The organism is Cohnella rhizoplanae, from assembly GCF_948329515.1.
Taxonomy (GTDB): Bacteria; Bacillota; Bacilli; order Paenibacillales; family Paenibacillaceae; genus Cohnella; species Cohnella rhizoplanae.
This window is the reverse complement of the sequence record NZ_CAOJCN010000014.1, coordinates 57,672-115,342: the sequence shown is the minus strand read 5'-3', so window position 1 is coordinate 115,342 and position 57,671 is coordinate 57,672. Positions and strand designations below refer to the sequence as shown.

The 57,671-nt window shown below is 60.8% G+C and carries 43 protein-coding genes and 1 riboswitch (1 of these 44 only partly in view); of the genes, 31 read left to right on the top strand and 12 right to left on the bottom strand.

Going from position 1 to position 57,671, the window contains the following annotated elements:
- Nucleotides 1-93 precede the first annotated feature (93 nt).
- Genes PQG80_RS19695 through PQG80_RS19685 form a run of 3 tightly spaced genes read right to left on the bottom strand, consistent with a single transcriptional unit; the run spans nucleotide 94 to nucleotide 2,507 of the window.
- The gene (locus PQG80_RS19695; RefSeq protein WP_271753208.1) at nucleotides 94-1,515 is read right to left on the bottom strand and encodes a hypothetical protein; all 1,422 of its coding nucleotides are present in this window, start codon (nucleotides 1,513-1,515) and stop codon (nucleotides 94-96) included.
- Between the two features lie 3 nt (nucleotides 1,516-1,518).
- Nucleotides 1,519-1,911 (bottom strand): hypothetical protein, encoded by a 393-nt coding sequence (locus PQG80_RS19690; protein ID WP_271753207.1) that lies wholly within the window; start codon nucleotides 1,909-1,911, stop codon nucleotides 1,519-1,521.
- 32 nt (nucleotides 1,912-1,943) lie between these two features.
- On the bottom strand, nucleotides 1,944-2,507 hold the full coding sequence (locus PQG80_RS19685; protein WP_271753206.1) for a hypothetical protein: 564 nt from the start codon (nucleotides 2,505-2,507) through the stop codon (nucleotides 1,944-1,946).
- Between the two features lie 359 nt (nucleotides 2,508-2,866).
- Here PQG80_RS19685 and PQG80_RS19680 point away from each other — a divergent pair, with 359 nt between their 5' ends.
- From PQG80_RS19680 to PQG80_RS19660, 5 genes are all read left to right on the top strand, one after another.
- A complete protein-coding gene (locus PQG80_RS19680; RefSeq protein WP_334219834.1) occupies nucleotides 2,867-6,025 on the top strand; it encodes an S-layer homology domain-containing protein in 3,159 nt (1,052 codons plus the stop codon).
- 96 nt (nucleotides 6,026-6,121) lie between these two features.
- Nucleotides 6,122-7,258 (top strand): HupE/UreJ family protein, encoded by a 1,137-nt coding sequence (locus PQG80_RS19675; protein ID WP_271753205.1) that lies wholly within the window; start codon nucleotides 6,122-6,124, stop codon nucleotides 7,256-7,258.
- Nucleotides 7,255-8,535, top strand: coding sequence for a tetratricopeptide repeat protein (locus PQG80_RS19670; RefSeq protein ID WP_271753204.1), 1,281 nt, complete (start codon nucleotides 7,255-7,257; stop codon nucleotides 8,533-8,535). The genes PQG80_RS19675 and PQG80_RS19670 overlap by 4 nt, the downstream gene beginning before the upstream one ends.
- A 25-nt stretch (nucleotides 8,536-8,560) precedes the next feature.
- Nucleotides 8,561-9,109: a HupE/UreJ family protein gene (locus PQG80_RS19665; protein ID WP_271753203.1), complete on the top strand. Its 549-nt coding sequence runs from the start codon at nucleotides 8,561-8,563 to the stop codon at nucleotides 9,107-9,109.
- Nucleotides 9,110-9,234: 125 nt separating this feature from the next.
- Nucleotides 9,235-10,308, top strand: coding sequence for a Gfo/Idh/MocA family protein (locus tag PQG80_RS19660; protein WP_271753202.1), 1,074 nt, complete (start codon nucleotides 9,235-9,237; stop codon nucleotides 10,306-10,308).
- An 80-nt stretch (nucleotides 10,309-10,388) separates the two neighbouring features.
- On the opposite strand, the gene PQG80_RS19655 is transcribed toward PQG80_RS19660, so the two are convergent.
- Together PQG80_RS19655 and PQG80_RS19650 are read right to left on the bottom strand one after the other, a co-directional pair.
- A complete protein-coding gene (locus tag PQG80_RS19655; RefSeq protein WP_271753201.1) occupies nucleotides 10,389-10,814 on the bottom strand; it encodes a PH domain-containing protein in 426 nt (141 codons plus the stop codon).
- Nucleotides 10,815-10,919: 105 nt separating this feature from the next.
- Nucleotides 10,920-13,340 carry a putative bifunctional diguanylate cyclase/phosphodiesterase gene (locus tag PQG80_RS19650; protein WP_271753200.1) on the bottom strand — a complete coding sequence of 807 codons (2,421 nt, stop codon included), beginning with the start codon at nucleotides 13,338-13,340 and terminating at the stop codon, nucleotides 10,920-10,922.
- 332 nt (nucleotides 13,341-13,672) lie between these two features.
- Between PQG80_RS19650 and PQG80_RS19645 the strand changes: the two genes are divergently transcribed.
- Both PQG80_RS19645 and PQG80_RS19640 read left to right on the top strand, forming a co-directional pair.
- A complete protein-coding gene (locus PQG80_RS19645; protein ID WP_271753199.1) occupies nucleotides 13,673-14,137 on the top strand; it encodes an acetyltransferase in 465 nt (154 codons plus the stop codon).
- Between the two features lie 123 nt (nucleotides 14,138-14,260).
- A complete protein-coding gene (locus tag PQG80_RS19640) occupies nucleotides 14,261-15,085 on the top strand; it encodes a copper amine oxidase N-terminal domain-containing protein (protein ID WP_271753198.1) in 825 nt (274 codons plus the stop codon).
- Between the two features lie 111 nt (nucleotides 15,086-15,196).
- Here the strand turns inward: PQG80_RS19640 and PQG80_RS19635 are convergent, their stop codons facing one another.
- Nucleotides 15,197-15,526, bottom strand: a complete 330-nt coding sequence (locus PQG80_RS19635; RefSeq protein WP_271753196.1) for a YnfA family protein — start codon at nucleotides 15,524-15,526, stop codon at nucleotides 15,197-15,199.
- Nucleotides 15,527-15,719: 193 nt separating this feature from the next.
- Between PQG80_RS19635 and PQG80_RS19630 the strand changes: the two genes are divergently transcribed.
- A complete protein-coding gene (locus PQG80_RS19630; protein ID WP_271753194.1) occupies nucleotides 15,720-17,348 on the top strand; it encodes an S-layer homology domain-containing protein in 1,629 nt (542 codons plus the stop codon).
- A 388-nt stretch (nucleotides 17,349-17,736) separates the two neighbouring features.
- Here the strand turns inward: PQG80_RS19630 and PQG80_RS19625 are convergent, their stop codons facing one another.
- The 3 genes from PQG80_RS19625 to PQG80_RS19615 form a co-directional block, all read right to left on the bottom strand.
- Nucleotides 17,737-19,518: an ABC transporter ATP-binding protein gene (locus tag PQG80_RS19625; RefSeq protein WP_271753193.1), complete on the bottom strand. Its 1,782-nt coding sequence runs from the start codon at nucleotides 19,516-19,518 to the stop codon at nucleotides 17,737-17,739.
- Nucleotides 19,511-21,280, bottom strand: a complete 1,770-nt coding sequence (locus tag PQG80_RS19620) for an ABC transporter ATP-binding protein (RefSeq protein ID WP_271753192.1) — start codon at nucleotides 21,278-21,280, stop codon at nucleotides 19,511-19,513. The genes PQG80_RS19625 and PQG80_RS19620 overlap by 8 nt, the downstream gene beginning before the upstream one ends.
- 166 nt (nucleotides 21,281-21,446) lie before the next feature.
- Nucleotides 21,447-22,289 (bottom strand): helix-turn-helix transcriptional regulator, encoded by an 843-nt coding sequence (locus PQG80_RS19615; RefSeq protein WP_271753191.1) that lies wholly within the window; start codon nucleotides 22,287-22,289, stop codon nucleotides 21,447-21,449.
- Nucleotides 22,290-22,450: 161 nt separating this feature from the next.
- Between PQG80_RS19615 and PQG80_RS19610 the strand changes: the two genes are divergently transcribed.
- On the top strand, nucleotides 22,451-23,401 hold the full coding sequence (locus PQG80_RS19610) for an aldo/keto reductase (protein ID WP_432432780.1): 951 nt from the start codon (nucleotides 22,451-22,453) through the stop codon (nucleotides 23,399-23,401).
- 126 nt (nucleotides 23,402-23,527) lie between these two features.
- Nucleotides 23,528-24,415, top strand: a complete 888-nt coding sequence (locus PQG80_RS19605; RefSeq protein WP_334219833.1) for a sugar phosphate isomerase/epimerase family protein — start codon at nucleotides 23,528-23,530, stop codon at nucleotides 24,413-24,415.
- A gap of 82 nt (nucleotides 24,416-24,497) precedes the next feature.
- Here PQG80_RS19605 and PQG80_RS19600 read toward each other — a convergent pair whose 3' ends face one another.
- Entirely contained in the window at nucleotides 24,498-25,334 is an 837-nt protein-coding gene (locus PQG80_RS19600; protein ID WP_271753189.1) for a helix-turn-helix domain-containing protein, read from the bottom strand.
- Between the two features lie 177 nt (nucleotides 25,335-25,511).
- Here PQG80_RS19600 and PQG80_RS19595 point away from each other — a divergent pair, with 177 nt between their 5' ends.
- On the top strand, nucleotides 25,512-26,321 hold the full coding sequence (locus tag PQG80_RS19595) for a phytanoyl-CoA dioxygenase family protein (RefSeq protein WP_271753188.1): 810 nt from the start codon (nucleotides 25,512-25,514) through the stop codon (nucleotides 26,319-26,321).
- 720 nt (nucleotides 26,322-27,041) lie between these two features.
- Here PQG80_RS19595 and PQG80_RS19590 read toward each other — a convergent pair.
- On the bottom strand, nucleotides 27,042-27,422 hold the full coding sequence (locus PQG80_RS19590) for a hypothetical protein (protein WP_271753187.1): 381 nt from the start codon (nucleotides 27,420-27,422) through the stop codon (nucleotides 27,042-27,044).
- A gap of 413 nt (nucleotides 27,423-27,835) precedes the next feature.
- Between PQG80_RS19590 and PQG80_RS19585 the strand changes: the two genes are divergently transcribed.
- The 8 genes from PQG80_RS19585 (at nucleotide 27,836) to PQG80_RS19550 (ending at nucleotide 38,777) form a co-directional block, all read left to right on the top strand.
- On the top strand, nucleotides 27,836-28,294 hold the full coding sequence (locus PQG80_RS19585) for a VOC family protein (RefSeq protein WP_271753186.1): 459 nt from the start codon (nucleotides 27,836-27,838) through the stop codon (nucleotides 28,292-28,294).
- Between the two features lie 239 nt (nucleotides 28,295-28,533).
- A riboswitch (guanidine-I (ykkC/yxkD leader) is annotated at nucleotides 28,534-28,641 on the top strand.
- Nucleotides 28,642-28,709: 68 nt separating this feature from the next.
- Entirely contained in the window at nucleotides 28,710-30,056 is a 1,347-nt protein-coding gene (locus tag PQG80_RS19580; protein WP_271753184.1) for an APC family permease, read from the top strand.
- A gap of 14 nt (nucleotides 30,057-30,070) precedes the next feature.
- Nucleotides 30,071-30,784 (top strand): urea amidolyase associated protein UAAP1, encoded by a 714-nt coding sequence (locus PQG80_RS19575; RefSeq protein WP_271753183.1) that lies wholly within the window; start codon nucleotides 30,071-30,073, stop codon nucleotides 30,782-30,784.
- A gap of 22 nt (nucleotides 30,785-30,806) precedes the next feature.
- Nucleotides 30,807-31,457 carry an urea amidolyase associated protein UAAP2 gene (locus tag PQG80_RS19570; protein ID WP_271753182.1) on the top strand — a complete coding sequence of 217 codons (651 nt, stop codon included), beginning with the start codon at nucleotides 30,807-30,809 and terminating at the stop codon, nucleotides 31,455-31,457.
- A gap of 37 nt (nucleotides 31,458-31,494) precedes the next feature.
- Nucleotides 31,495-35,154, top strand: coding sequence for an urea carboxylase (gene uca, locus PQG80_RS19565; protein WP_271753181.1), 3,660 nt, complete (start codon nucleotides 31,495-31,497; stop codon nucleotides 35,152-35,154).
- Complete coding sequence (gene atzF, locus PQG80_RS19560) at nucleotides 35,151-37,040, top strand: allophanate hydrolase (protein WP_271753180.1); 1,890 nt, start codon at nucleotides 35,151-35,153, stop codon at nucleotides 37,038-37,040. Before uca ends, atzF begins: the two co-directional genes overlap by 4 nt.
- A gap of 59 nt (nucleotides 37,041-37,099) precedes the next feature.
- Nucleotides 37,100-37,408, top strand: a complete 309-nt coding sequence (locus PQG80_RS19555; protein ID WP_271753179.1) for a DivIVA domain-containing protein — start codon at nucleotides 37,100-37,102, stop codon at nucleotides 37,406-37,408.
- A 163-nt stretch (nucleotides 37,409-37,571) separates the two neighbouring features.
- Nucleotides 37,572-38,777: a multidrug effflux MFS transporter gene (locus tag PQG80_RS19550; RefSeq protein WP_271753178.1), complete on the top strand. Its 1,206-nt coding sequence runs from the start codon at nucleotides 37,572-37,574 to the stop codon at nucleotides 38,775-38,777.
- Nucleotides 38,778-38,858: 81 nt separating this feature from the next.
- Here PQG80_RS19550 and PQG80_RS19545 read toward each other — a convergent pair whose 3' ends face one another.
- Nucleotides 38,859-39,728 (bottom strand): helix-turn-helix transcriptional regulator, encoded by an 870-nt coding sequence (locus tag PQG80_RS19545; RefSeq protein ID WP_271753177.1) that lies wholly within the window; start codon nucleotides 39,726-39,728, stop codon nucleotides 38,859-38,861.
- A 116-nt stretch (nucleotides 39,729-39,844) separates the two neighbouring features.
- On the opposite strand from PQG80_RS19545, the gene PQG80_RS19540 reads away from it, so the two are divergent.
- The 12 genes from PQG80_RS19540 to PQG80_RS19485 all read left to right on the top strand — a co-directional run.
- Complete coding sequence (locus PQG80_RS19540; protein ID WP_271753176.1) at nucleotides 39,845-41,380, top strand: glycoside hydrolase family 31 protein; 1,536 nt, start codon at nucleotides 39,845-39,847, stop codon at nucleotides 41,378-41,380.
- Between the two features lie 104 nt (nucleotides 41,381-41,484).
- A complete protein-coding gene (locus PQG80_RS19535) occupies nucleotides 41,485-44,451 on the top strand; it encodes a DUF4962 domain-containing protein (protein ID WP_271753175.1) in 2,967 nt (988 codons plus the stop codon).
- Nucleotides 44,452-44,620: 169 nt separating this feature from the next.
- A complete protein-coding gene (locus tag PQG80_RS19530) occupies nucleotides 44,621-45,166 on the top strand; it encodes a PadR family transcriptional regulator (protein WP_271753172.1) in 546 nt (181 codons plus the stop codon).
- Between the two features lie 127 nt (nucleotides 45,167-45,293).
- Nucleotides 45,294-45,500, top strand: a complete 207-nt coding sequence (locus tag PQG80_RS19525) for a hypothetical protein (protein ID WP_271753170.1) — start codon at nucleotides 45,294-45,296, stop codon at nucleotides 45,498-45,500.
- A 131-nt stretch (nucleotides 45,501-45,631) separates the two neighbouring features.
- Nucleotides 45,632-46,141, top strand: a complete 510-nt coding sequence (locus PQG80_RS19520; protein ID WP_271753169.1) for a DinB family protein — start codon at nucleotides 45,632-45,634, stop codon at nucleotides 46,139-46,141.
- A 571-nt stretch (nucleotides 46,142-46,712) separates the two neighbouring features.
- Nucleotides 46,713-48,965 carry a helix-turn-helix domain-containing protein gene (locus PQG80_RS19515; protein WP_271753168.1) on the top strand — a complete coding sequence of 751 codons (2,253 nt, stop codon included), beginning with the start codon at nucleotides 46,713-46,715 and terminating at the stop codon, nucleotides 48,963-48,965.
- Nucleotides 48,966-49,441: 476 nt separating this feature from the next.
- Entirely contained in the window at nucleotides 49,442-51,079 is a 1,638-nt protein-coding gene (locus PQG80_RS19510; RefSeq protein ID WP_271753166.1) for an extracellular solute-binding protein, read from the top strand.
- Between the two features lie 84 nt (nucleotides 51,080-51,163).
- On the top strand, nucleotides 51,164-52,066 hold the full coding sequence (locus PQG80_RS19505; protein WP_271753164.1) for an ABC transporter permease: 903 nt from the start codon (nucleotides 51,164-51,166) through the stop codon (nucleotides 52,064-52,066).
- A gap of 27 nt (nucleotides 52,067-52,093) precedes the next feature.
- On the top strand, nucleotides 52,094-52,966 hold the full coding sequence (locus PQG80_RS19500; RefSeq protein WP_271753162.1) for a carbohydrate ABC transporter permease: 873 nt from the start codon (nucleotides 52,094-52,096) through the stop codon (nucleotides 52,964-52,966).
- Complete coding sequence (locus PQG80_RS19495; RefSeq protein ID WP_271753161.1) at nucleotides 52,963-53,982, top strand: sugar phosphate isomerase/epimerase family protein; 1,020 nt, start codon at nucleotides 52,963-52,965, stop codon at nucleotides 53,980-53,982. Before PQG80_RS19500 ends, PQG80_RS19495 begins: the two co-directional genes overlap by 4 nt.
- On the top strand, nucleotides 53,979-55,733 hold the full coding sequence (locus PQG80_RS19490; RefSeq protein WP_432432778.1) for a hypothetical protein: 1,755 nt from the start codon (nucleotides 53,979-53,981) through the stop codon (nucleotides 55,731-55,733). The genes PQG80_RS19495 and PQG80_RS19490 overlap by 4 nt, the downstream gene beginning before the upstream one ends.
- 87 nt (nucleotides 55,734-55,820) lie before the next feature.
- Nucleotides 55,821-57,671: the 5' portion of a glycoside hydrolase family 88/105 protein gene (locus tag PQG80_RS19485; protein WP_271753159.1), read on the top strand. The gene runs 405 nt beyond the window's last position; 1,851 of the gene's 2,256 nt are visible here — the first part of the coding sequence; its start codon is at nucleotides 55,821-55,823; its stop codon lies beyond the right edge, outside the window.

Sequence of the window (57,671 nt, the reverse complement as noted above, 5' to 3'; positions counted from 1 at the left end):
TCGCCGATAAGGCTAGAATAACGAGCAGCAAGCCTAACGCAGCGTTACGCCTTGCGGGTTTTCGTATGCCTTCCAGCGCGTTCGTTCGCATGGTTAACGTTCCTCTCCATTGGATTCAACGGACAGGCCGAGGTCAAAAAACAGATTCGGCGCGCCGGGATGTCCGCGGTGTACTTCTACGGCAATTTCATTGGTCCCCTTCACAAGCTTGTTTAAATGGGCTTTTAGATCGACTCTTCGATAGAAGGAAAACTCATTTGGGAACGCAAGCGAGGATTCGGTCAGAATCCCGGTCAGTATGGCGTCTCGGGATACTTCCTGGCCGTTCAGATAAACGACGTAACCGTCCTCGTAAGCGATATTCAAAAATAGATCGGACAGCTTCTCCGGATCGCCATTCAGCTGGAACGACTTGCGGAAATAATAGGTAGGTGACGCTACGACCTCTACGTTGGTTTGAATAGAAGTCTTCCGCTCTTTGCTATTCGTATATCCCAAAGGCGCTCTGCCGGCTCTCCAGTCGGAATCGTCGTAATCCGGACTGCGCCAATCATAAGCAGGGAGGGGGACCGCTTCTGTGTGCGCGGTTTCAATAATCGGACCTTCGCCCACTAAGTCTACCCCTTCGGGTAGGGCGGATCGAATGGATTCGTCGCCCGGATGGTAGTGCCATAGGGATTGAATGCCGACAAGCGGAATTTCTTCTTTTTCCTTTAACGTGGCAAGGTCCCACGAAGCCAGATTATCGGCGTTCAGTTCGAGTTGATCCAATATCTCTCGCTGTTCGTTCTCCGCTTTAAGGACCAACGCGTTTTCATTCGCTTCCATTACCGTTATAAAAGGCGTTTCCTTCATCCCGGACAGGTCCCATACGTCCCAATCCTCATACGCAGAGGGCCGATCGTCGGAAGGCTCGCGGGCAACGGCTAAATGAAGTACGTAGACGGTGTCGCGGATGAAGACCGCGCCGATACCGGCCGACCTGAGCGCCTTCCACGCCTCGGGACGTTTCGGATCTTCGTCTAGCCAGGCCATGGCGAAGGTTTGCTTTTTTCCACTCATCGTCTTGCGGACCCACTCCAATTGGTTGTCTCCCGCATCCTGCAACCGGCCGGCGTTCAGGAAGAAGAGTCTGGCGTTCCCTTGCGTAATCGCATATACGGATTTCCCGTAGCCCGGGAGCGTCTCTGTAGGCACATGGGGATACGCCTGGTCGAAGTCCTGTTCCGCCCTTGATCCGTCATAGACGGGGTAGACCTGAAACGATCGCGCTTCAGGATGACGCTGCAGCAGCCGGTCGGACGCTGCAAAATACGAGATGTCCCGGAATCGCTTGATCCATTCCCCGATATCCCCATCCTGTTGGCTGAAGTACCCAAACCGAAACGACGCGGAGGACGCGTAGGACGATTTGGACCCCTCCAGGGGTACCTTTGTCCAAAAGAAGGAACAGAACAGAACGCCAATGAACGCGAGCAGCGATAAAGAAAGCTTGTACTTGTATAGGACCGCCATCGCTTAACCCTCCCCTCCCGGTAACGTGTTCGGCAAGGAAGGCCACCACATGAGGGCGTGGTAGACGGTCGGCCAGAGAAGGATCAGATTGGCAAGAAAGGCGATCGCAAATCCGATCGTCCACGGCTTCAGCTTGACCTCTTTCCAGCCGAGCGTCCAGTGGAGTATGACCCATGTGCCCAACCAGACGGCCAGTCCCGCCGTTTCCTTGCCGGTGTAGGGACCGATGGCCCACCAAGAGGGAATCCAGGAGCCCCATTTCAGCAAGATCGGATTCGCCTGCAGCGGATTGTAATAGCTCCACAAGTGACTCGCCGTCGTCGCCGCGATACCGAACCATACGGAAAGCAGGACGGCGGCGATTTCGCCCGTTTTTCGTTGTTTTGTTTCTTTCACTGTTGTTCTCTCCCTACCGACCCTGTTGATGGTCATACCATTCTCAATTTCGTCAAGCCGATCCCGCATACAAGTCCGATCAGTAAACAGATCCAGAAGAGCGTGATCAGGAAGGCGACGATGCCGCCAACTGCCGAACCCGCTTCCAGCGCATGACGGAACCGGCGCAATAAAACGGCCGCCGCGATGCCCAAGGGGAGCGGGTACAGCGAGACGAATTCTTTGTACTCCATGACGATGAGATGGACCTCGGGACTATGGTACATCAGCCATTGCTGGGGACCATCCGGACCCCGGTAAGGGATGTAGAGCCAATTGCCCAGGATGATCGTAATCAAGACCATGAGGTTCGTCAGCCAGAGCGCCCATTCCAGCGTGACCGCGGCTCCTTTCTTGCCCCGGAGCATGGGGTAGGTCAGATGAAGCACTTGGCAACTCATGATCACGGTGACGGTCGCGCCTAGACCGTGTAGGATGGCCTCCAGCTTATGGTTGCTGAATCCGAGCACATTGAACAAAGGGATGGATATAAAAAGCAGCGCGGCTACGCTCGCTTGCGTAACCGCTAAGTCTCTTGCCGTAAATATGGATTTCATTGGAGTCCATCTCTTTCGTTAGGGATTATGATGAGGAATATTGTAGAGAAGAATTATTCGAGGAATGTTATAGCCGGTAGAGAAGATTGCAAACTCTACGTTTTTTGTTATATGGGCTCGGCTGGGGGAGGCCAACGGCTATACCCAAAAAAAGCGTTAATAGAAAATTTACATTACCTTAATTTTATAAAGAAGTTTCATTTATATACTTGCTGAGGCAGGTGGTCATCGGAATGATCTGTTATTTCCGTATCCTTTACACGGTAAGAAGCTAGGAAAAGGAGGAGGTTCATATTTAGGGGGATTGATCATCGGACTCCGTGATTCCGACTGCTAATGAAAGCGAGAGGGATGAAAACATGAAGGTTAAGCTTAAAGCCAGTTGGAAAGGTTTGACGGCGGCATTGTTTGTATGCGCTGTTCTGTTCACCATCGGCATGTACAACGTGTCGGCTGGGAGCACGATCATTAAGGGACCGTATTTGCTATACGAAGGAACTAACACTTCCATGAGCGTCCTTTGGCAAACGAGCGACAGCCAGCCGAATCAGATCAAGTGGGGGACCGACACTTCCTATTCGATGGGGCAAGAATCCGTCGAAACGTACGGTGCCGACAACCAGCATAAGTTCAATATCTCGGGGCTGCAGCCGGCTACGAAATATTACTATGAAGTAGATGGCCAGGCTGGTTCGTTCGTCACCGCGCCCGCCGCGGACGCTACCGCAGTGAAGTTTCTCTCCTACGGCGACAGCCGTACCCAACCGGCCTACCAGGAGCAGGTAGCCGATCTGGCACGGAAGGCTTACATCGCCGATCCCTCCTTCCAGACGCTGCTCCTGAACAGCGGGGATATCGCTTCGAGCGACTCCGAGAGCAACTGGACCGCGCAGTACTTCGTGCCCGAGTCCGCTTATCCGCAGCTGCACGCGCTCCAGGCCGAGGTCCCCATGATGGGGGCAAGAGGCAACCATGAGGGCGTAGGTTCGGTCTACGAGAAGTACTTCCCCTATCCGTACGTGGACGACTTCTACTGGTCCTTCGACTACGGCCCGGTACATATCTCGGTGCTGGACGAATATGCGGACTTTAAGGAAGGCTCCGCGCAGTATAACTGGCTGATTAACGATCTGGCCAGCTCGACCAAGCCTTGGAAAATCGTCATGGGCCATCAGCCGGCATGGGGTGCCGGCACGCATGAGAACAATACGGATCTCCAGAAATATATCCATCCGATCCTGAAGCAATTCGGGGTGCCGTTGTATCTGAACGGTCACAACCATAACTACGCACGCGCAGAGGTCGACGGGATCGAGTACCTCACCTCCGGCGGCGGCGGCGCTCCGTCGTATAATGTGGACCCGACCTGGCCGAACATCGTCACGGCCGACAAGTCTTACTTTTTGACCGAGTTCGACGTGGCGGGGGATACGATGAACGTGACCTCCCGCCGGATCGACGGCACGATAATCGAGACCCTGACGGTTCACAACAGTCCGCAGGAATCTCTGGATATCGCCAAGGCAACGCTGGCCGCGGATGGGGATGCCTTGCCGACGAACGATCCGCAGAGCAAGGTTAAGCTCAGCCTGACGGCTGTGGACAGCAAGGACGCCAATGTGGACCTTACCAACGCCAATGTAAGCTATAAAACGGATAAGCCCGATTTGGTTTCCATTGCGAAGGATGGCACGGTCACGATCAAGAAGAAGCCTGTATTTAATGAGGCTGTCCAGGTGTGGGCCGAGATCTACGACGGTGGCAATATCGTCAAAAGCAATGTCGTGACCCTAAATATCCAAAATCCGAATGGGCTGGCAGAAGTAAAGCTAACGTCGGATCGCGATACGATGTCCGGCGACGCTGCGGCTAAGCTAACCTTATCGGCGAAAGACAATCTGGCAGCGGACATGGACCTTGCTTCGGCCGCCGTCCAATTCAAGCCAAACGCCGAGGATATCGTGTCTATCTCCAAGGACGGCGTCGTAACCGTTAAAAACAAGCCGCTGCGCCCGACGACCGTCGTCATTCAGGCGGAAGTTACCGTCCAAGGAATCACGGTCGCCAGCAATAAGGTATCCATCATCGTGGGATCTTCAACCGACGCAGATTCCCACGTGCTCGTATCGCCGATCAAAACCCCTTATGACGATACAGAAGAACGCGCGGACGGAACGTTGGATCTTGAGAGCTCCGATCTGGAAATCGTAATGGAAGGCTCCCCTGAGCTCAATCAACAGATCGCGCTCCGATTTGCCGGTCTGGCTATTCCTAAAGGGGCTAAGATTCTTGACGCCTATGTTCAGTTTTCCGTCGACGAGCCGGATAAGAACATGGATCCGTTTGACGTGAGCATCTATGCGGAGGACATTGCCAACTCGCTTCTGGATAAACCGGGCAATGTATCGTCGCGCGTGAAGACGAAGGAATACGTAAGCTGGAAGGACGTGCCTGCGTGGACGGTCGAGCACGAAGCCGGTCCAGCCCAGCAAACGCCTAACCTTGCGGCCGTCGTGCAGGGGATCGTAAATAAGGCGGACTGGAAGGAAGGGAATGCGCTGACCCTCCTGCTATCCGGCCAGGGCACGAGAACCGCCGAGTCCTTCGAGGGCGCCGGCGAACACGCCGACCAAATTCCGCAGCTCTATATCATCTACAAAAACGCGGATACGACGAATCCGGGCAACGGCGGCGGAACGCCGGACAATGGCGGAGGAACGCCGGACAACGGCGGCGGAACACCAGACAACGGCGGAGGAACGCCGGACAACGGCGGCGGAACGCCGAACAACGGCGGCGGAACGCCGAATAACGGCGGCAGCACGCCGAACAACGGCGGCGGAACGCCGAACAACGGAGGCGGAACGCCGAGTAACGGCGGAGGAACGCCGAACAACGGCGGCGGAACGCCGTCGAATCCAGGTAACGGCGGCACGCCGGTCATTCCGGCCAACCCGTTCAAAGACCTCGATTCGCATTACGATTGGGCGAAAGACGCAATCTCCGTGCTGGCCGACAAGGGCATCATCACGGGCACGTCGGCCACGACCTTCGAGCCGAGCCAGCGGATTACGCGGGCCGACTTTATGGAGATGCTCGTCCGCATGCTGAACCTCAAGGCGGATGTTACGTCCAACTTCAGCGACGTGGACGCGAACGCCTACTACTATGAGTCGCTTGGAGTCGTCAAGGCGCTGGGCATCGCGAACGGCCAGGGCGACAACAAGTTCAATCCTCGCGATTACATCTCGCGTCAGGACATGATGGTGCTCATGAGCCGGGCGATGGACGTCACCGGCAAGCTCAAACTGAGCGGCACGCCGGCGGATCTGAGCGGCTTCAAGGACGCGGCGAAGCTCGCGCCTTACGCGGTCAAGGCCGTGGAAGAGATGGCCAACATCGGCATCGTCAAGGGCAGCGGCTCGGCGCTGAACCCGGCGGGTCAAGCGACTCGGGCGGAGACCGCGCAAATGATCTACCGTCTCTATCTGATGCTGCAGCAGAACGGCAGCCTTTAAGCGGGTTTAATTAAAAATGGCGGGGAAGGAAAGCAACCCTTCTCCGCCATTTCTTATTTGCGATAAGTCGACATCCCAAGGAAAAGAGTGCATCGGATGCTTACCCAAGGATACAGAAAACTAGCGGCATTGGTCCTCGTATTCGCCTTGTTATTGTGCGCAACGCCCTCCGCCCTTGCCCACGACATGTATATAGGAGGCTCCAAATGGGCCTTCGGCAAGGATCGCATTCTGTCCACGATCGAACTCGACCCCGCTTTGTTTCAGGAAATCAGAGGGATCAAGGAGCTAGGGTACGATCTGGACCATCTCACTGCCGACCAGCTCCAGAAAATGACCACGGAAGTCATTCAACCCTATATCGACGAGAAACTATCGGTCTCCGTCAATGGCCGCTCCTATCCGGAAAAGGTCGTTAAAATAGAGAGGGAAGGGACCCTGTGGAAAATATGGCTGAAAATAAGCGGCCTTCATTTCGATTGGCAAGAAAACAAGGTTAAAATCGGTTACCGCCTGTTGCTTGAAGAGACCGGCAATCAGCATGTGAATCTGGGCTATGTCTACTACACCGATGCCGACGACGATGCGGTGCAGGCGGTCTTCGACAAGACCCAGCCGGATCTGCAATATATATTCGACGCCAACAATACCGTATGGGAATTCTCCGATAAAACCGCGGCGTTTTTGTCCGAAATCTTCACTTACTTCGTACTCGGCATCAAGCATATCTTAACCGGGTATGATCACATCGCGTTCCTGCTAGCATTGATTGTGATCGGTCTATCCGCAAGGGAAGCCCTCAAGATCATCACGTCGTTCACTGTGGCGCATAGCATTACTTTGCTGCTCGCGGCCCTGCATATTATCAATCTGAACGCCAAGTTTGTCGAGAGCGTCATTGCCCTCTCCATCTGTTATATCGCGGCGGAGAATCTATTGGCGAAAAAAGTGAATTATCGATGGCTGGTCACCTTTATGTTTGGCTTGGTTCATGGATTCGGGTTTGCCAGCGTACTCCAGGCGTATGTCGCCGATCAATCGAATCTGGTTCGCTCGGTGGTCTCGTTTAACGTTGGCGTAGAATTTGGACAGCTGATGATCCTGTTCATAGCGCTGCCCCTGCTTTACTTGATCAAGAAAAGGTTCTCTCTCAGAAGAGTAACGATCGTAGCATCCGCAGCCATTTTTATCGCTGGTTTCTACTGGTTCGTCGATCGGATATTCATTCTATGAAAAAGATGAGTGCGCCTCGTTTCTTTGCGCTTCTCCTGACGATTGGCATGGTCTTCGTGCTCGTGTCCGGCATTTGCATGGCTCAAGGCGGCTCTGCCGACGATGAGCAGGCATACCGGGATCAAGCGAACCGACTCGTTGCCGTTAAAAACTATGACGAAGCGGCGAGCGTTTTAGAGGAGCTTTTAGCGAAGAATCCCAACCTCGACGATGAGCTCGTGTACAAGCAATTAACCCATATTTACGACGATTACCTTTTTCATTTTGACAAGGCATTGACCTATTACCATACGTATCTCGACCTTTTCCCCGATGGCAAATTTGCGAGGGGTTTTATAGACCGAATTGCATATCTCGAGGAGAGACGTCCCGAATGGCAAGCCTTGCGAGCGTTTAGAAGCGTTCAGTTGGAAGAAGACCGGGTTCCCCTAAAAGAAAGGCTGGCGGAAGTGGAAGCCATCCTTTCAAAACAAGAACACGCAAAGCTTGCGCCCGAGCTGCATCTCTACTTGGCTAACCAATATTACGAGGCTGCCGACTACCGAGCGGCCGGCGAACATGCGGAAAAATATATAAGCAGCATCAGCGGTGCGGGCGTGACCAACACGGACAGAGCCTCGGCCCTGCGATTGTATGCGGATATTCTCGTTAAGCAGCATCATTATAGCAAGGCGATTCGCGCCCTGGATCAGGCGACCGCGCTGGCAAGTCCGGAGGACAGCTTTAACGATGACTTGAAGAAAAGCGAGATGATAAAACACAGGAACATGTGGTATGGATTAATTTTTTGTCTTATTTATTATCTCTCGGTCGTCATTTTGCTTTTCCCCACCCGATTTTGGAAGTCCTTTAATCTGCGCCGTTCTTCCAATCGGCTTGCGAAGCCTATTTTACTTCTTGGCGTGGTTTCGCTCGGTCCTGTTTTAATCTTAAACATCGTGCAAGGGCCCATATTGGACCCGCGGTTTTTCTTTTGGCTGTCGGGCTTCTCGATCCTCTCAACGATAGTAATTAAGCTTCTTGCCCCGCTGTCGCGCAAAACCGGCAGATTAGTCTTTATAACGATGAGCGGTCTGCATATGGCCGCCGCTTGGTTCATGGCTTATTACATGACGATCTACAGCGGGAGAAAGGTCATCACGAACACGGTTATTGAAGCGGATATAGATCCTCTGACTTCCACGTTCCTGATATTAGTATGGGGTTCGGCTATTGCAAGTTTATCCATAGTCATGATTTCTAGTTTTGTTTATTCGCGAGCAAAGGGAAATGACTAAGCTTTTAAAACGGGGGGCAATGTAAATGATTTCTGCATTTATCTCGTTCTTCAGACTCGGCGTGGAGCATATTTTGACGGGTTACGACCATTTGCTATTCATTTTCTCGCTGTTAATCGCCAGGCAGACGATTAAACAATATGCGGCGGTGATTACCGCTTTTACCATTGCGCACTGCTTAACTTTGACCTTAACGGTGCTCGATATCATTAACGTACCGGCCAATATCGTCGAACCGGCGATCGCGCTTAGCATTTGCTACGTGGCTATTGAGAATATCTTCAGGAAAGACGTGAAGAAGCGCTGGATGATCACGTTTGTATTCGGATTAATTCACGGAATGGGGTTCGCCGATTTACTAAAAGGCATGAATCTGGCAAGAAAGGATTTGGCTTTTAATATTTTCAGTTTTAATTTAGGAATAGAAGCGGCTCAGCTCGGGATTCTGGCCGTATTGCTGCCCCTTCTCTTCTTTATACATAAGAGGAAGTATTCGGCGGGAGTAGTCAATGCCTGTTCGGCGATCGCTTTTGCATTAGGATGCTTGTGGTTAACCGAAAGAGTATTTTTCTAAGCTATAATGGAGGATAAGCGGCGCGCATCTGGGCTGTATTTGCGGAAAAAGGAGCACAATTTTATGAGCGCATTTTTAAGCAAATGGACGAAGACCGCCGCCGGCGGATGCCCCGGGTGGCTGCCATGAGCGCCGTTCGGTTCGGGATCGTCGGCGGCGGATGGCGCTCCGAATTTTTTATGCGGATCGCGGCGGCCTTGCCGGAGCGATTCGAGGTCGCGGGCGTCGTCGTGCGGAGCGGCGATAAAGCCGAGGCGTTCCGGCGAAAGTGGGGCGTCCCGGTATTCGGCTCGACCCGGGAGATGCTCGCCGCCATCGATGCTGCCTTCGTCGTCGTCAGCGTGCCGAGGCGCATCGCGCCGGACGTCTTGCACGAGCTGGCCGCCGCGGGCATGCCTGCGCTATGCGAGACGCCGCCGGCCGAGACGCTGGAGGATCTGACCCGGCTGTACCGCTCGATCGGGGGCAAGGCCAGGATCCAGGTTGCCGAGCAGTATCCGTATCAGCCGAACCATGCGGCCCGCCTTGCGATAGCGAGCTCGGGCAAGCTCGGGCGCGTCACGCTGGCGGAGGTGTCGGCCGCGCACGATTATCACGGCATCGTGCTCATGCGGCGATTCCTGGGCATCGGCTTCGAGAATGCCGCCATCCGCGGCCTTTCCTTCAAGTCCCCGATCACGGAGGGGCCCGGACGGGAAGGCGATCCCGCCGGTCATCGCATCGTGGAGTCCGAGCAGACGATTGCGTTCTTCGACTTCGGCGATCGCAGGGGGCTGTACGATTTTACCGGCGACCAGTACTTCTCCTGGATCCGCTCGCCGCGCCTGCTCGTCCGGGGCGAAGCGGGAGAGATCAACAACTTCGAGGTCCGTTACCTGCGGGATTACCGCAGCCCGGTGGAGACGCAGCTTAGACGCGTCCATGCGGGGCAGGACGGGAACCTGGAAGGCTTCCACCTGAAGGCCATCTTGTGCGGCGACGAGTACGCATACCGCAACGACTTCGCGCCCGGCAGGCTGGCCGACGACGAGATTGCCATCGCCGATTGCTTGGCGAGGATGGCGAGCTACGCCGCCGGCGGACCGGACTTCTACAGCCTGGCCGAGGCTTGCCAGGATCATTACCTCGGTCTCTTGATGCAGCAGGCCGTGCAGAGCGGAGAGCGCGTCGTGTCGCAGACGCAGATCTGGGCGGAATAGCAGGCGCGCAAGGCTGACAAAAAGGACAACCCTTTGCCGGGCTGTCCTTTTTGGTTATCCTTTTTGGTAGTCTTTTTTAATCAAGCATTCAACCGCTTGTTATTCTCCGTGGCGATCGCCATCAGCGTCGTGTAGATCGGCTTGACGTCGAATTTCTTGCCGAATTCGAACTTGTACGCCGCCACTTGAACATTGTTGCTCTTGTGGTAGGGGGAAGTGATGTAGTGGATCGTAATCTCGCTGTCCTCGAAGCCGGTGCCCGCCGTCTCTACCGTCACCTCGTAAATGGCGTTTAGGTGAATCGAGGCGACTCTCGTTTTCTTGCCGGTCACGCCTTGATGGTCGATCAGAATCAGACGCTCGTCCGTAAATACAAAGGCGTCCCGGACCAGTTTAAACCCCGTCTGGATCTTCTCGTTCGGCAGCAGGTAAGCTCCGTATTGACTCTGCAGATCCTGGATCGACACTTCCGAATAATTGCTGAACATTCCGTTGAACAGGCCCATGAATGATTACCACCTTAGGGATGAGATGAATACATCATTCGACATATTCAAGAAGAATCCTCTTGAAGTGGCAATTAATTCATAATGAGACGAAAGCGTGCTTCCTCAAGGCGCCAGTCGCAGGCGATCCGGCAGCAACCAGCGTCCGATCTGCTCCGCGGACATGGGCTGGCTATAGTAGAAGCCTTGGGCGTTGAAGCAGTGGAGCTCCTTCAGCAGGCGGATCTGTTCCTCGTTCTCCACGCCCTCGGCCACGATATCGAGCTTCAGCTGCCTCGCCATCGAGACGATCATCTCGGCGATCGCCCGGCTGTCGGGGTCCGTCGTGAGCTTGCGAATGAAGGAGCGGTCGATCTTCAGGCACTCGATCGGGAGATTGTGCAGATAGCTGAGCGAGCTGTACCCCGTACCGAAGTCGTCCATCGAGACCGCGATGCCGGCCTCCTGCAGACTGTTTAGAATACGGATGACATGCTCCTCGTTGTGCATCATCGCGCTCTCCGTGATCTCGAGTTCCAGCAGCCGCGTATCCATCCCGCACGCATGCACGATCGACATGATCGATTCGAAGATGTCCGGCTTCATCAGATGAATCTGCGAGAGGTTCACGGCCACGGGTACGGTCGCATACCCCTCTGTCTCCCACTGCTTGACCTGCAAGCAAGCTTCCTTCAGCACCCATAACTCCAGCGGCACGATGAAGCCGGACTTCTCCGCGAGCGGGATGAAGCTGAGCGGGGGGATCAGGCCGAGCTGGGGATGCTCCCACCTTACGAGCGCCTCGACGCCGGTCATCTCCCCGGTCCGGATATCGATCTTGGGCTGATAGTGCAGACGCATCTGATCGCGGGCGATCGCCTGCTCCAGATCATGCTCCAGGATGATCTGCTCCAGGGAGGTCTGGTCGCGCTCGGCGTCGTAGAAGCGATACTGCGAGCTGCCGTTCTCCTTGGCGTTGTACATGGCCGTGTCGGCGTGCTTGATGAGCGATCCCGCGTCCCGGCCGTCTTCGGGATAACGGGCGATGCCTACGGAAGCCGACAGCTTGACGGTATGGTGACCCACCGTGAACGGATGGACGAATTCCTGGACGACCGCGGCGGCGGTCTTCTCGATCTCCTCCTGACCGGCGAGGTTGGGGATAAGCACCGTGAATTCGTCGCCGCCCATGCGGGCGAGCGTGGCGTTCACGGGCAGACAGCTGCGGAGCTTGGCGGCGGACTGCTTGATGACTTCGTCGCCGAAGTCGTGTCCGAACAGGTCGTTGACGCGCTTGAACCGGTCCAGATCGATGAAGAACACGGTGAAGGGGCGTAGGGTTATCGCCGAATTCGGATCTGTGCGCGAAGCGAGTAACTCCTGGAAAAAGCGCCGGTTCGAGAGGCCCGTCAGCTCGTCGTGATAAGCCAGGTGGTGAATCGTTTCCTGATGCCTTTTGGCATCGGTAATATCCTTCATGACGCTGTAGGCGCCGCGGAGGCCGCCGTCGACGAAGATCGGGAGAGAGGTCAGCCAGAACGTATGCGTTTTACCGTTGGGAGACGTCGCCTGCAGCTCGATCGTATTGGACTTGCCGCGCAGCACCTCCTTGTAGTGCCGCATGGCCTGTTCATGATACTCGCCCTCGAACAGGTCCGAGAAATGCAGGCCCATCGGCTTCATGCCGAACCGCTCCGCCAGCAGCTCGGCCTGTCGGTTCAACCCGGTGATGCGGCCGTTGCTGTCGAAGGCGAGCACGCTGTCCGGATTGTACTCGAACAGGGACATGTAATGCTGCTCGGTCTCGACGATCCGCTGGTTCTGCCGGTTCTGCCTCGTGCTGTTGTACGAGTCCGGAACCATATGCAGCCCGATGCAGACGAACAGCGTCAGGATATACGGCGCGAGGATCGCATAGCCTCCGAAGCGGACTTCCGCCGCGGGCAGCACGGAAAAGGCGCACAGCAGCGGAATGGCGAACAAGCCCATACCGCTTAGAATAACGCCGGGCACGGTCGCGCGCGAATGCAGGTCGTGCTCGCGGTTCCGGTTGGAAATGTCCAGCACGCGCAGGATGGACAGCATCAGGCAGGACACCGTGGCCGCGGTAACGGCGACCAGCGCCGGATTCCAGACGAGCATGCCGCGGAACAGGAACAGCGTGTTGGTGTAGTCGAACGCGAGGATGAGGGCGGCGACGGCGAAGCCGGTGATGAAGTAGTGGGAGACGCGGCCGCGGGGCCGTCCGGCATAACGGAAGTTGAAGAACGTGGCAGCATAACAGCCCGCGAGCGTGAAGAGGACGTGCAGTATGTAGTAGGACGAGACGACCGGCATGTTGAGCGCCAGCGGGACGAAGAGATGGGACAAAGTGAAGGCGAGTGTCCCTAGGCCGAGAGTCCGCCGGTAGAGAGCGGTGTGCCTCGCGCTCCGGAGGGATAGGAACGGCACGGTGCCGTAGGTGACGATCGCGGCTCCGGCTACGCTCGCGAGCAACCCCGCCGCGAAGAGAAGCCAGTCCATATGAAGCGGTTGAAGGTAAGTCATCCGATTCCCTCTTTTTCATAGGTAATGGTAGCCAATGCAGGAAGAGTGCGGGGCTTTTCCATCCTTTAAACCGATTAGGGTCGTCTTAAACCCTTGTACCTAATAAAAATAGAGCTTTTATGCTAAAGAACAGATTAATCGCTAAATATATAGCACTATAGCTTGGATAAACCGACCAAATGAATATGTCTATAGAATCATAGGTTCTGGTTCGTCTTATTGAGACTAGGGTGTGCGAAGAATTCAGACATGGTAAAATGTAGAACTCCAACGTATATAACGAGGCGGAGCGAGCCTCGTGGAAATCCTGAATGAAAATCGGAGGCAGAAACATGCGAAACCCTATCGTCCCCTACCAAGAAGCCTATCACGATCGGTTAATCGAGATCTGGTACCGGGCCGTGCGCCGAACGCACGCCTTCCTCAAGGACGAGGATATTCAATTCTATCGAGGCATGCTGGAGAGCGGGGCTTTAAGGGAAGTCGAGATCTGGGTGGAGTTGGACGAAGACCGGCAACCGGCCGGGTTTATCGGGCTCGACGGCGCTAAGATAGAGATGCTGTTCGTAGACCCCCCAGCGCATGGGAGGGGGATCGGCCGCCGACTGATCGCGCATGCCGAATCGCTCAAAGGAAGCGATCTCCAAGTGGATGTGAACGAGCAGAACGAGGGAGCTTACGCGTTTTATCGGCGGTTAGGCTTTGAACGCGTCGGACGGTCGGAGCTGGACGGATCAGGTCGGCCGTTTCCCTTGCTGCACTTAGCTTTAAAGCGTGCCGGCGACGGCGAACGATAGTCAGCATCCAATGATACTTATCGTCCGTTGACATCATAACCGATCATGAAATTTAATTAATAAATGGAACTTTATCCTAAATTCACTCGTCTTTACGGCAGAAATACACGATGGGAGGACATCATGGTGAAGAAGAAAATGAAAATGGCCACGCTCGGACTGGCCGCGGTCTTGACTGTAGGAAGCTTCGCGGGAGCGGGTTCGAAGCCGGCTCAAGCGGCGGCTAAGTCCTATCCGGTCCTATTGAAGATCAACGATTATTACGTGCTATATACCGCACCAAAGGCGCCGTACATTGATAAGCAGTCGCGGATCATGATCCCCCTGCGCGCGATCAGCGAGCTGGTCGGCGCGAAGGTGAGCTATGAAGCCGACAGCAAGACGGCGAAGATCGGCCTGAACGGCAAGACCGTCGGATTCACGATCGGGACCCAAACGGTAACTGTCGACGGCAGCCCCGCCAAGATGGATACGAAGCCGGTGCTGGATCAGGGCTCGATCTTCATCCCGGTTAGCGTACTGGCCAAATATCTGGGTATCGACAGCAGTCTGGATCCGCAGACCCAGATCTATTCGATGAAGGGCGATAACCTGATGCAGACGGATAGAATCAAAATGGGCCTGGAAGACAGCGAGGGCGGGGCCATGATCGCGCCTCCGGGCAAGATCGTGAGCAATAACGCATTCGCGCCGGTCTCCTACACCTACGATGCCGCCAAGGACAGCTTCACCGTCAAAGCCCGGAACATAACGGGCGCGGACATACCCAAAGGAGAGGCCGACGTAGCCGCATATCTATTATTGGAAGACGGCGTAGCATTCCCGAACCCGAAGAGGGAACGACCGGCCGTCAAAAAGGACGGCTTCCTGACGGAGACCGTGCAGAACGGGGCGATCGGCGAAGAGGTGGAATACGTACTCGTAAAAGGACGTATGTTGGATCGATAAGTTCATAAGTCAAGGCCGCCTGCAAGTTGTCGTTTGCCGGCGGTCTTTTTCGTTTTGGCGATAAAATATCGCGAGAAATTCATATGGCGGCCGCTAGATGCCGGATTACGCTCATCCTCCCCGCGGCGCCCACAGGATGACCGATACGCCGACGAGGCAGATGGCGGCTCCGATCCAGTCATACATATCGGGCGTTTTTTTATCGATAAGCCATCCCCATATCACCGCCAGCGCCACGAACACGCCGCCGTAGGCCGCATAGACGCGACCGAAGGACGGGAAGCTCTGCAGCGTAGGGATGATGCCGTACAAAATGAGAATGAGACTGCCGAGCGCGCCGTACCACAGAGGCCTGGACTCCCGCAGCCACAACCATACCAGATACCCGCCGCCGATCTCTGCGAGACCCGCCAGTACAAAGACAACGATCGCCATCAGCATTGTAGCGCCTCCCCGACATTCGCCAACTTATGTTGCACTGCATTCAAACCAGGCGGACGCAGGCGTATTATAACTTCGTTTATATTCTCGTTCCAGCCTATCCTCCCATTATTTGTGGATAGGTATCGGATCTCCGATTGATTACGATAGGAAGCGAGATTCTATCAACCATCGGAAAGCGTGATTTCTGCATATGATAAAAATACCTGCCGTCTGGCGGACGACGGCCGCGATCGCGCTGCTGGCGGGGACGATCGGCGGAACGTGGCCGGGCTCGGCGGAGGCTAGTGCTGCTTCCGGCGCCCTTCAGTTCGCCGACGTGCGCGACAACTTCGCCGCGGCCGCGATCCGGAACATGGCGGCATTACATATCATTACCGGCACGACGGAGCGCACGTTCGAGCCCGACAAGACGGTGACCCGCGCGGAACTCATGACCATGCTGGACAGGCTGCTCCTCGTCGAGCCCGTCGAGAGCGCGATCTCTTCCTTTGCGGATGTGCCGCGTTCGGCATGGTTTTACCGTTGGGTGCAGCCAGCGGTCCAACTGGGGCTCGCGCAAGGGACATCCGACGATTCGTTCGAACCGGATCGCCCGGTGACGCGGGAAGAAGCGGCGGTCCTGATCGCGCGCGCGTTGAAGCAGCCGATCGATACGGCAGCGGTGCCTTCCGCCCCCCTCTACCGGGACCAGTCGCGGATTCAGTCTTGGGCCTTGCCCGCCGTGTACCGACTGTCCCGGCTCGGACTTATGGACGGGGACGGCGGCAGCTTCCGGCCCGCGTCTCCGATGACGAGGCAGGAAGCTGCCGTGCTGCTCGACCGGATCTGGTTGCATCCGGGATGGGCGCAGCGGATTCAGGCCGCGCAGCCCGCCCCGATCCAGCTCGGCTGGCAATACGGACAGACGACCGCGCAGTACGAACGGCAGGTCGTCTCCTCCGGCATCAACACCTTGTCGCCGCGCGCCTTTTTCCTCAACAAGAACGGTACGGTCGAAAATAACATGGATCCGGCGCTCGTCGCCTGGGCGCACGGGAAGGGCAAACGCGTATGGGCAATGGTCGGCAACCGCTCCGATCAAGCCGTCACGCATGCGCAGCTGTCGGACCCCGAGCGGCGCCGGACGTTGGTCGGGCAGCTGGCAGGCTTGGCGCGGCAATATGGCCTGGACGGACTCAACATCGATTTTGAAAACATGTCGCCGCAGGACCGCGATGCCTTTACGGCCTTCGCTGCGGAATTGAAGCAGGCGCTGAGCTCGATTCCGGCGATTCTGTCCGTGAACGTCTCCCCGGACTTCGGCACGGATTGGACGGAGGTATTCGACTACGCGAGGCTCGGGCAAGCCGCGGACTATGTGGTGCTGATGGGCTACGACGAGCATTGGGGCGGATCGGGCGATCCGGGGCCCGTCTCGTCGTTGCCCTGGCTCCGACAAGGCCTGACGGCATTGCTGAAGCAGGTCCCGGCCTCCAGGTCGATTCTGGCGCTGCCGCTGTACAACCGCGACTGGAAGACCGAGGCCGGCGGCACGACGTCCGAGGACATCAGCCTCCTGCAGCAGAACGCGCTCGTCGCGGGCATGCATGCGAAGACGAGCTGGGACGGGACGCTGGGCCAATATTACGCCTCTTACGGCTCCGCTAGTACGCTGCATCTGATCTGGCTGGAAGACGGGCGCTCGTTGTCGATGAAGGCGACGCTTGGACAGAGCCTCGGTATGGCCGGCTTTGCTTACTGGTACATGGGGGGCGAGAGCCCTGACGTCTGGCCGAGCTTGGCCAACGCCAGGCGGTTTGCGGCATTGACGTTTCCGTAACCCCTGGGGCCGGAAATAGCGATGCGCCATCGTCGTGTTTGCGGGGGGCGCAGTCTTTCGCGTGTGGCAATAGCGGAAAAAAGTTCCGCTATTGTCCGCAAGGACACCTCGCAAGCTACTATAGCGGAAAAAAGTTCCGCTATTGCTCGCAAGGACACCTCACAAGCTACTATAGCGGAAAAAAGTTCCGCTATTGCTCGCAAGAACACCTCACAAGCTGCAATAGCGGAAAAAAGTTCCGCTATTGCTCGCAAGGACGCGTCCCAAGCTGCTATCACCTCGCACCCCGCTGCCCGCATCCAGCATCCAGCATCCAGCATGCATCCCGCATTCCGCTTAGCCGAAAAGCCCGCGATCCGCAAGAATCGGGGGCTTGTTCGCCTCGCCTTTAAACCACCATTTCCATTTTCTGCGCCGTATACAGCTTGTAATACAACCCGCGCTTCGCAAGCAGCTCGTCGTGCGAGCCGACCTCCGCGATGCCTTTGTCCGAGATGTACATGATCCTGTCGCAGTTGCGGATCGTCGACAGCCGGTGGGCGATGATGAAGGACGTGCGGCCCTTGAGCAGCTCGTTCAGGCCTTGCTGGAGCAGCCGCTCCGTCTTGGCGTCGATCGACGAGGTCGCTTCGTCCAGGATCAGAATGCGGGGATCGGCGAGCAGCGTCCGCGCGAACGAGATGAGCTGGCGCTGGCCCTGCGAGAGCTTCGAGCCGCGCTCGTTCACTTCCGTCAGATAGCCGTGCTCGAACTCGCGGATGAAGGCGTCGGCGCGCACGGTGCTGGCCGCTGCCACGATCTCTTCTTCCGTCGCGTCCAGGCGGCCGTAACGGATGTTGTCCATGATCGTCCCCGAGAAGATGAAGCTGTCCTGCAGCATGATCCCCATCTGGCTGCGCAGCGACTGGAGCGTGGACCGCGCGATGTCGTGGCCGTCGACCAGGATGCGTCCGCCCGTCACGTCATAGAAGCGGGAGATCAGATTGACGACCGTCGTCTTGCCTGCGCCCGTCGGCCCGACCAGCGCGATGCTCTCTCCCGGCCGGACGTCGAACGACAGCTTCTCCAGCACGCTCGCGCCCGAATCGTAGCCGAACGTCACGCTCTCGAAGGTCACGCGGCCCTGCAGCGGCGGCAGCGCCTTCGCGCCCGGCGCGTCCTTGACCGATACCGGTTCGTCGAGCGTCTCGAAGATCCGTTCCAGATAGGCGACGGCGTTGACGAAGCCGTTGTACAGGTTCGATAAGTTCAGGATCGGCTGCCAGAAGCGCGCCGCATAGCTGCTCATCGCGAGGATGACGCCGAAGGTCACGTCCTGCGGGCTCAGCGCCAGCAGTCCGACCATATAGATCAGCGTGGTGACGACGGTCGCCAGGTTGTCGACCGTGAACGGAATCATCGCGTTGAAGTGGATGGCGCGCATCCATTCCTGGCGGTAATTGGCCGCGAGCCGGGTGAAGATCGAGGCGTTGCGTTCCTCACGCGTGAAGATCTGCGTCACGCCGACGCCGCTGATGCTCTCTTGCGTGTAGGCGTTAAGGTTGGAGTTTTTGTTCGATACCGCCTGCCACGACCGACGCTGCTTGTTCTTAATCAGCAGGAGGAACAGGGCGAATACGGGCAGTCCCGCCAGCGTGACAAGCGACAGCTTGACGTCCACCGCGAACATGAATATCGCGATGAAGACGAGGTTCAATATCTCCAGGATGAAGTTGATGATGCCGTTGGAGAGCACGTCCGAGATGGAGTTGACATAGTTGACGACGCGGATCAGGATCTTGCCCTGCGGGCGGTCGTCGTAATACTTGAACGACAACGACTGCAGATGCTTGAACAAGTCCGAGCGGATCTCGAAAATGATGTCCTGGCCGACGCTCGTCATGATCCGTCCCCGGATGGCCGCCAGCGCCACGCTGACGACGATCGTGAGCAGCATGAGCACCGACCAACCGACGAGAGACCCGACAGCCTTGGCGGGAATGATCACGTCGACGATGTGCTGCGTGATGAGCGGCGCGGTGAGCCCGATGCCCGCCGACAGGACGCTGAGCGCGAGCGCGACGATCATCGGCCGCTTCTGTTTCTTGATATAGACGAGCGCGCGCTTAAAGTGCCGGATATCGAACGGAGACTCCAGGTTCTCGTCGATGTCGAATTTATTCCTAGCCATGCGCGGCCACCTGCCTCTCGATACCCTCATTCTGCAGCATGAACACTTCGTAGTAATACCCGCGTCTCTCCAGCAGCTCGGCATGCGTGCCTTCTTCGATCACGCGCCCGCCGTCGAGGATGATGATGCGGTCGGCTGCGGCGGTCGTGGAGGTGCGCTGGGCGATGATGATCTTGGTGCAAAGGGCGCCGAGATTATTCAGGCTGCTCTGGATATGCGCCTCGGTCTCGAGGTCGACGGCGGACGTGGTATCGTCGAGGATTAGGATCGGCCGCCTGACCGCCATCGCGCGCGCGAGCGCGAGCCGCTGCTTTTGCCCGCCGGACAGCCCGACGCCGCGTTCCCCGATGATCGTGTCGTAGCCCTCCGGCATCTTGCGGATAAAATCGTCCGCGGCCGCCAGCTTGGCATACCTCACCGTATCGTCCTCGGGCAGCTCGGGGTCGCCGAACGCGACGTTGCCGTCGATCGTGTCGGAGAAGAGCAGCACGTCCTGCGTCGCGATGCCGACATTGCCGCGCAGCTCGCCCAGATCCAGCTCGCGCACGTCCACGCCGTCGATCAACACGCGGCCTTCGGCGACGTCGTAGAACCTCGGAATGAGGTTGACGATCGTCGTCTTGCCCGCGCCGGTCGGCCCCATGATCGCGACGGTCTCGCCGGGATGGACGGTGAAGCTCACATCGCTGAGCACCGTCGCGCTGTCGTACTTGAAGGTGACATGGTCGAACCGGATGCTGCCTCCGTAGCGCTTGCCTGCGTCCGCCTTGCGCTCGCCCGCAATCTTGGGCTGCGCATAGTAGATCTCGACGACCTTGGTCAGACTGGCGAAAAACCGCTGGATATCGTTAATGATCATGCCGATGTTGCGCATCGGGTTGGAGATGGCCCAGATGAGCGCCGAGAACGCCGCGAATTCGCCGAACGTGATGCGGTCGTTCATGACGAGGATGCCGCCAGCGATCATAAGGACGACGTTGAACGCCTGCGCGAACGTCTCCAGATACGGAAAATAGTCGAGCCAGACCATCGCGGCGGCTTTGTTGGCCTGCTGGTAGTTCGCGTTCCGTTCCCGGAACTTCTCGATCTCGTATTCTTCGCGCGCGAACGCTTTGACGACGCGGTTCGCCGCGATATTCTCCTGGGTGGACGAGTTCAGCTGGGAGAGACGCTCGCGCAGACCGATATACATCGGGCGGACCCGCCGCGCGAACATGTAGGACGTAACGAAGATGGGCGGAGCGAGGAGCAGGAGCCACCACGTCAACGCGGCGTCGATATAGAAAAAGTAGCTGACGGCCGCGAGAAAGACGGCCAGCGACTCGATGATCGTCTTCACGATCCAGGCGAGCGAGTGCCGGACCATCTCGAGATCCCCGGTCATCCGCGTCATCTGATCGCCCGTCCGATTATGGTCGAAGTACTCCCGATCCTGCCCCTGGATCTTGTTGTAGAGAAAAATGCGGACGTTGTAGAGCATATTCTGCGATGCGCGCTCGTACTGCATCATCGTCACGTACCCCAAGCCCGTCCGCAGCAACGAGAATCCGATCATGCCCAGGCAGAGCGCGATTAGCAGTCCGCGCCGTCCGGTCAGATTCTGCACCGCATCGTCGCCGGCGATAAACGTATCCACGATGCGCTGGCTGAGGTAGGGATTCGCGATCGTCAGCGACGATCCGATGACGGAGAGGCAGAGCGCGAGGATGTATCTCGCCCGGTTTCCCTCCAGGTTTTTCCACAACCACTTTACTTCAAACATGCCGATTAATCACCTGTTCCTGTGAGTTCTGAGGCCGTTGCGTCATTTGGCAAACAAGGCGATTATACACCCATTTGGGCGCGCGGGGAGGCCTATTTTAAATGTGGGCCGACTTTTTTGCGATCCGGTTTTTCAAGCATGTGCAGATGAGGAAATGATTGCGATTTCACGTCCGGTAAGCGTGCATTTCCCGGTAGGCCGCCGGCGTCACGCCTTCTTTTTCCTTGAACCGCTTGATGAAGTAGCTCGCGCTCGGGTAGCCGCACAAGCCGGCGATCTCGCCGACGGGGCGCCGGAGGTCGTCCATCAGCTGCTGCTTGGCATGGCGCAGGCGGCAGAGCGTAATGAAATCCATCGGCGACATTTGGGTGGATTTGCGGAACAGCTTGCAGAAATAGTGGGGCGTCACGCCGGCCTTGTCCGCCCACGTCTCCAGCGAGAACGGCTCGCAAGCGGCGTCCTGCATCGCGGGCAGCAGCTCCCGGACGACCCCTTGCGCGTCCCGTCCCCTGCGGGGCCGGTAGGGCGCCGCTTGCGCCATGAATTCGGCGAGCGCGCCGTAGGCCGCCGTCGATAGGGCCGAAGGGTGTAGCGGCTTGCGGTCTCCGATCTCGCGGACGAGCTGCGCCAGACGCGCCTCCAGCGCTTCGCCTTCGCGGGTCGACCAGACGACGGACCGCCGGAAGCCTTGCTCGGTGAGCAGCTCGGGCAGGCGGTCGCCGTAGAAATGCATCCAGTAAACGTCCCAGGGCCGGTCCTCGCTGGTCCGGTATTTCTGAGGCTGGTTGGGAAAATAGAGGAAGGCATCGCCGGGATATACGGGCTGCCACTGCCCGTCGGCCTCGACGAGCCCTTCGCCGGCGCGAACGTAATGCAGGTTGAAGTAGGGGAACGTATCGGCCGGCCGCTCCGCCCGGTGATCCGGTTCGTCCATATATCGTCCGGCCGACTCGGGAAATAAAAGAAACGGGTTGGGGTCCAGCAGCGGGAGCGTCAAGTGATTCCTCATGAATATGGACAACCTCCAGGACAATATCGTGATATACGCTTCAAAATGATGTCATATACAGTGCCGAGTACCGATTCTATAATAACAATATTAAACTATTAAGTGATAGAGCCGCAGCGAATGCGCGAAGGGAAGGGAGCATTCCGATGACAGAACGCCGTATGGATACGATCTCCGTAGCGGGATTGGACCAACCGGTATCCAAGCTGATCCTGGGGTCGATGCTGCTGAACGACGAGCGGATGGATATCGCCGCCGAGCTGCTCGACGCCTATGCCGCGATCGGCGGCAACGCGATGGACACCGCGCAAGTATACGGGCCGCGGGGCATGGGCGCGATCGGGAAGTGGTCGGCGGAACGGGGCAACCGCGCCGGACTCGTACTGATCGTGAAGGGCGCGCACCACGACGAGAAGGGGCCGCGGGTCACCCGTTCCGCCGTGGAAGCGGACCTGGCGTATTCCCTCGGCCTGCTGCAGACCGATTATGCCGATATTTTCATGCTGCACCGCGACGATCCCGACAAACCGGTGGGCGAGATCGTGGAGATGCTGCAGGCGCCGCTCGAAGCCGGAATCTGCCGGGCGCTCGGCGCGTCCAATTGGACCACCGCGAGGCTGGCCGCGGCCAACGCCTATGCCGCCGAGCACGGGCTGACCGGATTTGCCTGCAACAGCCCCAACCTGAGCCTGGCTGCGGCCAACGAGCCGAGATGGCCGGGATGCGTGAGCACGGACGCGGACGACCTCGCTTGGCATGCGCGCACGCAGCTGCCGCTGCTGTCCTGGTCGTCGCAGGCGGCCGGCTTTTTCACCGGGCGATATGCGCCGGACCGCCGGGACAACGAGGAGATCGCGCGCGTGTACTACAGCGACGACAACTGGGAGCGGTACCGCAGGGCGTCCCTGCTCGGCGAGACGAAGGGCGCGGACGCCAACCAGGTCGCGCTCGCTTACGTGCTGCACCAGTCTTTTCCGACCTGCGCGCTCATCGGTCCGGCCAACGCGGACGAGCTGCGTTCGAGCGCCAAGGCGCTGGACGTGTCGCTGACGCCCGGGGAGATTCGCTGGCTGGACCTGCAGGCGGACGAGATAGTAGAATCGTGTGATTAAAAAGCAGAAACGTTACTTCCCGGCTTCCGGCTATTCCCTTATCCTTTTCTGAAGAAGCGAGCTCGGTCTATGACTTCGCGGGCCGAGCCGCGATATCAATCGGAGAATCCTGATGGAGGAATAACGGTGCTGCTTGAGAACGGTTCGGACTTTGCGCGTACCGGCCGACCAAGGCTGGACGTGCAGATGTCTTGGTGGGGAATGTCGGGCCTGTCGGCCAAGCTGGAAGCGCATACGGTCGAAGAGCGGGTCGCGCTCATCGCCGAAGCGGGATTCGACGGAATCAACGGGTTTATTCCTCCGCCGGCGGAGGCGGACCGCTGGAGGGGCCTGCTCGAGCGGCATGGCTTGTCCTTCAGCGTCAACGCGTACCCGAAGACCGCGGAGGATCTGGCGCAGTTTTTGAAGCAAGCGAAGACATATGGCGGCATCCAGCATATCAACGTTCAGGTCATGACGCCGTTTCTCGTCGGCGAGCCTGCCGTGGAGCTGCTCCGCGAGCTCGATCGGTTGTCCGGGGAGCAGGGGATTCCGGCCTATGTCGAGACCCATCGCGGCACGATTACGCAGGATCTGCTCCGCACGCTCGGATACCTGGACAAGCTGCAGTCGCTCCGGCTGACCGTGGACTTGTCCCATTACGTGGTGGCCGGCGAGATGCACACCGTATCGGACGAGGCCGAGGATTTGCTGCTGCGGCTTCTCCGTCGGGCCTCCGCGTTCCACGCGAGAGTCTCGAACGGCGAGCAGGTCCAGATCGACGTCGGGGAGAACGGCGAACATCCGATGATGGCGCATTTCGAGCGCTGGTGGGGCGAAGGCATGCGCGGATGGCGGTCCGGCGCCGGTCCGGCCGACGTTCTGCCGTTCGTCGTCGAGCTGGGGCCGCCGCCTTACGCGATCACGATGGATGAGCATGCGGGGCGTACGGCCGAGATTGGCGACCGTTGGGCGCAATCGCTGTTCTTCCTGCGGACGCTGCGAAGGCTGTGGGCGGATTCGACCTTCGAATGACACGGGCGAGCGCGGGATTCCGTTGAGGCGGATTCCCGCGTTTTGGCGTTCGCGGTTAGCGTTCGCTTTACGGCGACCCGCGTTACGGTTGCTTCGGCCGCGGCGCACCCTGCTCCGCGCGATTGTTCTTTCTATAGCCGCTGGGATTGGCGCCGGTCCATTTTCGAAACTGGTTCATGAAATGGTTGTAGTTGTGGAATCCGACCTCGTAGGCGACCTCGGATGCGCTGCGGTTCGTATGCTCCAGCAGCAGCGCGGCCTGCCGGATCCGCATCTGGTTCAACGTATCGATGACGGAGCGTCCCGTCTGCTCCTTGAACAAGTGGGACAGCCGGGAGGGCGATACGCCGATCGCCTTGGACAACGCCTCGATCTGGACGGGACTGCGCATGTGAACGGAGAGGTAATGCATCGCCTCCGCGATCCGCGGGTCGATCGGCCGGTCCCGCTCCCGCGTTAGCAGCATTAATATTTCGCGGAGCGAATTGACGCATAGATCCTGCCAATACGCGTTTCTCTCCCGCGAATCGGACAGGATTCTCTCGAACGCTTGGAGCACTCTCCTGCGCGCGGTATCGGACTCGAGAGGATGGATCAGCAACGGCTCTGCGGGCAGCAGCTGCTCCTCCATCTGGTGGGAAGCGAAGTGCGCCCATGCGAAATTCCACATTTCGCCCTTCGCCGTGCCGTAACGGTGAGGCGTCCCCGGCTTGAGCAGCGTCAGATCTCCGGCGGCGCATGGACGATGGTCCTCGGGCGTTTCAAAGAAGCCTTGGCCCCCGAGCGTATAGGCGATCAGCCAATCGTTCATGCCCTGAGGCCGGTGCGTGGCATACGTGTCTCCGACGTTAAAGTGGCCGGTGATAAGAACGCCGTAGGGCATTCCTGCATATTGAGAAGGCTCGTCGAACGCTTCCAAGGGGAGGCCTCCTATTCGGCGGTAATCGCGTTAACGGTGTCTTCAGTATAATCGGTCGCGGCGTGCGTAAGCCAGCGGATAGCAGGATCGTGTGACTGAAAAGCAGAATTGCTACTGCCTCGGAGGCCGCGCCGGAATTACACTGTTCCTATCCAAACGAACAGAGGAGCGGATACGATGAATACGCTTAAAACCTTGACCGACGCGCAAAAGAAACAATTCGAGAACGAGGGTTACCTCATCGTGAAGGGTTTGTTCGCAAAGGCGGAGCTGGAGGAGATCGAGGAAACGTTCGAGAAAATCAGCCACGCCGCAGTGCCTGGTTACTTTGAACCGGAGTTGGACGCGGCGTCGGCGTCGGATCCTCTGAAGCGCTATCCACGCGTGATGCATCCGCACCGCTTCAACGAGACGGCGAAGAAGTACATGCTGCATCGGCCGGTATTGAACGTGCTGGAGGATCTGTACCAAGAGCCGCCGCTCGCCGCGCAGAGCATGTTCTACTACAAGCCGCCGGGCGCGCGTGGACAGGCGCTGCATCAAGATAACTTCTACCTGAAGGTCGAGCCCGGCAACTGCATCGCGGCATGGACCGCCGTCGACGGCGCGGACGAAGAGAACGGCAGCCTGCTGGTCGTCCCCAAGACGCAGGAATACGAGATCGTCTGCCCGGAGCATGCCGACGCGAAGGAATCCTTCACGACGCATTACGTCAAGCCGCCCAAGGATCAGAAGGCCATGCCGGTCGTGATGGAGCCGGGCGACGTCCTGTTCTTCAACGGCAACCTCATTCACGGCTCGTACCGGAACAAGACCAAGGACCGCTTCCGCCGCTCCTTCATCTGCCATTATGCCAACGAGTCCGCGACGCATATCGGCGAGCACTACCAGCCGCTGTACCGTGCCGACGGATCCGAGGTCGAGCTCGTCGTGAACCCCGACGGCGGGCCCTGCGGCTTCGAGTTCGACACGCTGTACCCGCACTGAGCGGACAAGTCCAAGACGAGGAACGGCAGTCCGCCGTTCTTCGTCTTGTCCATCAACCAGGCCCGCCGCCGCCGCGCCTCGTTACATCTCCTCCCGTGCAAGTAGTCTCAACCAGAAACAATCCGCCCCTCGCCGCAGCTGCTCCCGCTACAGAAGTCTCAGTTAGGAACAAACCAGCCCCTCGCTGCAGCTCCTCCAGCTACAGAAGTCTCAACCAGGAACAAATCGCCCCTCGCCGCAGCTCTTCCCACCAAAGAAGTCTCGACCAGGAACAAGCAGCGCCTCGACGAATCGCCTATCCTAGTGAAGGCGATGCGCCCGGAAAAGCCATCGCGAGACATATCGCCTCTCCTAGTGAAGGCGATGCGCTCGTAAAAGCCATCGCGAGACGAATCGCCTCTCCTAGTGAAGGCGATGCGCCCGAATAAGCCTCAGCAAGACATATCGCCTCCCCTAGTGAAGGCGATGCGCCCCGATAAGCCTCCGCGAGACATATCGCCTCTCCTAGAGAAGCCCCTGCCTAGCTAGTCCGAATCAATCTCGCGTCGTGCGTGTCGACCTCGAGCTTCAGGCGCTGCGCGACCGTCGCGGAACCCATACGTGCCGTAGTCGGAGGCCTCGATCCACTCATCGTCTCTTTCGCGACTTCGTAGTTATCCATCATAGCGTGCGCCGCGGAGAAGCTCTAGTTTTTTTGCGTGACCATGATAGGGGTGCTATCTAGCGCCGGAACGACATCCGCTGGCTCACATCGCCGACGATCTCCGCTGCTTCCTGCAATCGCTCCACGTTTCCATCGTGATTGTACTGCTCCACCAAGTCCGCGGCGTACAACAAATCGTTGGCGGCCCCATCATCGTACATCGTGCTTGCCCAAGCTTTATATACGGCCGGGTCGAGGGCGCGGCTGTCTAAACGAGAGATATTCGCGGCGCTGTTCGCGGCGATCCGCTCCAGGCGCTCGCTTGCGTCTTCTAGCGACAGGGTGGGAACAGGCTGACCGGTGAAGACGTCGGGCAGCCACATCTTATAGGACATAGCGCCGATCGTCGCTAATATTAGGAGCATTGCGATTCCGTCTTGCCTCCAGCCCTTCGTCATGCAATCGTCCCCTTAGAATTTTTTATTATCAGAGTAAGTAAATGGATAATTACATTATAATAGGGGGAGCGGATCGTGTAACGGAGAACATGTCGATGGGGAGAGTTCATCCCCAGGCAGCTACCGCAGCAGCAGCAGTAGCAGCTGCTACTGCTGCTGCGTTCACGTTGCGGCTGACCCTTCGCTTGCCGAGCACGCGGACACAGGATCCCGCTATCGCAGCGATTTCAAGTCGTTCTCGCACATTTGCGGACACCAGACCCGTTATTCCTCAAAAAGCGGCTCGTTTGAGCCACAGAACAGGAAATAGCGGATCCTGCGTCCGCACCATTCGAGAATAAAACGATATGACATGGAATAACGGATCCATGGTCCGATTCGCAACGGGGCCGGAGATAGGAGGAAAAGGATATATGCAGGCCAATGAGGAGAGCAAGGAAAGGCTGGAGGACATTACGGGCGTAACTTGTATTTACGTGCCCGTGAACGACGTTTACGAGTCCATTCAATGGTATGAGAGGAACTTAGGGTACCGACCTGCGTCTGCAGACTCCATTTATCCTGGGATCACGACGGCTGTGTTAAACGTGCCCGATCAGAATGGCAAGTTGCCCACCCCTGGTTTAAGGCAAGTCGTACCTGCCCTATTCCTTCGCCAATCGGATGAGGCCGGCGGTCGATTACGCTTTTCATGGTCCCTGGACGAGGGCAGGCCCCATGCGATCGCGTGTTTTATTTCTCCTCGGATCGAGGAGCTGCTTGAACGGTTCAAGGCAAACGGCGTGAATATTATCGGACAACGGGTGACGAGCGGACCCAACATTACGTTCGCCGATCCGGACGGCAACTTATGGGAAGCATGGCGGCCGTGAATACGTTCGCTGCCTTCAAGGAAAGCCAGGTGAAAGGTTAAAAGGAGAGGTATAAACCCTGCGGCTGTCTCTAAGACAGTCGTTTTTTATTTTTACGTCATGTAAGGTTTTGATACATAAAAGCTGGTTTTAAATCAAATTGGCTCTTGAATATCTCTGAATTTGTGTTATATTATCTAACATAACTGAGCGAGATCAAGAAAGTGTCTGTCAGCTTACCTTCTACAACCAACTGCATACGAATTGTTTTCTAGGGTTCCGCGGCGATCTTACCCTCGCCGGCCAGGTCCGAGAGAAGACGCACGGCGCAGCGGCCGTGTCCACGGAGGGATAAAAGCCCGGGAGGATATGTTACATATCTTCCCGCGGCTTTTATTTTTTTTACGTTTTTTAGAGCGGAAAGGGGAGTTTAGGGATGAAACAAGAGGTTACGCTTCGCCAATCGCTAACGCTGGTTCAGGTGGTCGCCCTGGGATTGGCCTGGATGACGCCGATGATCTACTTCTCCGTGTTCGGCATCGCGTACGACGCGTCGAAGGGGATGATCACCGAAGCTTACTCGCTGTCGGTCGTGGCGATCTTCTTCACGGCTTACAGCTACAGCATCATGGCGAAGATTTTCCCGGGCTCCGGCTCGTCGTACACGTACGTGAAGCGGTCGATGCATGCGATTCCCGGATTTACGGTAGGCTGGGCGATCCTGCTCGACTATCTCTTCTCGCCGATTATCGCATGCCTCACGTTCGGCATCTACCTGCACGCCCAGTTCCCCGCCGTTCCGGCTTACGTCTGGATCATCCTGCTTAACATCGTGCTGGCCGTCGTGAATATCGCGGGCATTAAATTCTCCGCCAGCCTCAGCAAGCTGTTCGTCCTCTTCCAGATCATCTTCATCGCGCTGTTCTGCACCTACCTCATCCGCGGCTTCTCGGGATTCGAGGGCATCGCGCAGCCCTTCGCCAATCTAGACGTCGGATTGCCGACGATACTGGCCGGCGCCTCGATCATCTGCTTCTCCTTCCTCGGCTTCGACACCGTGTCGACCCTGGCGGAGGAGACGATCGATGCCAAGAAGACGATCCCCCGGGCGATTATGCTCATCATCCTGATCGCAAGCGTGCTTTACGTCGTCACTTCGTATCTCATCCAGATCACGTATCCGCACCTGACGTTCGTCGATATGGACTCCGCCGGCTTCGAGCTGATGAAGATGGCGGGCGGGGCGACGCTCGGCGCGATCTTCACGACCGTCCTGATCTTCGCGATCTTCACGCAGGGATTGACGTCGGTGACCAGCGTGTCCCGTCTGCTGTACGTGCTCGGCCGCGATTCGATCCTGCCCCGGCGCTTCTTCGGCGCCATTCATCCGAAGTTCCGTACGCCGGTCAACAACATCGTGCTGGTCAGCATCGTCTCGCTGCTGGCGCTGGTCATCAGCCTGGATATGGCCGTCAAGTTCGTCAGCTTCGGCGCGCTCACCTCGTTCGCCTTCGTCAATCTGTCCGTCGTCGCCGAGTGCTACATCAAGCGCAGGCAGCGCTCGCCGAAGCAGACGTTTCAGTACCTGGTCTTCCCGCTCATCGGCGCCGCGTTCATCGTCTGGCTGATCACGCTGCTCGACGCGAACGCGCTGACGCTGGGCTGCATCTGGCTCGCGGCCGGCCTGCTTTATTATCTGTTCCGCACCAAGCTATCGCGCACCTTTCGCGCCGCTACGAACCTCTTCGACGGCACGTCCGCCGCGATGAAGAACGAATCATAATCACAGGAAGAGGGATGAACCAAATGTACGACACCGTCATCGGCAGGGGAGAAAAATGGTCGGGCCGCATCGGCCGCGGCAAGCTGCTTCGCTTCACGGCGCTCGAGGCGGGCGCGAACGTATCGTTAATGCTGTTCCATGCGGACGATCTGACCGAGCGCTACAACATGCCGGATACTTTAAAGGCCCAATATACGGCGCATCTGACCGCGGGCCATACGCTGATGAGCGACAACGGACGCGTACTGGCGAGCATCGTGCACGACGAGCTGGGCTGGCACGACCCGATCGGCGGCTATACGACGAGAGCGCTCACGGACGAGCGGTACGGACGCACGACCTACCAGGACCTGCGCAACGATTGGCTGCGCAGCGGCCAGGAGAACTTCGCGGTCGAGCTGACCCGCCACGGACTCGGCCTGCGGGACATGATGCCCGTCGTCAATCTGTTCTCCAAGGTGTACTGCGACGACGACGGCGCGATGCGCCATGTGCCGGAACACTGCCCCGCCGGGGCGTCGGTGACGCTGCGCACGGAGATGGACGTCATCCTGCTGCTGTCGAACACGCCCAACCCGCTGGACCGGCGCGCCGCATATCCTTCAGTTCCCGTCCGTCTGGAAGTTACACAAGCCGAGCCGGTAGGCGAAGACGACGTCTGCCTGAACCATCGGGACGAGAACCGCCGCGCGTTCGAGAATACATGGACTTATTATTCGCTGATCTAACCTAGCATAGGGGGAAATAGGAATGGGCGCATTTCATCGAGTCGAGAGTCATCGGGAGCCTGAGCAGGCGGTCTACGACCAGGTCATTCTGGCCGGAGACGGGTGGATGCACGATCTGGCGCCGGGACAGGTGCTGCGGATCGTCGATCTGGAGGGCAACCAGGCCGCGGATACGCTGTTCTACGACACGGATCATCCGGAGGATCACTACGCGGCGGCCGCGACGATCGCCCGGCAGGGCAATATCTATCTAACGACCGGGTCGGTCCTGCTCGCTGCGTCCGGCCGCGAGCTGCTGACGATCGTCGCCGATACGTGCGGCAGGCACGACACCCTGGGCGGGTCCTGCTCCGCGCAGAGCAACACCGTCCGCTATGCCCACGAGAAGGCGTATATGCACAATTGCCGCGACACCTTCATGCTCCAGCTGGCGCAGCGGGGCGGCGCATACGGCAAGCGGGATCTCGCGCCGAACATCAATTTCTTCATGAACGTGCCCGTCACGCCGGAGGGCGGTCTCAAGTTCGACGACGGCGTGTCGTCGCCAGGCGCCTACGTCGAGCTGCAGTCGCACGGCCGCACGACGGCGCTGATCAGCAACTGCCCGCAGCTGAATAACCCGTGCAACGCCTACAATCCGACACCGATCCGCGTCCTGATCTGGAACGAGTAACCTCAAGCGCCTGCAGGGGAAAAAGGAGAGAAACGCCATGTTCAACAAAGTACTCATCGCCAACCGGGGCGCGATCGCCGTCCGCATCGAACGGACGCTCCGCAAGCTGGGGATCGCCTCCGTCGCCGTCTATACGACCGCCGACCAGGATAGCCTCCATGTCGATCGCGCCGACGAGGCGCTGCTGATCGGGGAAGGCCCGGCCAAAGAAAGCTATCTGAACGCGGAGCTGATCCTCAGCCTGGCGAGAGAGAACGGCGTGGACGCGATTCATCCCGGCTACGGCTTCCTGAGCGAGAATGCGGACTTCGCCCGCGCCTGCCGGGCGCAAGGCATCGCCTTCATCGGACCTTCCCCCGAGCAGATGGAAGCGTTCGGCCTCAAGCACTCGGCCCGCGAGCTCGCGACGAAGGCGCAGGTGCCGCTCCTGCCGGGCACGCCGCTCATCACGGAACCGAGCGAAGCGATTCTGCATGCCGCAGACATCGGCTATCCGGTCATCCTGAAGAGCACCGCCGGCGGCGGCGGCATCGGCATGCGCGTCTGCGCGGACGAGGAGGCGCTGCGCGCCGCGTTCGACAGCGTGCGCCACCTGGCGGAGACGAACTTCAAGAACGGCGGTCTCTTCCTGGAAAAGTACATCGCCAAGGCGCGCCACGTCGAGGTGCAGATCTTCGGCAACCGCTTCGGCGAGGTCGTCGCGCTCGGCGAGCGCGACTGCTCCGTGCAGCGCCGCAACCAGAAGGTCGTCGAGGAGAGCCCGGCGCCGAACTTCCCGGCCGAAGTCAGAGCCGAGATGCTGGCCTGCGCGCGGCGGCTGGCGGCGGAAGCCGGGTACCGCAGCGCGGGCACGGTCGAATTCCTCTACGATCCGGCCAGCTGCCGCTTCTACTTCCTCGAGGTCAACACGCGGCTCCAGGTCGAGCATGGCGTCACCGAAGAGGTGCTCGGCATCGACCTCGTCGAGTGGATGATCCGCGAGGCGGCCGACGAGCTGCGCGATCTGGACCGGCTGGTCCCCGTATCGTCGGGCCACAGCATTCAGGCGCGCGTATACGCGGAAGACTGCCTACAGCAATTCCGCCCGAGCGCGGGACAGCTCGACAGCGTCCGCCTGCCCGCGGATGCGCGCAGCGAGACCTGGGTGCGGGACGGCCTCGCCGTGACGACGCTGTACGATCCGATGCTCGCCAAGATCATCGTGCACGGCGCCAGCCGCGAGGACGCGATCGCGAAGCTGAAGCGGGCGCTCTCCGAGACGCGCTTTTACGGCATTACGACCAACCTGCAGTACGTCGAGGCGCTGCTGGGCGAACCGGCCTTCGCGGGCGGCGACGTGTACACGCAGCTGCTGAACGACTTCGCGCCGAGCGAGTCCGCGATCGAGGTGCTCGACGGCGGCGTGCAGACGACCGTGCAGGATTGGCCCGGCCGCGCCGGCTACTGGGATGTCGGCGTGCCGCCCTGCGGCCCGATGGATCCGCTTGCCTTCCGCACGGGCAACCTGCTGCTCGGCAATGCCGAGGATGCCAGCGGCCTGGAGCTGACGCTGCGCGGCGGGACCTATAAGTTCCGCGACAGCATGTGGCTGTGCGTCACCGGCGCAGACATGCAGCCGGCGCTCGACGGCGCGCCGGTCCCGATGTACGCGCCCGTCCGGGCGGAGCGCGGACAGGTGCTGTCGTTCGGCGAGGCGGCCGAGGGCTTGCGCGCCTACCTGCTCGTCGCCGGCGGCTTCGATATGCCGCTGAAGCTGGGCAGCGCGTCGACCTTCACGCTCGGCGGCTTCGGCGGACACGGCGGACGCGCGCTGCGGGCCGGCGACGTCCTGAACGTGCGCCGCGGCGCGGAGTCTGCGCTGTCGGGCGCACTGACCGCGCCGTTGGGCGGACTGCCCGAGGCTTACCGCCCGGCGATTGCCCGGGAATGGACGATCGGCGTCATCCCCGGGCCGCACTGCACGGGAGAGTTCCTGAAGCCCGAGTATCTCGGGCAGCTGGCGTCGACCCGCTTCGAGGTGCACTTCAACAGCTCCCGAACCGGCGTACGGCTCGTCGGCCCGGCGCCGCTCTGGGCGCGCGAGGACGGGGGAGAGGCGGGCCTGCATCCGTCCAACATCCACGACAACGCCTACGCGGTAGGCACGCTCGATCTGACCGGCGACATGCCGATCCTGCTGGGTCCGGACGGACCAAGCCTCGGCGGCTTCGTCTGCCCGGTGACGACGGCCTCGGCGGAGTTCTGGAAGCTCGGCCAGCTGCACGCCGGCGACACGGTCCGCTTCCGGCTCGTCACGCTGGAGCAGGCGGAGGCGATGAGGCGCGCGCAGGAGGCGCAGCTGCGGGCGATCGGAGCGGGTATCCGCGAAGACTTGCCGGTCGCGGCGCTGCCGCAGGAGATCGCCGCGTTTACGCCGGAATATCCGGTTCTGCACAGCGATTCGTCGAACCGGAACTTCAAGATGACGATCCGCTGCAGCGGCGACGAGAATCTGCTCGTCGAATACGGGGCGCTCGAGCTCGATCTGCTGCTCCGCTTCCAGGTGCATGCTTTAATAGAAGCGATCCGCGAGCAGGACGCGATACCCGCGCTCGATCTGACGCCGGGCGTCCGGTCGGTGCAGGTGCGCATCGATCCGAAGCGCACGACGGTGAGCGAGGCCGCGCGGCGGCTGCTGGACCTGGATGCCTCGCTGCCTCCGCTGGCGTCGATTCAGGTGCCATCCCGGATCGTCCGTCTACCCTTGTCATGGGACGACCCGGCGACCCGGCTCGCGATCGACCGCTACCAGCAGAACGTCCGTCCGGACGCGCCATGGTGTCCGAGCAATCTGGAGTTCATCCGCAGGGTGAACGGACTGGACAGCATCGACGACGTGCAGCGCATCGTGTTCGATGCCAGCTATCTCGTGCTCGGGCTGGGCGACGTGTACCTGGGCGCGCCGCTCGCCACGCCGATCGACCCGCGGCACAGGCTGGTGACGACCAAGTACAATCCGGCCCGCACCTGGACGCCGGAAAATGCGGTCGGCATCGGCGGGGCGTACATGTGCGTCTACGGAATGGAGGGTCCGGGCGGCTACCAGTTCGTCGGCCGCACGATCCAGATGTGGAACAAGTTCCGCACGACGGCCAGCTTCGTAGCCGGCAAGCCTTGGCTGCTCCGGTTTTTCGACCAGATCCAGTTCTATCCGGTGACCGCCGAGGAGCTGCTGGTGATGCGAGAGGACTTCCTCCGCGGCCGCTTCGAGGCGGATATTACGGAGACGACCTTCGATCTCGGCGAGTACCTGCAATTTCTTTCTTCTATAGAAGAGAGCGCCGGGCAATTCCGGACGCAGCAGCGGCAGGCCTTCCGCGAGGAACGCGAGGACTGGAAGGCGAGAGGCCTGGCGGAATACGTGTCCGAGCAGGAGACGGGCAGCGCGGCTAGCGACGAGGAGCTCCCTCAGGATGTCGACGCGATCCGCTGCTCGATGCCGGGCAGCATGTGGAAGGTGCTGGCGGCGCCGGGGGACCGGGTGCGCAAGGGCGACGCGCTGTACATCGTGGAATCGATGAAGATGGAGTTTTCCCAGCACGCGCCGTGCGACGGCATCGTTCATTCCGTCCACGCGAAGCCGGGCGATACGGTGCATGCCGGACAGCTGATCGTCGGGATCGCCAAGTCGGCGGAAAAGGAGCTGGCAGCCGTATGAGTACGACGACGACGTTCGAGTTTGCGGATAACCTGACGATCGACTGGTTAAAGGCGCAATACGCCAGCCGCGCACTGTCGCCGCGCGATGTCGTGCTTGAGATTATTCGGCGCGCGGATGGGGACCGGGACATGAACATCTGGATCAGCCCGCCGACGCTGGCGGCGATCGAGCCTTACCTGGAGCGGCTGGACGCGCTGGACCGGGGGCAGGCGCCGCTGTGGGGCATTCCGTTCGCGGTGAAGGACAATATCGACGTGGCGGACCTGCCGACGACGTCCGGCTGCGCGGACTTCGCTTATGTGCCGTCCGAGGACGCGACGGCCGTGCGGCGGCTGATCGAGGCCGGCGCCGTGCCGGTCGGCAAGACGAATCTCGACCAGTTCGCCACCGGACTGGTCGGCATGCGCAGCCCATACGGCGAGACGCATAACGCGCTCCGGCCGGAACTGATCAGCGGCGGCTCCAGCTCGGGATCCGCCGTCGCCGTCGCCCGCGGTCAGGCCGCCTTCGCGCTCGGCACCGATACGGCCGGGTCGGGCCGCGTGCCGGCGGCGCTGAACGGGCTCGTCGGCTGGAAGCCGAGCCTCGGCGCCTGGCCGGTGAAGGGACTCGTGCCGGCCTGCGAGAGCCTGGACTGCATCACCGTCTTCGCGCATGGACTGGACGATGTCCTGCTGGTCGACCGGACCGTGCGGGGCTTCGAGCCGGACGATCCCTGGTCCAGGGACATTCCGGTCCGGCCGGCGCCGGAGCGGAGGCTGCCGTCCAAGGCGTATCTGCCGCGCGAGCCGCTGGCGTTTTACGGGCCGTTCGCCGAGCGCTACCGGCTCGCCTGGGACCGGGCGCAGGCGCAGCTCGGCCAGCTCGGCATTCCGGTGGAGTACGTGGACACCGCCTTGTTCGACGAGGCCGCGGCGCTGCTCTATGAAGGGCCATGGGTGGCCGAACGGTGGGCCGCGCTCGGCGAATTCGTCGAGTCGCATCCAGGCAGCGCGTTTCCGGTGACCGAGGGGATCCTGCGCACCGGCGCCGATCCTGCGCACCATGCCGCCGCGATGTTTCGTGCGATGCACCGGCTTCAGGCGCTTAAGCGCCAGGCGCAGCGGCTGCTCGGGGACGGCGTGCTCGTCATGCCGACGGCCGGCGGGACCTGGACGCGCGAGGAGGCAAGGCAGGAGCCGGTCGCGGCGAACCGGGCCATGGGCCTATACACGAACCATTGCAACCTGCTGGATCTGTGCGCCGTCGCCGTGCCCGCGGGCGATGCCGGCGACAGGCTGCCGTTCGGCATCACGCTGTTCGCCTTGTCCGGTCAGGAGGACCTGCTCGTCCGGCTCGCGGACCTGTACGGCGACACGCGCAGCGGCGCGCAAGCACAGGTGCAAGCTCCTGCCCAGGCCCAAGTGCAAGCTCAAGCGCAGAAGCAAACGCAATCGCAAGCTCAAGCTCAAGCGCACACGCAGGCCGAACCGACGACGCTCGTCGCCGTATGCGGCCTTCATATGCGGGGCCTCCCGCTCGAGCCGCAGATGCTGGCGCATGGCGCGAGGTTCGTCCGCGAGGACCGGACGGCCGCCAAGTACAAGCTGATCCGGCTGGCGACGCAGCCCGCCAAGCCCGGCCTGCTCAAGCAGGCTGCGGGCGGCGCCGCGATCGAGCTCGAGCTCTGGGAGATGCCGTTGGGACGCTTCGGCGCCTTCGCCGCGGCCATCCCGGCGCCGCTCGGGATCGGCAAGGTGGAGCTCGCGGACGGGACGGAGGTGCCCGGCTTCATCTGCGAGGGGCGGGCGGAGCGGGAGGCGGAGGACATTACCGCCTTCGGAGGCTGGCGAGCGGCGATGCCGAGCTTGGAGGCATCGCTCTCCGTTCCTGGGGACCGATAAGCGGCGTTAATCTTTTATAAAGTGTATAATTGCCGTAGTAAAGCAACGGAGGTATTCGCATGACTTCGAATCCCAAGCTACAGCAATTATTGAAGAAGGAAGGCGTATCGCTCGCGGCCATCGATGTCTTTGACAAGGCGTTCGATAAAGGGCGGATGGGGGCGCGGCGATACGACGCCGAGCAGGTGGACGCGTTTCTGGACGTCGTCGTGAAGGATTACGAACGGTTCTACAAGCTGCTGGAGAACATGCAGATCGAGATCGACGCGCTCCACGAATCGCTGGCGAACAGGGGGGAGATCTCCGTCGAAACCCTGCACGTGCGGCTGCGTAAGGTCGAACATTTTTTGCACAACAGCCGGCCCTAACGAAACGGGATGAAGCGGGGAAGCCCCCCGCTTCATCCCGTTTTGCTGGCGTTCCGGCCCGCCGTTTCATGCAAGCGCAACCATCAATTTGTTGTTGAATCTGCGAGAATCTGTGATAGGATTAACAACAGATTCGCTGAACAGACGAGGAGATCGCATTCAAATGTCCAACCGGAACCAACAAAATGTGCTTAGACAAGCGTTGCTGCTCGGGTTATTTTCCACGCTCGGGCCGTTTACGATCGATATGTATCTGCCGGCGTTTCCGGAGATCGTGGAACAGTTCGGCACGACGGCTTCGCTGGTGCAGCTCAGCCTTACCGCGTGCTTGCTCGGACTCGGCATCGGCCAGCTCGTGATGGGGTCGCTCAGCGACGTCCACGGCAGACGCGCGCCGCTGCTGATCTCCATGGCCGTGTACGTGATCTCTTCGCTAGGCTGCGCGTTCGCGCCGAGCATCGGCCTGCTGATCGCTTGCCGGTTCGTGCAGGGGTTCGCGGCCTCGGCCGGCATCGTCATCTCCCGCGCGATCGCCCGCGATCTGTACGAGGGGCACGAGCTCACCCGGTTTTTCTCGCTGCTCCTGCTGGTCGGGAACCTGGGGCCGCTCGTAGCGCCGGTCGCCGGCAGCGGCATACTGTCGTTCTCCTCCTGGATCGGCGTATTTATCGCCCTGTCGCTGCTGGGCATCTACTTGTGGATAATGACCAAGTGGCGCCTGCGGGAGTCGCTGCCGCCGGAGCGGCGCAGCCCGAGCAACTTCAAGCAGCAGCTGCGGAACTATGGCTCGCTCCTGCGGGACCGTCAGTTCGTCGGCTACATGCTGGCCCAGGGCATCATGATCGCCGGCGTCTTCGCGTACGTCTCGGGCACGCCCTTCATTTATCAGAATATATACGGGGCTTCGCCGACCCTGTTCGCGCTCTTGTTCGGCTCCAACGGCGTCAGCCTGATCATCGGCTCCCAGATCGTGGGTCGCGCTTCGCATCGCGTATCCGAGCGCACGTTCCTGCTGGTCGGCCTGTGGCTGGCCATGCTCGCGAGCGTCGCCGTCCTCATCGTGGCCCTCGTTCACGGCCCGCTCTTCACGCTGGTCATCCCGCTGTTCGTCTTCGTCGCGTCCATCGGCATGACCTCGACGGCGGCATTCCCGCTGGCCATGGAGAGCCAGGCCCGCATGGCGGGCAGCGCGGCCGCGCTGCTCGGCGTCATTCCGTTCCTGCTCGGCGCGGTCGTCTCCCCGCTCGTCGGCATCGCGGGAGAGGATACGGCCGTACCGCTGGGCGTAATCATCCTATCCACGAGCGCCGCGGCGATGCTCGCATACTTCTTGCTCGTCGGACGAGGCTCGCGCGCCGCGAACGGTTAACAGGCTTAACCCATGACAGAAGCTCAGGGCCGAATGTGCCCCGGGCTTCTTTTTGTCTCGTTTACAGGGTCGGTCTCGGCATCAGCCGTAATACACGGCGTCGTACGGGAACTCGAGATTCTTGGCCCGGTATTCCCCCGGCGTCATGTCCATGTATGCGCGGAACACCTTGCCGAAGTAGCTCGGGCTGTCGAAGCCGCACCGCCGGCCGATCTCCTGGACGGGCATCTCGGTCGTCCGCAGCAGGGCGAGGGCGGCTTCGACCCTCCGGTCGCGGAGATAGGCGAGCGGGGACGTCCGCTCGGACTTCTGGAACAGCCGGCACAGGTAATGCCTGTTGACGCCGCAATGTCCGGCGATCGCGTCGAGCGTCAGCGGCGCGGCATACTGCTCCCGGATCAGCTTCTTGGCCTTGTCCATGATCGTGACCGAGCTTGCGCCGACTTCCTTGCCGGGCTCGCGGCTCGATTGCACCAAGGTCAGCAGCCATTCATAGACGAGGCCGGACAAGCGATATTTATCCGTCGCTTTCTCCTCGGCGATCGTGCCTAGCAGACTCAACAAGTGAGCGATCAGCGGCGCGTCCGTCCCTCGGCGGATGATCGGACCCTCCCGCGCCGTCACGAGATCCCAGATCCGTACCGCTTCCTCGCCGCGCAGGTTGATCCAGAGAATCTCCCAGGGCTCGTCCGCTTCCAGGTAATAGTATCTGTGCCTGCCGGGCACCTTGACCAGAAATCCCGTGCCGGGCGGCAGCGGATAGCGCCGGTGGTCGATGTCGATATACCCCTGACCGCTTAACGTATATTGGAATATCACATGACCCGCGTCGGGGCGCTCCTCGCCGGCGAAGCTGTAGGCCGGGGTGGCGATAACCTGCCGTCCGATCGAATCGAGCGTCAAGATCGAATGATCGTCATAGCGGAAGGCAAAGGCAGAAGGCTTGTTCACCGAATCATCTCCATCGAGCTAAAGTCAATTTTGTTATAGTATAGAGCACAACTTTGAGATTGTCCCCTCCAACGCCCACAGGTAAGATCGTGGTATAAAAAGGAGCGTGGACGATCATGACGAATCGGGAACCCGAAAGCCGGGAGCTTGAGATCGGGCTGTTGCCCGGCGAGTATTGGTGGGGAGGACGGGTCGCGGACGGGAAAAGCATGCCTTACGGCGCATCTGCGTTCGGGGCTGACCTGTCCGGAGAAGTCGGCGGCAATCAAGCCGCCCCGCTGCTGATCTCGAACAAAGGCAGATATATCTGGAGCGAAGAGCCGTTTTCCTTCCGTTTCGGGGAGGGCGCGTTAAGCGCGAGCGGGTCTGGCGCGCTGCGGTTCGGCGACGGCCATGGCGATTTGCGCGAGGCTTTCCGCGCGGCGTCGCGGTCCTTTTTCCCGCCCGTGCCGGACGTGCCGGAGGAGCTGCTGTTCACGGCGCCGCAGTACAACTTATGGATCGAGCTGTTGTACGAGCCAACGCAGGACAAGGTGCTGCAGTACGCCAGAGACTTATTGGACCGCGGCTTTCCGCCGGGCGTCATCATGATCGACGACAACTGGCACGAGCCGTACGGCAATTGGACGTTCCACTCCGGCCGGTTTCCCGAGCCCAAGCGGATGGTGGACGAGCTGCATGCGCTGGGCTTCCAGGCGATGCTGTGGGTGTGCCCGTTCGTGAGCCCGGACTCCGCGGCGTTCCGCGAGCTGGAGCCGCAAGGCCTGCTGTTGAAGGACCGCGAGGGGAAGACGGCGATCCGCAAGTGGTGGAACGGGTACAGCGCCGTCCTGGATTGCACCGATCCGAGGGCCGTCGCATGGATTCACGGACGACTGGATGCCTTGCAGGCCGCGTACGGCATCGACGGCTTTAAGCTGGATGCCGGCGATCCGGAGTTTTACGAGCCCGACGACAGGAGCGCGGTGCCGGCGACGCGGGCCGGGCACTGCGAGGCCTGGGCCAGGGTCGGGCTCAAGTACCGGCTGAACGAGTACCGCGCTTGCTGGAAGCTGGCCGGGCAGCCGCTCGTTCAACGGCTTAAAGATAAACGGCATGAATGGGAAGGCGACGGTCTCGGCGCCGTCATCCCCGACGGACTGGCGCAAGGCCTGCTCGGATACGCGTATACGTGTCCGGACATGATCGGCGGCGGGGAATTCTCGAGCTTCCGGACGGACAGGCTGGACCAGGAGCTGTTCGTGCGCTACGCCCAGTGCTCGGCCCTGTTCCCGATGATGCAGTTCTCGGCAGCGCCGTGGCGGGTGCTGGACGAGGAGCATATGGGTTACTGCCTGGATGCGGCGCGGCTGCATGCGCGGTTCGGCGGCGAGATCCTGGCGCTCGCCCGCCAGGCGGCGGACACCGGCGAGCCGATAATGCGGCACATGGCGTACGAATTTCCGGGAACGGGCCTCGAGACTGTCCGCGATCAATTCATGCTGGGCGGCACGCTGCTCGTCGCCCCGGTCGTAACGAGAGGCGCGCGGGCACGCCGGGTAGCCTTCCCCCCGGGGACCTGGGAGGGAGACGACGGCAGCGTCGTCGTCGGCCCCGCGAATCTGGAGATCGAAGTCCCTTTAAGCAGGCTTCCTTACTATAGGAAGCGATAGCGCATAGGTGCGCATCGTTCATAAAACTGCACATTGTTGAGTTGTGTTTTCCCCTTCCGGCGCTTACCATGGGGCTTAATTTGGGAAGAGGAAGGAAGTTTACCATGGAAAACGCAAGCAACGATCCGATCGCTTCACCGGCGCGTCAACAGGCGGAGCGGCAGGGCCCGGTCTGGCCCGCCGAGCTGCTCGCGAACGCCAATCTGCCGTTCCGTCCGACGGACGCGCTGGTCACGACGCAGAATCCGCCCGACTTCGGCTGGCCCTTCGTGCCCGGCGCGGACCGGTATCGGCTCGAGCTGTCGCGCGAGGCCGCGATGAACGGCAGCGACGCCGTTAACGCGGAGCCGGCGACTAATTTCTATAATTTCCCCTTCACGTTGGAGGAGGGGACCTGGTACTGGCGGGTGCGCTATCATGCGCCCGAGGCTGGCTGGTCGGCATGGAGCGACACCCGGAGGTTCAGGATCGCGGAAGGAAGCGTGCCGTTCCCCGTGCCGACGATCGACGAGATGCTCTCGCGCATGGAGACCCGCCACCCGCGGGTGTGGACGAATCCGGACCAGCTGGACGCCTTCCGCGAACGGCGCCTAGGAGGCATCGCCAAGGCGGTCTTCGAGGAGACCCGCGCGTCGGTGCTCGCGCGTCTCGACGATCCGTTGCCGCCGGACCCGACCTTCCCGTACATGGACAGGGCCATATCCAGCGTGTCGCCGGAATGGGTCAAGGCGCTGCAGGACTTGCGCAAGTACGCCGACACCGCGCTCGACCACCTGCTGAGAGCGGCCTTCGTCTACCTGATCTCGGGAGACCGCGCGATCGGCGAGCACGCCAAGGCCCATCTGCTGAACTTCGCCTCCTGGGATCCGGAAGCCGCCACCCGGTTTGACATCAACGACCAGGTTCACCGCGCCGTCGCGTACCGTTCGGCCATCGCCTACGACTGGCTGTACGATCTGCTGTCCGCCGAGGAGCGTCGGACCGTCCAGGACATGGTCCGGACGCGCATCGCCGTGCTGATCGAGCATTACCTGGACCGTCAGCCGATCTATCAGTACCCGTTCGACTCCCACGGCTGGACGATCGCGGGCTACATCGGCCTGATGGGGACGATCCTGCTGCACGATATCCCCGAAGCCGAAGGCTGGGTGCGCCGCGCCGTGCCCGCATTCATCAACCTGCTGCCGCCATGGGGAGGAGAGGACGGCTCCTGGTCGCAGGGGACCGGCTACTGGCAGTGGTCGTCCGGCTCCAACAAGGAGCTGATGGACGTGCTGCTGAGCGCGGGCGCCATCGACGCCTATGCCAAGGCATTTTCGCGGCACGAGGGGCTGTATCCGATCTATATGTTCCCGCACGGCAGTCCGACGGGCGTGTTCGGCAACGACAGCCATTACCTGCCGGATGCGCCGAGCATAAGCCTGCTGAACCGGCTGGCCCAGGTGTACGGCGATCCCCGCATGCAATGGGCGGCGGAGGCGATCGGCGACAAGCCGACCTCCGGCCTGCACAATTACTACTTTGGAGACGAGCGTCTGGCTTCGAGACCGCCGGTCGATCTGCCGAAGGCCAAGTGGTTCGATACGACGGGACTCGTCGCCATGCACAGCGATCTGACCGATCCCGAGCGCGTCTCGCTGTACTTCAAGTCCAGCCCGTACGGCAGCTACAGCCACAGCCAGGCGGACCAGAACGGCTTTATCGTCCATGCCTTCGGCGAGACGCTGGCGCTCAAGAGCGGGTACTACGATTATTACAACAGCGTACACCATCGCGGCTACACCAAGCGGACCTACTCGGGAAACACGATCACGTTCGACGGACGGCAGGGCCAGCCGATCGACGACTTCGACGCCAAGGGCCAGATGGTCGGATTCGCGTCCCACCCCGCCTTCGACGCGGCGACCGGAGATGCCGTCGCGGCTTATCGGGGCGGCGAGCTCGCCCGCGCACTCCGGCATATCGTATACATGAAGCCGTCCGTCTTTGTCGTGATCGACGATCTGGCCGCAACGGATCCGGACGGCGTCTCCTTCGAGTGGAACCTGCATGCCGACGAGCGTCTGACGCTCGATCCGGACGGCGGCGCGACGATCGAGAAGGGGAAGGCCGGGCTGAAGGTCCGTCTGCACGGCGCGGATGCGCGCGGCAGCCGGGCCGCGATCGAGACCCGCTTCCTCGACCCCGAGGGAGAGGAGGCGCTGCCCGTCGCGTGGGCGACCGGATGGTCGCAGGTGCATGCGTCGTTCGTCACGCCGAAGACCGATGCCGCGGTTCTGATCGCGACGCTGGCGCCCTACCGGTTGGACGGCGAGCAGGCGGCGGCAGTCGCATCCGACGAGCGCGACGGCTATATCCGGCTGTCGTTCGAAGGGGACGCCGTCCTCTATGTCCGTACCTCGTCCGAGGGTACGGTCGACACCGGCGCGGACGGCTACCGCTTCGACGGCGCGGCGCTGGCCGTCCGCGGCGATTCGCTGCTGCTCGTGCACGGCACGAAGGCCGAGCGGGATGGGGGCGTCGTCTTCGAGAGCGACGTGCCGGCGACGGCCGCGTGGGGAGACGGCCGGCTGTCCGTGTCCGTCGCCGGGGACGCGGTGCTCGCGCTGCAGGCGCCGGATGCGGTCCGCCTGCGCGAGCTGGGCACCGGCCGCGAAGTGCCGGAGGGAGGGGACCCGTCCGACCGCGTGAGCCGCCATGGCGCGTACTGGACGGCGGCCTCCGGACGCCTGACGCTGCGGCTGGAGAAGGGCCAGCACGCTTTCCGGCTGGGCGACGGACCGGCGCCCGGGCCGCTCGCGCCCGTGACGCTGCCGACCGAGATCGACGGCGCGCCCGGCGAGACGGCGCTCGAGGTCTGGCGCGACGTCGACGGCGATGCCGTCGCCTGGGGCAGACTCGCGCTCGCGCCCGGCGAGTACGAGGTGCTGGACGCGCCGGCGGGGTTCGTCTTCGCGCGGCACGGCCGCATCCGCAAGGGCGCGCTCGGCGCCGCCGAGCCGGTGGTTCTCCGCGGCGAGACCGGTGTCCTGCGGCTGCGGCGCGCCGGATCCGATGCACCTGCGCATTAAGCGAACGCGCGGCATACGCTCATAGATGAACTCGCGGCTCCGATGGAGCCGCGAGTTTTAATTTTTTACGGCGCCGGGATCAACCTAAACCTATTTGTTGTATATACCTAATAGGTATATTATAATGACGCTATTCAGGCTATCGGCCAAACGACGGGAAGCGATCTCCATGGAATTCGTCATTTTAGGTTTGCTGCTGCTGCGCGATCTCACGCAGTACGAGGTCAAGACGATTCTCGAACGGCGCGTATCGCCCTTTTTCAGCGCCAGCCTCGGCAGCATTCAGGCCGCGTTCAAGAAGCTCGAGCGCGAAGGTCACGTGGACCGGCGGGAGGTCGCGGACGGAGGGCGAATAAAAAAAGTCTATTCCATCACGGCCGCCGGCAGGCCCTATTTTTTCGAATGGATGCTGGCCGCGGCCGATTCGAACCGACTGGACAAGGAAGTTACGACCAAGCTGTTCTTTCTCGGGCTTCTCACTCTCGCGGAGAGACAGGCCGTCGTCGCGGCCCTCGTCGGCAAGCTGGAGGAGACGGTCCGGCAGTTCGAAGCCGCTAGCGCAGAAGCCGGCCGTCAACCCGCGCCGGACCCGTATGCCGAGATTGCCAAGTATCAGTTGAAAACGCTGGAGCTGGGACTTTACCATCACCGCTCGATGTTATCTTGGTTTCGATCGTTGTTGGAGGAAATAGAGGGGGAGGCGAGACGCGTATGAACGAAGATCTCGTCCAGGGGGCCGCCGTGATCGGCGCGGGATCGCGACGATAATCGCCATATTTCAACTGCTTCTCGCGGCGGGCTTGCCGCTGGGCGCCTACAGTTGGGGAGGCGGGCATAAGGGCGTGCTGCCGGCGCGGTTGCGATGGATGAGCCTGCCGTCGGCCGTCATTCTGGTTCTGATCGCGACTGTATTACTGGCGCATGCGGAGGTGATCGCGATCGACACGAACGGGAGTACCCGAATCCTGATATGGATCATAGCCGTGTTTCTCGCCTTGAACACGCTGGGCAATCTGGCATCGAAGAGCAGGCAAGAAAAACCGTCATGACTCCCTTGGCGGGCATCGCCTTCCTTTGTTGCTTGATCGTCGCGATCTGGGGCGGTCCATAATTTGTCCGGACTCGCCTGCGATGCTATGCTGGGTGCATATCCACTATAAGCAGAGGAGCGATGTATGCGATGTATCAGACGATCGAACAATTCGTGAACGACTGGAACCAGGAAGCGGCGTTGACGCTTAAAGTGCTCGAGGCGCTGACCGACGCGTCGTTGAAGCAGTCGGTGTCCGACACCCGTCCCAGGTCAATCGGCGATCTCGGCTGGCATGTAGCCGGCGCGCCTGCCGGCATCCTTGGAAGCGCCGGGCTTCGGATTGAAGGCCCGGACTTTAAACGGCCGGTCCCTGCGAGCGCCGCGGAGATCGCCGAGGCCTACCGAAGCATGAGCGTCGCAGTCGCGAACGCAATCAAGGCGCAATGGGCCGATGCGCGTCTATCCGAGAGTCTGCTCCTGTTCGGCTCGATGAACATGACCTATAACGACGTGCTCAACCTGGTCGTTCGCCATCAGATCCACCATCGCGCGCAGATGACCGTTCTGATGCGGCAGGCGGGCGTGGTCCCTCCCGGCGTGTACGGTCCCAACGAAGAGGAAGGCGCCGCGATCAGAGCCGCGCGCAGCCAGCAATAAGCGAACGAAGGCAGAATACACGGAGTCCTCGGAAGAGGCTCCGTTTTTCTTCATTTGAGGCTAAGTCTCAACCAGGAACAACTCACTCCCGCGGACCTCGTCCACCCGACAGGTAGTCTCAACCAGGAACAACTCACTCCCGCGGACCTCGTCCACCCGACAGGTAGTCTCAACCAGGAACAACTCACTCCCGCGGACCTCGTCCACCCGGCAGGAAGTCTCAACCAGGAACAACTCAGCCCCGCGCACTCCCGTCCACCCGGCAGTAGTCTCAACCAGGAACAACTCAACCCCGCGCACTCCCTTCCACCCACAGGAAGTTTCAACTAGGAACAACTCAACCCCGCGCACTCCCTTCCACCCACAGGAAGTTTCAACTAGGAACAACTCACCCCCGCTTATCCCGTCTACCCGACTGGCAACGCCAGCTCCATTCCACCTTTTCCAATGTGAGCCAACTTAACGGATCGGTTCCCGCGAACGCGCGGCCATGATACAATAGAGGGATATGAAAACGATTTATAAGCAGCGTCTACCGGAACCATCGCCGTAATCGAAAGGAGCGCGCCGTTTGCAGCAAAGCTGGTTTCGCCGACTGTTGTTGTCCTACTTCCCCATTTTTTTCATCACCATCACGGTCATCGTTTTCCTCTCCTTTCTGATGGTCAACGAAATTTCCCGCAAAGAAACGGCCAAGGCGGACGCCGTCTCCACTCGGTTTATCATGGAAAACCTGGAGCGGACCGTGAACGATATCGAAATGAGCGTCCTGAAGGAAGTGGAGACGAACGGGAGTTATTCGGCTTACTTGAACCGTACGTCCGGAGACGACGAGAATTTGATCTATTCGCTGGCGCCCCGCCTCCGCGCGCTGAACGAGAACAACGAGCTGATCGCTTCGGTCTATCTGTACCGGGACGCCGACCGGACCGTGCTGACCGAGAGGGGGAGGAACGAGCTGTCCGCCTATCCGGACCGCGCGTTCATCGAGGGAGCGCTGCAGAAGCCGGAATACCGCGGCTGGTCCCAGGTGCGGGGGCTGATGGAAGTGGGAACGCCCAACCCGCAGCGGGTCATCTCCATGTACAAGCGGCTGCCGCTGCCGTTCGGCAATCAGGGCCTCCTGGTCGTCAACGTCAGCATGTACCCGCTCGAGCAGATCGTGAACGCGATGACGAACGACAGCATCTCCTTCCTGATCATCAAGAACGAGGCGGGCGATGCGATCTTCGAAGCGCACAAGGCCGAGGGCGCCGGCGGCTCCGCCTCGGGCGGCAAGGTGCTGACCACGCTCCGCTCGGACCGGCTGGGCTGGGAATTCGAGAGCGGCATTCTTACGGGCCAGCTCTACGCCTGGGTATCGGTCATCTCCTACGTGTGGATCGCGATCGGGATACTGACGGTATTGCTCGCCGTCGTCTATATCGTCTATATCACGCGCAAGAACTATCGTCCGATCCAGCTGGTCATGAACCGTCTGCAGTCGATCCAGCTTCGCCAGGACGCCCCGCCTTCCAAAAAGGACGAGCTGGCGATGATCGACAACGCACTGACCAGCCTGATCTCCAGGTCCATGGATTACGAGAAGCAGTATCACGAGAACCTGGTGCTGCAGCGCAGCCAGCTGTTCATCGATCTCGTCGGCGGCCACAAGCTCGGCGGCGACCTCGCCGACAAGATGCGCAAGCTGAGTCCGCTGCCGCCTGACGCGGAGGCGGGGAGCTATGCGATCGCGGTCGCGGAGATCGGCGAGTACGCGCTGTTCCAGAACCAATACTCGGTCAAGGATCAGAATGTGCTGAAGTTCGCGCTGATGAACGTATTCCAGGAGCTCGCCCGGGGCGAGGCCATGCACAGCTGGGCGGAGTGGATCGCCGGCGATCGCGTCGCCGTCCTGATCGCGCTGCCCGCGGGCGAAGGGGCCAAGAGCACCGAGGATCTCCGGGGCATCTCGGATCGGTGCCGGGACTGGGTCGAGGACAAGCTGCGCATCTCGCTCCGCTTCGGCATCGGATTCGCCGTCCGGCGCCTGGAGGAGGTCGAGCAATCGTTCCGCGCGGCGACCGAGGCGCTCAGGCATAAGCTGTCGCACGGACAGGGCACGATATTGTTCGGCGAAGAGATGTCGACCGGCGATCTGAGTCCGGTGCTGCCGTACCTCGGGACGATCGCGGGGCTGGTCAAGGACTTCCGCATGAACAACGAGGCGTGGAGAGACGGTCTGCAGGACATGTTCGAGCGCTTCCGCAAGGACAGGCTCAAGGACGACGCCATCCATTCCCTGCTGCAGACGATGCTGCGGATGCTCGGTCACGAGCTCGATATTTTCTCCGAAGAACTCCGGTCGCGTCTGTCCGGCGAGCAAGGCGAGGGCTGGCAGCGGATTCTGGCCGATTCCCGGTCGCTTGACGAGCTGCAGGCCGGGATCGCCGAGTTTCTGAGCGAGACCTACCGGTCCTATGTCGTCGTCAGCAAGACGAATACGTACCGGGCCATGATTAACGAGATGAAGAGTTATATCGAGGAGCATTTCTCCGATCCGGACCTGTCTCTCAAGCACTTGAGCGACCGGTTCCAGATCTCCGGCAAGTACGCGAGCTATTTATTCAAAACGGAGTTCGATATGAAGTTCGTCGATTTTCTCGTCCATCTGCGGATGGATCGGGCCGAGAAGCTGCTCGTCGAGACCAAGCTGCCGATCCAGGATATCGCCTTGTCGATCGGCTACGCCAACTCGATCACGTTCGGCCGCGTCTTCAAGCGGACCTACGGCGTCGCGCCGGGCGACTACCGCAAGCTGAAGCTGCGGTCGGCCTCCGAGTAACCCGGCCGCCGCATCGCGGCACGGGGCATGCGCGTCGATATCCGTTCAAGTTTACTTCGGGAATTCGGTTTATTCCGCCAGATTGGCGTTGCGAAATGAGTGCGATCGTCCGGATCGGGACGCACTCGTTTCGTTTTTTTAATTCCGGAACAACGTTCCGCCGCGGTGCGACGCGCGGAATCCGATGACGGTCGCGACTGCCGGACGCGGCGGCCAGGGGACGGGACGTGCGTGCTGGAATTCGGTTTAGTTCGGGAAAACGGTGCGCTCCCGCGCCGAATCGCCGCGCAAATGCCCGTACGGAGCGGCTTCGCGCGGTTCGAATTTAGTTTATTGTCCCCGTGCCGGTCCGGCAGGCATACTGGGGACATCCCCGATTCAAAGCGCTTTCAACGTGGAACCTGCCGCTCTCCAGGGCGGCTCTCCAGCGGCGGCGATATGGGGCGAACCTATTCATATGACAAGGGGTTGTGAAAATGGCACCAAAGATGACGAAGGCAGCAAGCCTGTCGCTGGCAGCCGTACTCGCAAGCATGAGCCTGCTGAGCGCATGTTCATCCAATTCGAATTCGGACGCAGGGAACGCAGGTAGCGGCGGAGGATCGGCTTCGGCCGGCACCGCATCCTCGCCTGCCGCTTCCGGCAAGCAGGTCACGCTCAAGGTCGAGCTGTTCGACCGCGGCAACTCGCCGAGTCCTTACACCATCACGAACAGCTATCTGACGAAATACATTCAAGACAACTTCGGCACGCCCAACAACATTAAGATGGAATTCGTGCCCGTGCCGCGCTCCGAAGAGATCAAGAAGCTGAACGTGCTGATGGCGAGCGGCAGCGACGTCCCGGATATCGTCTTCACCTACGACTCCGCCACCTTCAACCGGTACGCCCAGCAGGGCGGGCTCACGGATCTGACCGATCTGCTGAACGAGCACGGCTCCAATCTCAAGGCGTTCCTCGGCGAAGATACGCTCGCTTACGGCAACTTCGAGGGCAAGCAGCTCGCGATTCCCGGCAAGCGCTCGATCCTCGGCAAGTACGCGTCGTTCATCCGCACGGACTGGCTCGACGCGCTCGGCATGAAGGTGCCGACGACGACGCAGGAGCTGTACGACACGCTGAAGGCGTTCAAGGAAAAGGATCCGGGCAAGACGGGCGGCAAGGTCATCCCTTACGGCATGACGATCGAGCCGGCGCAGTACGATCCGCTGATCTGGTCGTTCATTCAGCCGACGACCGACGAGCAGAGATTCACGCTCACGCAGAAGCTGGGCTCCAACGAGTATCCGACGCTGCTGCCGGGCTTCAAGGACGCGCTGCAGTTCTTCAACAAGCTGTACAATGAAGGGCTGATCAGCAAGGACTTCGGCCTCGACAAGGACAAGAAGCAGATGACGCAGGACGTGCAGAACGGCGTGGTCGGATTTTTGACCGAGGACTATCCGAACCTGTACTACGCGGAAGGCACGTACGAGAACCTGCTCAAGACGGTGCCGACGGCCAAGCTCGATCCGGTCGACGTGCTCACGAATTCCGAAGGCAAGCACGCCAAGCCGGAATACGCGCCGAACGGCATGTACATCATGATCCCCAAGTCGAGCGAGCGCGCGGCCGAAGCGGTCAAGTATCTCGACTGGATGGCCCAGACGGAGAACATGCTCGCGCTGCAGAACGGCGTAGAAGGCGAGAACTACGAGATGAAGGACGGCATTCCGATCGTGAAGACGGACGCGCCGCAGGACGTCATCGACCGCATCTACAACTACGGCGACATCGTCATCCTGGCGAACGGCAAGTTCACGGGCGACGAAGAAAAGAACAAGCAGGCGTTCGCGGCAGGCTTCCCGCCGGCGTACCAGGAGAATCTCCGCAAGGCTCTCGACATCTCGGTCGCCGACACGTTCAAGCCCGTCCTGATCGATCGTCCGATCGAGGCGGAATCCAAGTACGGCACGGCGCTGCAGGACAAGTACGAAGAGATGATCGTCAAGGCCGCGACGGCCAAGCCGGCTAACTTCGAGAGCGCGTACGAATCCGCCCTCAAGGATTACATGCAGAGCGGCGGGCAGGCGATCCAGGACGAGCGCACCAAGGTCTACCAAGAGACCAAGTAATCCGCGCACGAGACAAACAAGGGAGAAGAGGCGGCCTTGGAGGCCGCCCTTTACTCCCGCAGCGCAGGAGAGGAGATCGGCATTATGAGAGGAACCGTTTACCTTCGCCGTTATTGGCAGTTGTACGCTTTGCTTGTCCTGCCTCTCGCCTATTTCGTCCTATTCAAATACGGTCCCATGTGGGGCGTGCAGATCGCGTTCAAGGATTTCAACTTCTTCCAGGGCATCGCCGGCAGCGAATGGATCGGACTGGATGCCTTCCGCGAGGTATTTCACTCGCACGATTTTTTTAAGACGCTTCGCAATACGCTTATGCTGAACATCCTGGACCTGATCGTATCGTTTCCGGCTCCGCTGATTCTGGCGATCATGCTGTTCGAGGTCAAGTTCCAGTGGTTCAAGCGGCTGTCTCAAACGATTTTGTACATTCCCCACTTTATCTCCTGGGTTATCATAGGCGGCATCGTGTATCAGGTGTTCGGCACGCAGTCCGGCATGATCAACAACTTCATCGTCTCGCTCGGCTTCGAGCCCATTCCTTTTCTGACGGACAAAAACCACTGGCTGTTCACGTACCTGGCCACGGGCGTCTGGCAGAGCGCGGGATGGGGCACGATCCTGTACCTGGCCGCCCTCACGGGCATCAACCGCGACCTGTTCGAGGCGGCCGAGGTGGACGGCGCCGGACGGTTCAAGCGAATCTGGCACATCACGCTGCCCGGACTCAAGACGACGATCGCCACGCTGCTCATCATCAATCTGGGCAATATGATCGCGATCGGCTTCGACCGTCCGTTCGTGATCGGCAACAAGATGGTCATGGATTATTCCGACGTGCTTAGCACCTACGTCTACCGTACGGGCCTCGAGTCCGGCCAATACACGCTGGCGACGGTCGTCGGGCTGTTCCAGGCGGTCGTCGGACTGGTGTTCGTCCTCGGCGCCAACTTCGCGTCGAAGAAGCTGACCGACGAAGGGATTCTATAAGCTTCCTATGGAAAGGAGCGGGCTACGTTGAACGAACGCACGTCCAACCGCATTTTCGATACCGTCAACGTCATTCTCATTACGATCTTTGTCCTGATCTGCCTGGCGCCCTTCTTCCACATCCTCGCGATCTCGCTCAGCTCCAACCGCGCGGTCATGTCCGGGGACGTCACGCTGCTGCCGATCGAGCTCGACTGGAACGCCTACCGCAGCGTCCTGTCGGATATGTCGATGATTCATTCGCTCGGCTTCACCGTATTTCTGACGCTGCTGACCACCGTGCTCTGCATGATCATGACGATCGCGGCCGCTTACCCCCTGACGCATACCAAGCTCAAGGGCCGCAAGGTGTTCATGTTCATCATCGTCGTCACGATGTTCTTCAGCGGGGGCATCATCCCCGAGTACATCCTGGTCAAGAACCTGCATCTGCTTAATACGGTCTGGGCGCTCGTGCTGCCGGGTCTGATCAGTCCTTTTTATCTGATTATTCTCATTTCTTTCTTTAACGGGATCCCGAAGAGTCTGGTCGAAGCCGCCGAGATCGACGGCTCCAGCCAGCTCGGCACCCTCGTTCGGATCATCCTGCCGCTCTCGCTGCCGGTCATCGCGACGCTTAGCCTGTTCTACGCGGTCGGACGGTGGAACGGCTTCCAGGACACCCTCTTGTACATCACCAAGACCGAGCTCTATCCGCTGCAGCTGAAGCTGTACCAGCTGGTGCAGAACAACATGATCTCGGACCTGACGCAGAACGAGGGGCCGAGCGCCATGGCCGCGACGCCGGAGAGTCTCAAGGCGGCGAGCGTCGTCTTCGCCACCGTGCCGATCCTGCTCGTCTACCCGTGGCTGCAGCGCTACTTCGTCAGCGGCGTCATGCTGGGGGCGGTGAAGGGATGAGCCTCATCGGCGAGGGCGCGGACGCTGCGCCGGATAAAGCGGATTATTCGTTCTCGACCTGCTGGAACATCAAGCGCCATGCGACGGGCCGGGACATGATCGAGGAGATCCGCAGCCTCGGCTTCGGGCAGGTCGAGCTGAATTACAACGTGACCGAAGCGCTGCTGGAGACGATCGAGCCGATGATCGAGCGCGGCGAGATCGGCGTGTCGAGCGTGCACAATACGTTCCCGCATATCGCGGATCCCGACTACGGAACCGACTCGGTGCTCCTCGGCTTCGAGGATGCGGACAAGCGGCGGCGGGCGGTCGAGCTGCTCGTCCGCTCCGCCGAATATGCCCGCCGTTACGGGGCGAAGGCCGTCGTGGTGCATCCGGGCGAGGTGCCTTTTCCCTCCGACGTCAGCCGCAGGCTGCAGGAGATCTATCGGGAGGAAGGACCGGATGCGGAGGCTTATCGCACGCTGTGGGCCGAGATGCTGGAGCGGCGGCAAGCGCTGGCCGGCGGTTACCTGGGGCGCATCCGCGACAGTCTGGAGCAGGCGTCCGAGACGCTCGCGGCCAGAGGCTACGATCTCATCCTCGGCATCGAGACGCGCTCGCGCTGCAATCAGATCCCGACGCTCGCCGAGGCCAGGTGGCTGATCGACCAGCTCAAGGGATCGCCCGTCAAGCTGTGGTACGACATCGGACACGGGATGATGATGGAACGGATGGGGCTGTACGACAACGCCGCCGAGCTGCCGGGCCTGATCGACGACATCGGCGGCCTGCATATCCACGAGACGATCGGACTGTCGGACCATTGGTGTCCGTACGTGCACAGCGGCGACGACGAGACGTTCGACCTGTTCCTCGAGGCGATCGACCGCGTCCCGCTCAAGGTATACGAGCTTAAGGCGGCCTGCGAGCCGGATACCATTCACCGCAGTCATGCGATACTGCAGCGGAAGCTGTCGGCGCGGCGGGAAGCGTCCGGGTCGGCACGGTCGGCAAATGGAGGGATTCTAGGGTGAGCAACGCCTATCGGAACGTATTCGGGATCAACGACAATTGGGTGCGGGAAGGCATGGACCGCCAGGATCTGGACGTGAACAGCCGCAGCTGCGGAGGGATCGTGAGCGCCGAGTACGGGCTCGCTTCGCCGAACCATTCGACCGGGACGCCCATGACGATGGCCATCTGGGCGGCTTCGCTATGCAATCCGGACTCGCCCTGCTACCGGGACGAGGCGCTCGCGGATAGATTCGCGCTCGCCGCCCGCTACATGCTCGGCGCCCAGCACGAGGACGGCACGATCTCGCCCGGCTGGACCAACTTCCACTCGCCGCCGGATACGGCGTTCGTCGTCGTCGGCTACGCGCAGGTGTATCAGCTGCTCGCGCAGGACGATTGGGAGCCGCTCCGGGGGGCGGCGGCCGACGTGCGCCTGTTCCTCGAGCGGACGATTCCCGCGCTCGTCACGGGCGGCGTCCACACGCCGAACCATCGCTGGGTCGTCTGCGCGGCGCTCGGATTCCTGCACGAGCTGTTCGACGAGCCGGCGACGGCGCGCCGGGCGGAGCAGTGGATCGCCGAGGGCATGGACGTCACGCCGGACGGCGAATGGACCGAGCGCAGCAACGGCATCTACAACGCGGTGAGCGACATCATGCTCGTCCATGCGGCCCGTCTGCTCCGGAAGCCCGAGCTGCTGGAGCCCGTCCGCGCCAACCTGCGGATGATGCTCTATCTCGTTCATCCGAACGGCGATGTCGTGACCGACTATTCCGGCCGCCAGGATTTCGGACATAAGCACGATTTGTCTTCCTATTATCTGCCGTATGCCATGATGGCGCGCCTCGACGGGGACGCCGAGTTCCAGGCGGCCGCCGACCTCGCTTACGGACAGCTGCGGCATCCGGGCAGCTGCCCGACCAACGCCGCGCTCCGGCTGCTGCTCGAGCCCGCGCTGCAGGAGCGGGCCGTACAGCCTGCAGCGCTGCCGACCGCTTACCGCAAGCTGCTTCACGCGGATTTCCCGCGTCAGCAGTATCTGGCGGCGATGGAGCGCGCGGGGCACGGAGGCCGCATCTACCACAGCCGGCTGCATCCCGACTTCGGCGCCGCGGTGGCCCGGGTGCGCAAGGGCTGCGAGAGCGTGACGATCAGCGCTGAGACGCCTTCGTTCTTCGCGCTCCGGCACGGGTCCGCGCGGCTGCTCGGCGTCCAGGTCGCGACGTACTTCGCGCCGGGCTTCGTCCCGATGAACAGTCTGGTCGAGGCCGAGCGCGGCTATCGGCTGGCCGGCGAACAGCGCAAGGGCTACTACGGTCCGGTGGCAGCCGGGCAGCTGCCGCCGACCGCGGCCGAGGCGACAAGTCCGTGGTACCTGCTGCCGCACCATTTGCGCGAGGAGACGCATGTGCAGCGGCTGCGGGTCGAGGCGGATGTCGTTGAAGCCGCGGACGGTTGGGAGCTCGTCATCCGATCGAGCGAGCCGGAGGACGCGATGGCGCAGATCTCCGTCATCCTGGCCGCGGACGGCGAGTTGTCGGGCGGAGAGCTGGCGCCGGCGGGAGAGGGCAAGCAGTTCTGGAAGTCCGGCAGCGTGAGATACGCCGCGGGCGGGGACGCGCTGGAACTGAGCGGCGGCGCCTTCGAGCATACGGCGGCGTTCGTGCGCGAGGCGAACCTGCCGTCCGACTGCCGGACGCTGCTGCTCAACGTCGTGACGCCGTTCGAGACGCGGATCCGCATCCGGACCGTGCCGCGGGAGGAAGCTTGATGTCCGATGAGACAGAATATGAGATAGAGAATATGAGATAGAGAATATGAGATAGAGAATATGGGCCAGAGGCTGGGGGGATCATCCATGACCGAATATATCGAACGGCGCGAGAGCATCGGCTACTGGCTGGGCGACGACGCGGCCGGCATCCTCGGCGCGGTGGCGGGGCGGTACCTGGGCGCGAATCCCGAGATTCCGTTCGCGCTCCGCGCGTTCCCGGCGGACGGCATTCTCCAGACCGAAGAGGGCTATTACGACTTCGATCTGGAGCGGAGGCTGCCGGACGCGCGGCACGGCGAGGTCGCTTATGCGTGCGGACTCGTATGGAGCGACGACGAGCGCTCGCTGGACGCGGGGATCATGCCCTTCAGTCCGGTCCGCTTCTATCTGAACGACGCGCTGCTGTACCGCTCGGGCGCGGTCGACGAGATGAAGCCGGACGCCAAGGCCGTGGTCCCGCTCCTGCTGCGCAAGGGCTGGAACGCGCTGCTGCTCGAGATGCGCAAGACGGGCGCCGGCTTCGGCTGCCGCTTCGGCGCGGAGGAAGGCAAGGTGCGCATCCTGCAGGTGCTGGCGCCGTTCGCCGAGCGCCGGGAGACCGCCGGCTGGGCGTATTCCGGCGCGCTGCCGGAGACGATCTACGGCGAGGGAATCGGATTTCCCGATTATGCCGCGAAGGAGCCGGACACCGGCGCCGGCTGGCTGCCGGCGCGCGAGTGGCCGGCGGATGCGGCGGGGCGGCCGAATCTCGAGCGCATCTTCGGGCGCCCGCAGGGCGCGGCGGCGGGGTACGCCTGGAGCAGGCTGCCGCTGACCGCGCGGGGCGCGCGCAGCGTATGGCGGGGGCGGGCGTACGGCCCGCTGACCGTCTGGCTGGACGGACAGCCGGTGATCGAGCTGCCCGAGGCGGGCGTATTCGAGCGCGAGCTGCCGCTGGCGTTCGCGGACGGCCACGTGCTGGTCGGCGCGCAGACGGGCGAGCAGGGCTGGGGCTTCGAGATCGCGGTATCCGCGGAGCGCGGCGACCTGGGCTTCGAGCTGCCGGCGCCGGTACACGGCGCGCCGGGCGGCTGGCTGTACGCGGGACCGCTGCCCGCGGATAGCGACGAGGCGCCCGACGGCGTGCAGTCCGTCAAGCGGCTGTTCAAGCTGGCCGACGGCGCGGGCGCGGCGGTCGCAGGCGGGATGGCGGGCTGGGCGCTGGACGGTCCGGGCCTGCGCCTGCGGCCTTATTACGAGAACGCGATGCTGAGCAACCGCTGGACCGCCGGGTCCGCGACCAACTTCGGCCGCTGGGACTATCCGCTGGGCGTGACGATGTACGGCCTGCTGCAGACCGCCCGCGAGCTTGGCCGCCCGGAGATCGCGGATTACGCCCGCGCCCATATCGACAGCTGCGCGGACTGGTACGAATATTCCCTCTGGGACAAAGCCGCGTACGGCTTCCCGTCGGTTAACCACCAGCTCGTGCTTATGAAGATGCTGGACAATTGCGGCTCGTTCGGTTCGGCGATGCTGGAGGCGTATCCGCCGGAGGGCAACGACGGCTACCTGGCGATCGCGGACGTGATCGCGGACTTCATCGCGAACCGGCTGGAGCGGCGGGGGGACGGCGCCTACTACCGCCTATGCGTCGGCGAGTATTCGGCCGACACGATGTGGGCGGACGATCTGTATATGAGCGCGCCATTCCTGAGCCGGTACGCGGGGATTACCGGGGAACAGCGTTATCTGGACGACGCGGCGAGCCAGTTCCTGCATTACCGGCGGTATCTGTACATGCCGGAGCGGGGCGTCATGAGCCATGTGTACGACTTCAAGTACGGCAAGGCGACGGGCATTCCATGGGGCAGAGGCAACGGCTGGACGCTGTTCTCGCTGTCTGAATTGCTGGAGCGGCTGCCGGAGACGCACGGGGACCGATCGGCGCTGCTC

What these genes read in the sequence shown, in the direction of transcription:
- PQG80_RS19695 (WP_271753208.1), bottom strand. Translation starts at nt 1,515, where the DNA reads ATGGCGGTCCTATACAAGTACAAGCTTTCTTTATCGCTGCTCGCGTTC.
- PQG80_RS19685 (WP_271753206.1), bottom strand. Translation starts at nt 2,507, where the DNA reads ATGAAATCCATATTTACGGCAAGAGACTTAGCGGTTACGCAAGCGAGC.
- PQG80_RS19680 (WP_334219834.1), top strand. Translation starts at nt 2,867, where the DNA reads ATGAAGGTTAAGCTTAAAGCCAGTTGGAAAGGTTTGACGGCGGCATTG.
- PQG80_RS19675 (WP_271753205.1), top strand. Translation starts at nt 6,122, where the DNA reads ATGCTTACCCAAGGATACAGAAAACTAGCGGCATTGGTCCTCGTATTC.
- PQG80_RS19670 (WP_271753204.1), top strand. Translation starts at nt 7,255, where the DNA reads ATGAAAAAGATGAGTGCGCCTCGTTTCTTTGCGCTTCTCCTGACGATT.
- PQG80_RS19665 (WP_271753203.1), top strand. Translation starts at nt 8,561, where the DNA reads ATGATTTCTGCATTTATCTCGTTCTTCAGACTCGGCGTGGAGCATATT.
- PQG80_RS19660 (WP_271753202.1), top strand. Translation starts at nt 9,235, where the DNA reads ATGAGCGCCGTTCGGTTCGGGATCGTCGGCGGCGGATGGCGCTCCGAA.
- PQG80_RS19655 (WP_271753201.1), bottom strand. Translation starts at nt 10,814, where the DNA reads ATGGGCCTGTTCAACGGAATGTTCAGCAATTATTCGGAAGTGTCGATC.
- PQG80_RS19650 (WP_271753200.1), bottom strand. Translation starts at nt 13,340, where the DNA reads ATGACTTACCTTCAACCGCTTCATATGGACTGGCTTCTCTTCGCGGCG.
- PQG80_RS19645 (WP_271753199.1), top strand. Translation starts at nt 13,673, where the DNA reads ATGCGAAACCCTATCGTCCCCTACCAAGAAGCCTATCACGATCGGTTA.
- PQG80_RS19640 (WP_271753198.1), top strand. Translation starts at nt 14,261, where the DNA reads ATGGTGAAGAAGAAAATGAAAATGGCCACGCTCGGACTGGCCGCGGTC.
- PQG80_RS19635 (WP_271753196.1), bottom strand. Translation starts at nt 15,526, where the DNA reads ATGCTGATGGCGATCGTTGTCTTTGTACTGGCGGGTCTCGCAGAGATC.
- PQG80_RS19630 (WP_271753194.1), top strand. Translation starts at nt 15,720, where the DNA reads ATGATAAAAATACCTGCCGTCTGGCGGACGACGGCCGCGATCGCGCTG.
- PQG80_RS19625 (WP_271753193.1), bottom strand. Translation starts at nt 19,518, where the DNA reads ATGGCTAGGAATAAATTCGACATCGACGAGAACCTGGAGTCTCCGTTC.
- PQG80_RS19620 (WP_271753192.1), bottom strand. Translation starts at nt 21,280, where the DNA reads ATGTTTGAAGTAAAGTGGTTGTGGAAAAACCTGGAGGGAAACCGGGCG.
- PQG80_RS19615 (WP_271753191.1), bottom strand. Translation starts at nt 22,289, where the DNA reads ATGAGGAATCACTTGACGCTCCCGCTGCTGGACCCCAACCCGTTTCTT.
- PQG80_RS19610 (WP_432432780.1), top strand. Translation starts at nt 22,451, where the DNA reads ATGGATACGATCTCCGTAGCGGGATTGGACCAACCGGTATCCAAGCTG.
- PQG80_RS19595 (WP_271753188.1), top strand. Translation starts at nt 25,512, where the DNA reads ATGAATACGCTTAAAACCTTGACCGACGCGCAAAAGAAACAATTCGAG.
- PQG80_RS19590 (WP_271753187.1), bottom strand. Translation starts at nt 27,422, where the DNA reads ATGACGAAGGGCTGGAGGCAAGACGGAATCGCAATGCTCCTAATATTA.
- PQG80_RS19585 (WP_271753186.1), top strand. Translation starts at nt 27,836, where the DNA reads ATGCAGGCCAATGAGGAGAGCAAGGAAAGGCTGGAGGACATTACGGGC.
- PQG80_RS19580 (WP_271753184.1), top strand. Translation starts at nt 28,710, where the DNA reads ATGAAACAAGAGGTTACGCTTCGCCAATCGCTAACGCTGGTTCAGGTG.
- PQG80_RS19575 (WP_271753183.1), top strand. Translation starts at nt 30,071, where the DNA reads ATGAACCAAATGTACGACACCGTCATCGGCAGGGGAGAAAAATGGTCG.
- PQG80_RS19570 (WP_271753182.1), top strand. Translation starts at nt 30,807, where the DNA reads ATGGGCGCATTTCATCGAGTCGAGAGTCATCGGGAGCCTGAGCAGGCG.
- uca (WP_271753181.1), top strand. Translation starts at nt 31,495, where the DNA reads ATGTTCAACAAAGTACTCATCGCCAACCGGGGCGCGATCGCCGTCCGC.
- atzF (WP_271753180.1), top strand. Translation starts at nt 35,151, where the DNA reads ATGAGTACGACGACGACGTTCGAGTTTGCGGATAACCTGACGATCGAC.
- PQG80_RS19555 (WP_271753179.1), top strand. Translation starts at nt 37,100, where the DNA reads ATGACTTCGAATCCCAAGCTACAGCAATTATTGAAGAAGGAAGGCGTA.
- PQG80_RS19550 (WP_271753178.1), top strand. Translation starts at nt 37,572, where the DNA reads ATGTCCAACCGGAACCAACAAAATGTGCTTAGACAAGCGTTGCTGCTC.
- PQG80_RS19540 (WP_271753176.1), top strand. Translation starts at nt 39,845, where the DNA reads ATGACGAATCGGGAACCCGAAAGCCGGGAGCTTGAGATCGGGCTGTTG.
- PQG80_RS19535 (WP_271753175.1), top strand. Translation starts at nt 41,485, where the DNA reads ATGGAAAACGCAAGCAACGATCCGATCGCTTCACCGGCGCGTCAACAG.
- PQG80_RS19530 (WP_271753172.1), top strand. Translation starts at nt 44,621, where the DNA reads ATGGAATTCGTCATTTTAGGTTTGCTGCTGCTGCGCGATCTCACGCAG.
- PQG80_RS19520 (WP_271753169.1), top strand. Translation starts at nt 45,632, where the DNA reads ATGTATCAGACGATCGAACAATTCGTGAACGACTGGAACCAGGAAGCG.
- PQG80_RS19510 (WP_271753166.1), top strand. Translation starts at nt 49,442, where the DNA reads ATGGCACCAAAGATGACGAAGGCAGCAAGCCTGTCGCTGGCAGCCGTA.
- PQG80_RS19505 (WP_271753164.1), top strand. Translation starts at nt 51,164, where the DNA reads ATGAGAGGAACCGTTTACCTTCGCCGTTATTGGCAGTTGTACGCTTTG.
- PQG80_RS19495 (WP_271753161.1), top strand. Translation starts at nt 52,963, where the DNA reads ATGAGCCTCATCGGCGAGGGCGCGGACGCTGCGCCGGATAAAGCGGAT.